Source organism: Streptomyces zhaozhouensis, assembly GCF_900230195.1.
GTDB lineage: Bacteria > Actinomycetota > Actinomycetes > Streptomycetales > Streptomycetaceae > Streptomyces > Streptomyces zhaozhouensis.
On sequence record NZ_OCNE01000021.1, the window covers coordinates 1 to 55328 of the forward strand.

53 protein-coding genes and 1 riboswitch (1 of these 54 running past the window's edge) are annotated in these 55328 nt (G+C 73.9%); of the genes, 22 read left to right on the forward strand and 31 right to left on the reverse strand.

The window, feature by feature from the left end; translation table 11 throughout:
- Nucleotides 1-200: 200 nt before the first annotated feature.
- Nucleotides 201-1208, reverse strand: a complete 1008-nt coding sequence (locus tag CRP51_RS23565) for a stage II sporulation protein M (RefSeq protein WP_097233334.1) — start codon at nucleotides 1206-1208, stop codon at nucleotides 201-203.
- A gap of 84 nt (nucleotides 1209-1292) precedes the next feature.
- On the opposite strand from CRP51_RS23565, the gene CRP51_RS23570 reads away from it, so the two are divergent.
- On the forward strand, nucleotides 1293-2243 hold the full coding sequence (locus CRP51_RS23570) for an RDD family protein (protein WP_097233335.1): 951 nt from the start codon (nucleotides 1293-1295) through the stop codon (nucleotides 2241-2243).
- Nucleotides 2244-2264: 21 nt separating this feature from the next.
- On the opposite strand, the gene CRP51_RS23575 is transcribed toward CRP51_RS23570, so the two are convergent.
- From CRP51_RS23575 to CRP51_RS23605, 7 genes are all read right to left on the reverse strand, one after another.
- Complete coding sequence (locus CRP51_RS23575; protein WP_097233336.1) at nucleotides 2265-2894, reverse strand: hypothetical protein; 630 nt, start codon at nucleotides 2892-2894, stop codon at nucleotides 2265-2267.
- Between the two features lie 57 nt (nucleotides 2895-2951).
- Nucleotides 2952-4385 carry an adenosylhomocysteinase gene (gene ahcY, locus CRP51_RS23580; RefSeq protein WP_097233337.1) on the reverse strand — a complete coding sequence of 478 codons (1434 nt, stop codon included), beginning with the start codon at nucleotides 4383-4385 and terminating at the stop codon, nucleotides 2952-2954.
- 276 nt (nucleotides 4386-4661) lie between these two features.
- The gene (gene manA, locus CRP51_RS23585; protein ID WP_097233338.1) at nucleotides 4662-5876 is read right to left on the reverse strand and encodes a mannose-6-phosphate isomerase, class I; all 1215 of its coding nucleotides are present in this window, start codon (nucleotides 5874-5876) and stop codon (nucleotides 4662-4664) included.
- Nucleotides 5877-5905: 29 nt separating this feature from the next.
- Entirely contained in the window at nucleotides 5906-7051 is a 1146-nt protein-coding gene (locus CRP51_RS23590; RefSeq protein ID WP_097233339.1) for an SIS domain-containing protein, read from the reverse strand.
- Nucleotides 7052-7076: 25 nt separating this feature from the next.
- Entirely contained in the window at nucleotides 7077-7256 is a 180-nt protein-coding gene (locus CRP51_RS23595) for a Trm112 family protein (protein ID WP_097233340.1), read from the reverse strand.
- Nucleotides 7257-7368: 112 nt separating this feature from the next.
- Complete coding sequence (locus tag CRP51_RS23600; protein ID WP_097233341.1) at nucleotides 7369-8727, reverse strand: phosphomannomutase/phosphoglucomutase; 1359 nt, start codon at nucleotides 8725-8727, stop codon at nucleotides 7369-7371.
- Between the two features lie 92 nt (nucleotides 8728-8819).
- Entirely contained in the window at nucleotides 8820-9209 is a 390-nt protein-coding gene (locus CRP51_RS23605) for a DUF3499 domain-containing protein (protein WP_097233421.1), read from the reverse strand.
- Between the two features lie 195 nt (nucleotides 9210-9404).
- On the opposite strand from CRP51_RS23605, the gene CRP51_RS23610 reads away from it, so the two are divergent.
- Nucleotides 9405-9857, forward strand: a complete 453-nt coding sequence (locus CRP51_RS23610; RefSeq protein ID WP_097233342.1) for a metallopeptidase family protein — start codon at nucleotides 9405-9407, stop codon at nucleotides 9855-9857.
- A gap of 108 nt (nucleotides 9858-9965) precedes the next feature.
- Here the strand turns inward: CRP51_RS23610 and CRP51_RS23615 are convergent, their stop codons facing one another.
- The 3 genes from CRP51_RS23615 to CRP51_RS23625 form a co-directional block, all read right to left on the reverse strand.
- On the reverse strand, nucleotides 9966-11504 hold the full coding sequence (locus CRP51_RS23615; protein ID WP_097233343.1) for a DUF5719 family protein: 1539 nt from the start codon (nucleotides 11502-11504) through the stop codon (nucleotides 9966-9968).
- Complete coding sequence (locus CRP51_RS23620; RefSeq protein ID WP_097233344.1) at nucleotides 11501-15181, reverse strand: glycosyltransferase family 2 protein; 3681 nt, start codon at nucleotides 15179-15181, stop codon at nucleotides 11501-11503. Before CRP51_RS23620 ends, CRP51_RS23615 begins: the two co-directional genes overlap by 4 nt.
- Nucleotides 15182-15342: 161 nt before the next feature.
- On the reverse strand, nucleotides 15343-15606 hold the full coding sequence (locus CRP51_RS23625; protein ID WP_003950432.1) for a WhiB family transcriptional regulator: 264 nt from the start codon (nucleotides 15604-15606) through the stop codon (nucleotides 15343-15345).
- A 512-nt stretch (nucleotides 15607-16118) separates the two neighbouring features.
- Here CRP51_RS23625 and CRP51_RS23630 point away from each other — a divergent pair.
- From CRP51_RS23630 to CRP51_RS23640, 3 genes are read left to right on the forward strand one after another with little or no spacing between them, the layout of a single operon-like run.
- On the forward strand, nucleotides 16119-16637 hold the full coding sequence (locus CRP51_RS23630) for a cysteine dioxygenase (RefSeq protein WP_097233345.1): 519 nt from the start codon (nucleotides 16119-16121) through the stop codon (nucleotides 16635-16637).
- Between the two features lie 13 nt (nucleotides 16638-16650).
- Complete coding sequence (cofD, locus tag CRP51_RS23635; protein ID WP_097233346.1) at nucleotides 16651-17616, forward strand: 2-phospho-L-lactate transferase; 966 nt, start codon at nucleotides 16651-16653, stop codon at nucleotides 17614-17616.
- A complete protein-coding gene (locus tag CRP51_RS23640) occupies nucleotides 17613-18923 on the forward strand; it encodes a coenzyme F420-0:L-glutamate ligase (RefSeq protein WP_097233347.1) in 1311 nt (436 codons plus the stop codon). Before cofD ends, CRP51_RS23640 begins: the two co-directional genes overlap by 4 nt.
- 19 nt (nucleotides 18924-18942) lie before the next feature.
- On the opposite strand, the gene CRP51_RS23645 is transcribed toward CRP51_RS23640, so the two are convergent.
- Nucleotides 18943-20037: an LCP family protein gene (locus tag CRP51_RS23645; protein ID WP_097233348.1), complete on the reverse strand. Its 1095-nt coding sequence runs from the start codon at nucleotides 20035-20037 to the stop codon at nucleotides 18943-18945.
- A 149-nt stretch (nucleotides 20038-20186) separates the two neighbouring features.
- Here CRP51_RS23645 and CRP51_RS23650 point away from each other — a divergent pair, with 149 nt between their 5' ends.
- On the forward strand, nucleotides 20187-21167 hold the full coding sequence (locus CRP51_RS23650; RefSeq protein ID WP_097233422.1) for a glycosyltransferase family 2 protein: 981 nt from the start codon (nucleotides 20187-20189) through the stop codon (nucleotides 21165-21167).
- A gap of 27 nt (nucleotides 21168-21194) precedes the next feature.
- Here the strand turns inward: CRP51_RS23650 and CRP51_RS23655 are convergent, their stop codons facing one another.
- From CRP51_RS23655 to CRP51_RS23670, 4 genes are all read right to left on the reverse strand, one after another.
- Complete coding sequence (locus tag CRP51_RS23655) at nucleotides 21195-22934, reverse strand: LCP family protein (protein WP_245880765.1); 1740 nt, start codon at nucleotides 22932-22934, stop codon at nucleotides 21195-21197.
- A gap of 120 nt (nucleotides 22935-23054) precedes the next feature.
- Complete coding sequence (locus CRP51_RS23660; RefSeq protein WP_097233349.1) at nucleotides 23055-24830, reverse strand: LCP family protein; 1776 nt, start codon at nucleotides 24828-24830, stop codon at nucleotides 23055-23057.
- A gap of 190 nt (nucleotides 24831-25020) precedes the next feature.
- Nucleotides 25021-25380 (reverse strand): hypothetical protein, encoded by a 360-nt coding sequence (locus tag CRP51_RS23665; RefSeq protein WP_097233350.1) that lies wholly within the window; start codon nucleotides 25378-25380, stop codon nucleotides 25021-25023.
- A 38-nt stretch (nucleotides 25381-25418) separates the two neighbouring features.
- A complete protein-coding gene (locus tag CRP51_RS23670) occupies nucleotides 25419-26171 on the reverse strand; it encodes a TIGR03089 family protein (protein WP_097233351.1) in 753 nt (250 codons plus the stop codon).
- A gap of 127 nt (nucleotides 26172-26298) precedes the next feature.
- Between CRP51_RS23670 and CRP51_RS23675 the strand changes: the two genes are divergently transcribed.
- Both CRP51_RS23675 and CRP51_RS23680 read left to right on the forward strand, forming a co-directional pair.
- Nucleotides 26299-27531, forward strand: a complete 1233-nt coding sequence (locus CRP51_RS23675; RefSeq protein ID WP_245880766.1) for a peptidoglycan recognition protein family protein — start codon at nucleotides 26299-26301, stop codon at nucleotides 27529-27531.
- A 77-nt stretch (nucleotides 27532-27608) separates the two neighbouring features.
- Nucleotides 27609-28514, forward strand: coding sequence for a DNA-3-methyladenine glycosylase family protein (locus CRP51_RS23680; RefSeq protein WP_097233353.1), 906 nt, complete (start codon nucleotides 27609-27611; stop codon nucleotides 28512-28514).
- Nucleotides 28515-28543: 29 nt separating this feature from the next.
- Here CRP51_RS23680 and CRP51_RS23685 read toward each other — a convergent pair whose 3' ends face one another.
- Nucleotides 28544-29098: an acyl-CoA thioesterase gene (locus CRP51_RS23685; protein WP_097233354.1), complete on the reverse strand. Its 555-nt coding sequence runs from the start codon at nucleotides 29096-29098 to the stop codon at nucleotides 28544-28546.
- Nucleotides 29099-29297: 199 nt separating this feature from the next.
- Between CRP51_RS23685 and CRP51_RS30300 the strand changes: the two genes are divergently transcribed.
- Nucleotides 29298-30473: an LCP family protein gene (locus tag CRP51_RS30300; protein WP_500691305.1), complete on the forward strand. Its 1176-nt coding sequence runs from the start codon at nucleotides 29298-29300 to the stop codon at nucleotides 30471-30473.
- Between the two features lie 54 nt (nucleotides 30474-30527).
- On the opposite strand, the gene cutA is transcribed toward CRP51_RS30300, so the two are convergent.
- Both cutA and CRP51_RS23700 read right to left on the reverse strand, forming a co-directional pair.
- Nucleotides 30528-30848 (reverse strand): divalent-cation tolerance protein CutA, encoded by a 321-nt coding sequence (gene cutA / locus CRP51_RS23695; protein WP_097233356.1) that lies wholly within the window; start codon nucleotides 30846-30848, stop codon nucleotides 30528-30530.
- Nucleotides 30849-30975: 127 nt separating this feature from the next.
- Nucleotides 30976-31251 carry a hypothetical protein gene (locus CRP51_RS23700; protein ID WP_097233357.1) on the reverse strand — a complete coding sequence of 92 codons (276 nt, stop codon included), beginning with the start codon at nucleotides 31249-31251 and terminating at the stop codon, nucleotides 30976-30978.
- A 658-nt stretch (nucleotides 31252-31909) separates the two neighbouring features.
- Here CRP51_RS23700 and CRP51_RS23705 point away from each other — a divergent pair.
- The 6 genes from CRP51_RS23705 to CRP51_RS23730 all read left to right on the forward strand — a co-directional run bounded on the left by CRP51_RS23705 (nucleotide 31910) and on the right by CRP51_RS23730 (nucleotide 37260).
- Nucleotides 31910-32848 (forward strand): cytoplasmic protein, encoded by a 939-nt coding sequence (locus CRP51_RS23705; protein ID WP_097233358.1) that lies wholly within the window; start codon nucleotides 31910-31912, stop codon nucleotides 32846-32848.
- Nucleotides 32849-32878: 30 nt separating this feature from the next.
- Nucleotides 32879-33745 (forward strand): putative RNA methyltransferase, encoded by an 867-nt coding sequence (locus CRP51_RS23710; protein ID WP_097233359.1) that lies wholly within the window; start codon nucleotides 32879-32881, stop codon nucleotides 33743-33745.
- Entirely contained in the window at nucleotides 33742-34596 is an 855-nt protein-coding gene (locus CRP51_RS23715) for an ABC transporter ATP-binding protein (RefSeq protein WP_097233360.1), read from the forward strand. Before CRP51_RS23710 ends, CRP51_RS23715 begins: the two co-directional genes overlap by 4 nt.
- On the forward strand, nucleotides 34593-35261 hold the full coding sequence (locus CRP51_RS23720; protein ID WP_097233361.1) for an ABC transporter: 669 nt from the start codon (nucleotides 34593-34595) through the stop codon (nucleotides 35259-35261). Before CRP51_RS23715 ends, CRP51_RS23720 begins: the two co-directional genes overlap by 4 nt.
- 137 nt (nucleotides 35262-35398) lie before the next feature.
- On the forward strand, nucleotides 35399-36994 hold the full coding sequence (locus tag CRP51_RS23725; RefSeq protein WP_097233362.1) for an alkaline phosphatase D family protein: 1596 nt from the start codon (nucleotides 35399-35401) through the stop codon (nucleotides 36992-36994).
- 38 nt (nucleotides 36995-37032) lie between these two features.
- Nucleotides 37033-37260, forward strand: a complete 228-nt coding sequence (locus tag CRP51_RS23730) for a DUF6011 domain-containing protein (RefSeq protein WP_245880767.1) — start codon at nucleotides 37033-37035, stop codon at nucleotides 37258-37260.
- On the opposite strand, the gene CRP51_RS23735 is transcribed toward CRP51_RS23730, so the two are convergent.
- Together CRP51_RS23735 and CRP51_RS23740 are read right to left on the reverse strand one after the other, a co-directional pair.
- Nucleotides 37246-37923 (reverse strand): GNAT family N-acetyltransferase, encoded by a 678-nt coding sequence (locus CRP51_RS23735; RefSeq protein ID WP_097233363.1) that lies wholly within the window; start codon nucleotides 37921-37923, stop codon nucleotides 37246-37248. The two genes, CRP51_RS23730 and CRP51_RS23735, sit on opposite strands and share 15 nt — an antisense overlap.
- 75 nt (nucleotides 37924-37998) lie before the next feature.
- The gene (locus CRP51_RS23740; RefSeq protein WP_097233425.1) at nucleotides 37999-39339 is read right to left on the reverse strand and encodes a UDP-glucose dehydrogenase family protein; all 1341 of its coding nucleotides are present in this window, start codon (nucleotides 39337-39339) and stop codon (nucleotides 37999-38001) included.
- A 165-nt stretch (nucleotides 39340-39504) separates the two neighbouring features.
- Here CRP51_RS23740 and CRP51_RS23745 point away from each other — a divergent pair, with 165 nt between their 5' ends.
- Complete coding sequence (locus CRP51_RS23745; RefSeq protein ID WP_097233364.1) at nucleotides 39505-40665, forward strand: acyl-CoA dehydrogenase family protein; 1161 nt, start codon at nucleotides 39505-39507, stop codon at nucleotides 40663-40665.
- Nucleotide 40666: 1 nt separating this feature from the next.
- Here the strand turns inward: CRP51_RS23745 and CRP51_RS23750 are convergent, their stop codons facing one another.
- Nucleotides 40667-41476, reverse strand: coding sequence for a TetR/AcrR family transcriptional regulator (locus CRP51_RS23750; protein ID WP_097233365.1), 810 nt, complete (start codon nucleotides 41474-41476; stop codon nucleotides 40667-40669).
- 161 nt (nucleotides 41477-41637) lie between these two features.
- On the opposite strand from CRP51_RS23750, the gene CRP51_RS23755 reads away from it, so the two are divergent.
- Nucleotides 41638-42630 (forward strand): ATP-binding cassette domain-containing protein, encoded by a 993-nt coding sequence (locus tag CRP51_RS23755; RefSeq protein WP_097233366.1) that lies wholly within the window; start codon nucleotides 41638-41640, stop codon nucleotides 42628-42630.
- A complete protein-coding gene (locus CRP51_RS23760; RefSeq protein WP_212615979.1) occupies nucleotides 42627-43466 on the forward strand; it encodes an ABC transporter permease in 840 nt (279 codons plus the stop codon). The genes CRP51_RS23755 and CRP51_RS23760 overlap by 4 nt, the downstream gene beginning before the upstream one ends.
- A gap of 77 nt (nucleotides 43467-43543) precedes the next feature.
- Here the strand turns inward: CRP51_RS23760 and CRP51_RS23765 are convergent, their stop codons facing one another.
- The 4 genes from CRP51_RS23765 to CRP51_RS23780 form a co-directional block, all read right to left on the reverse strand.
- Nucleotides 43544-44296 carry a M23 family metallopeptidase gene (locus tag CRP51_RS23765; RefSeq protein ID WP_097233367.1) on the reverse strand — a complete coding sequence of 251 codons (753 nt, stop codon included), beginning with the start codon at nucleotides 44294-44296 and terminating at the stop codon, nucleotides 43544-43546.
- A 1-nt stretch (nucleotide 44297) separates the two neighbouring features.
- A riboswitch (cyclic di-AMP (ydaO/yuaA leader) is annotated at nucleotides 44298-44467 on the reverse strand.
- 348 nt (nucleotides 44468-44815) lie between these two features.
- Nucleotides 44816-46033 (reverse strand): dipeptidase, encoded by a 1218-nt coding sequence (locus tag CRP51_RS23770; RefSeq protein WP_097233368.1) that lies wholly within the window; start codon nucleotides 46031-46033, stop codon nucleotides 44816-44818.
- Nucleotides 46030-46557: a 5-(carboxyamino)imidazole ribonucleotide mutase gene (purE, locus tag CRP51_RS23775; RefSeq protein ID WP_097233369.1), complete on the reverse strand. Its 528-nt coding sequence runs from the start codon at nucleotides 46555-46557 to the stop codon at nucleotides 46030-46032. The genes CRP51_RS23770 and purE overlap by 4 nt, the downstream gene beginning before the upstream one ends.
- 127 nt (nucleotides 46558-46684) lie before the next feature.
- Complete coding sequence (locus CRP51_RS23780) at nucleotides 46685-47803, reverse strand: 5-(carboxyamino)imidazole ribonucleotide synthase (RefSeq protein WP_097233370.1); 1119 nt, start codon at nucleotides 47801-47803, stop codon at nucleotides 46685-46687.
- A gap of 159 nt (nucleotides 47804-47962) precedes the next feature.
- Here CRP51_RS23780 and CRP51_RS23785 point away from each other — a divergent pair, with 159 nt between their 5' ends.
- A complete protein-coding gene (locus CRP51_RS23785) occupies nucleotides 47963-48454 on the forward strand; it encodes a protease inhibitor I42 family protein (RefSeq protein WP_170970648.1) in 492 nt (163 codons plus the stop codon).
- 67 nt (nucleotides 48455-48521) lie between these two features.
- Complete coding sequence (locus CRP51_RS23790; RefSeq protein WP_097233427.1) at nucleotides 48522-49007, forward strand: GtrA family protein; 486 nt, start codon at nucleotides 48522-48524, stop codon at nucleotides 49005-49007.
- 127 nt (nucleotides 49008-49134) lie between these two features.
- Here CRP51_RS23790 and CRP51_RS23795 read toward each other — a convergent pair whose 3' ends face one another.
- From CRP51_RS23795 to CRP51_RS23810, 4 genes are all read right to left on the reverse strand, one after another.
- Nucleotides 49135-50388 (reverse strand): sensor histidine kinase, encoded by a 1254-nt coding sequence (locus tag CRP51_RS23795; protein ID WP_097233372.1) that lies wholly within the window; start codon nucleotides 50386-50388, stop codon nucleotides 49135-49137.
- A gap of 9 nt (nucleotides 50389-50397) precedes the next feature.
- Entirely contained in the window at nucleotides 50398-51075 is a 678-nt protein-coding gene (locus CRP51_RS23800; protein WP_097233373.1) for a response regulator transcription factor, read from the reverse strand.
- 118 nt (nucleotides 51076-51193) lie between these two features.
- Nucleotides 51194-51682 carry an ATP-binding protein gene (locus tag CRP51_RS23805; RefSeq protein WP_097233374.1) on the reverse strand — a complete coding sequence of 163 codons (489 nt, stop codon included), beginning with the start codon at nucleotides 51680-51682 and terminating at the stop codon, nucleotides 51194-51196.
- A gap of 250 nt (nucleotides 51683-51932) precedes the next feature.
- Nucleotides 51933-52313: an STAS domain-containing protein gene (locus CRP51_RS23810; RefSeq protein WP_097233375.1), complete on the reverse strand. Its 381-nt coding sequence runs from the start codon at nucleotides 52311-52313 to the stop codon at nucleotides 51933-51935.
- A 247-nt stretch (nucleotides 52314-52560) separates the two neighbouring features.
- On the opposite strand from CRP51_RS23810, the gene CRP51_RS23815 reads away from it, so the two are divergent.
- Nucleotides 52561-53466 carry an RNA polymerase sigma factor SigF gene (locus CRP51_RS23815; protein ID WP_097233376.1) on the forward strand — a complete coding sequence of 302 codons (906 nt, stop codon included), beginning with the start codon at nucleotides 52561-52563 and terminating at the stop codon, nucleotides 53464-53466.
- Nucleotides 53467-53809: 343 nt separating this feature from the next.
- Here CRP51_RS23815 and CRP51_RS23820 read toward each other — a convergent pair whose 3' ends face one another.
- Nucleotides 53810-54505, reverse strand: a complete 696-nt coding sequence (locus CRP51_RS23820) for a TetR family transcriptional regulator (RefSeq protein ID WP_097233377.1) — start codon at nucleotides 54503-54505, stop codon at nucleotides 53810-53812.
- A gap of 178 nt (nucleotides 54506-54683) precedes the next feature.
- Here CRP51_RS23820 and CRP51_RS23825 point away from each other — a divergent pair, with 178 nt between their 5' ends.
- Nucleotides 54684-55328, forward strand: the 5' portion of a protein-coding gene (locus CRP51_RS23825) for a zinc-binding dehydrogenase (RefSeq protein WP_097233378.1). The gene runs 297 nt beyond the window's last position; the window shows 645 of its 942 coding nt (coding positions 1-645); its start codon is at nucleotides 54684-54686; the stop codon falls past the right edge of the window.

Consider the following 55328-nt stretch of genomic DNA (forward strand, 5'->3'; position numbering starts at 1 on the left):
AAATCCGGGCTCCGGAACCCCAATTCAGACATACCTCGGACAAGCCGAAGCAGACCCTCACCGGGAATCAGGTTCACACGAAGTGGGTGCCACACGCGGTGGCGGGATGCTTCCTCGTGGCCGGCCGAAAAAGACGACCGCCTTTGAGGCAGCTCGGAGAACATTACGCCTCGCCCCCGGCCTCGTCAAGCCGCGCTCGCTCAGGCGGCGACCGGGGCCTCGACCGGGCGGTCGGCGGCCGCCACGTCACCCGTCTCACCTGCGGCGACGGCGCGACGGCCGACGACGAAGACATAGAGCAGGAAGGCCACTTCCGCCGCGACGCCGATCGCGATCCTGGCCCAGGTCGGCAGTCCGGAGGGGGTCACGAAGCCCTCGATCGCTCCCGCGACCAGCAGCACGGCGGCCAGTCCCACCGCCATGCCCAGAGCGGCCCGGCCCTCCTGGGCCAGCGCGGTCGTCCTGCGGCGCGGCCCCGGGTCGATGACCGTCCAGCCGAGTCGGAGCCCGACGCCCGCCGCGACGAAGACCGCCGTCAGCTCCAACAGGCCGTGCGGCAGGATCAGCCCCAGGAAGACGTCGAGCCGGTCGGCGGAAGCCATCAGCCCGAGGCCGGCCGCGAGGTTGACGGCGTTCTGCAGGAGCACCCACAGAACGGGGAGTCCCAGGAGCGCGCCGAAGGCCAGCGACATTCCGGCGACCTGCGCGTTGTTCGTCCACACCTGGGCGGAGAACGCGGCGGCGGGACTGCTGGAGTAGTACGACTCGTAGGCGCCGCCCGGCCGGGTCATCTCGCGCAGCTCGTCGGGCGCGGCGATGCTGGCCCGTACCTGGGGATCGTCGGCGATCCACCAGCCGAGCGCGGCGACCACCGCCGTGAAGAGCAGCGCCGTCGGCACCCACCAGTGGCGGGTGCGGTAGCAGGCGGCCGGGAAGCGCACCGTGAAGAAGAGGAGCGCGTCCCGCCATGTCGCGCGGCGGGAGCCGACCACGGCGCTGCGCGCGCGGGCGACCAGGGTCGTCAGCCGGCTGGCCAGCGCGGGGTCGGGGGCCGACGACTGGAGCTGGGAGAGCTGGGTGGCGACCCGCTGGTAGAGGCGCACCAGCTCCTCGGCCTCGGCTCCCGTGAGCCGGCCGCGGCGGCGGATCAGGGCGTCGAGCCGTTCCCACTCCGCGCGGTGCGCGGCGACGAACACGTCGAGGTCCATGGGAGGCAGCTTGTCAGACCCCGGTGTCACACTGTCCAGCGGAAGTGGGAAACGGCGGTCACGTCCGGTGAGAGGGGGCGTTCGATGAGCGGCCAGGTGGTCACGGGGGACGCCGTCGTCCTCGGGCTCCAGCCGGCGCGGCTGCCGAGCCGGGCGCTGGCGGTGGCGATCGACCTGGTGGTGGTCGTCGGGCTCTATCTGCTGCTCTCCGTCGTGGTGCTGAGCACGGTGCTCCCGTTGGGGACGGCGACGGCGGCGGCCGTGCAGGTGGGCCTGCTGCTGGCGATCGTGGTCGGCGGGCCGGTGGCGGTGGAGACGCTCAGCCACGGGCGGTCGTTGGGGAAGCTGGCGTGCGGGCTGCGGGTGGTGCGGGAGGACGGGGGGCCGATCCGCTTCCGGCACGCGCTGGTGCGCGGGGCGATCGGCTTCGTCGAGCTGCTGATGACGGCGGGCTCGGTGGCCTGTGTGGCCTCGCTGGTCTCCGCGCGCGGGCGTCGGCTGGGGGACGTGTTCGCCGGGACGCTGGTGGTGCGCGAGCGGGTGGCCGGCGGGTGGGGCCGGCGGGAACGGGAGCGGATGCCGGTGGTGCCGGCGGAGTGGGACGGGCGGTTCGCCGAGACGGACCTGTCCCAGGTGCCGGAGGAGCTGTGGCTGACGGTGCGGCGTTACCTCGGGCGGGCGGGGCGGTTGGACCCGGCCGTGCGGTGGTCGCTGGCGGTGCGGCTGGCCGACGACATGGTGGCGCGGACCGGTGAGCCGGCGCCCGAGGGCGTGGCTCCGGACGAGTTTCTGGCCGCGTTGACGGCCGAGCGCCAGCGGCGGGAGGCGGCTCGCGCGATACCGGGCGCCGTCGCGGGGGAGGCGGCGGGAGCGGTGCCGGCGGCGGGTGGCTTCCAGCCGATCGTGGGGGCCCCGGTGACGGCGGCCCGGGCGCCGCACGGGATACCCGACGCCCTCCCGGAGCGAAAGCGGGCACGGGAGCGGGCGCCGGAGCCGGTGCCCGAGCGGCGGACGGGCTTCGTGCCGCCGGCCTGAGCGCGAGGGGTCCCGCGCTGTTCAGCGCTCCGGGGGGAAGATGGAGGGCGGGGAGTCCAGATCCTCCAGTTCGACGCCGGGGGCGGCCAGCACCACGTCGCCCGCCAGGTGCACGGTGTGCCGTTCCCCGGTCTCCAGGTCGGCGATCTCGTAGGCGTCCACGACCAGCGGTCCGCTGTCGGTGGGGTGGCTCTCGGCGCCGAGATGGGTCCAGCTCTCGTCGCGGGTGCGGGTGGCCAGGGCCGGCGCGGTGACGGTGACGAGTCGCGCGCGGGCGGGCGCCCCGCCTTCCGTGGCGTCGGGTCGCAGCAGGGCGGCGAGGGCGACGAGAAAGCCGGGGGACGGTCCGCTGAAGGCGGTGGCCCGTGCGTTGCCCTCCTCGGGGGCGGTGCCGTCGCCCGCCATCCGGACCCAGGTCAGTCCGTCGAGGGCACCACCGCGCAACTGCCAGCCTCCGGCGTGGAGTTCGACGCGCAGCTGGCGGCCGAGCGCGTCCAGCGTGAGGTCGGTGGTGAGCAGCGTCCGGCCGTCCGGCGCGGTGAGTCGCCCTGTGTAGCGCCAGCCGGCCGGGCCGGGCGCGCAGTGGAAGCGCTCCTCGCCCAGAGGGCTGCCGTCCTCGGGGTCGCTGACGCGGTAGCGGCCTTGGGGCATGGGTGCGGGCGGCGGCCCGTCCGGGCCCGCGCGAGGGCGGGCCCGGACGGCCTTCGCTCAGTACCGGTAGTGGTCCGGCTTGTAGGGGCCCTCGACCGGGATGCCGAGGTACCCGGCCTGGTCCTCGGTCAGCTCGGTGAGCTGGACGCCGAGCGACTTCAGGTGGAGGCGGGCGACCTTCTCGTCGAGGTGCTTGGGCAGCACGTAGACCCCGGTCGGGTACTCGCTCTGCTTGGTGAACAGCTCGATCTGGGCGATGGTCTGGTTGGCGAAGCTGTTGGACATCACGAACGACGGGTGGCCGGTCGCGTTGCCCAGGTTCAGCAGGCGGCCCTCGGAGAGCACGATGATGCTGCGCCCGTCGGGGAACGACCAGGTGTGCACCTGGGGCTTGACCTCGTCCTTGACGACACCGGGCAGCGCGGCGAGGCCGGCCATGTCGATCTCGTTGTCGAAGTGGCCGATGTTGCCGACGATCGCCTGGTGCTTCATCCGCTCCATGTGGGAGGCGAGGATGATGTCGCGGTTCCCCGTGGCGGTGACGAAGATGTCGGCGGTCTCGACGACGTCCTCCAGGCGGGCGACCTGGTAGCCGTCCATCGCGGCCTGGAGCGCGCAGATCGGGTCGATCTCGGTGATGATCACGCGCGCGCCCTGGCCGCGCAGGGACTCGGCGCAGCCCTTGCCGACGTCGCCGTAGCCGCAGACCACGGCGACCTTGCCGCCGATGAGGACGTCGGTGGCGCGGTTGATGCCGTCCACCAGGGAGTGGCGGCAGCCGTACTTGTTGTCGAACTTGGACTTGGTCACCGAGTCGTTGACGTTGATCGCCGGGAAGAGCAGCGTCCCGTCGCGGAACATCTCGTACAGGCGGTGCACGCCGGTGGTGGTCTCCTCGGTGACGCCCCGGATCTCGGAGGCGGCCTGGGTCCACTTCTGCGGGGTCTCGGCGAGAGTGCGGGTCAGCAGCTTGAGGATGACCTCGTGCTCCTCGTTCTCCGCCGTGGCCACGTCGGGCACCTGCCCGCTCTTCTCGTACTCGACGCCCTTGTGCAGCAGGAGGGTGGCGTCGCCGCCGTCGTCGAGGATCATGTTGGGGCCGCCGGTGGGGGTGCCGGGCCAGGTCAGCGCCTGCTCGGTGCACCACCAGTACTCGTCGAGGGTCTCGCCCTTCCAGGCGAAGACCGGGATGCCGGCGGCGGCGATCGCGGCGGCGGCGTGGTCCTGGGTGGAGAAGATGTTGCACGAGGCCCAGCGGACCTCGGCGCCGAGGGCGACCAGCGTCTCGATGAGCACCGCCGTCTGCACGGTCATGTGCAGCGAGCCGGTGATCCGGGCCCCGGCGAGCGGCCGGCTGGCCGCGTACTCCTCGCGGATCGCCATCAGACCGGGCATCTCGTGCTCGGCGAGGCTGATCTCCTTGCGGCCGAACTCGGCGAGCGACAGGTCGGCGACCTTGAAGTCCTGAGCGGCGTTGGCGGTCGTTGTCATGACGGCTGCTCCTCACGCGGTGACGAGTGTGGGCGGACAGGAGGCTACGGCGGTGAGGCCCGCCGCCCCAGGGGTGGTGGGGGCGGGGCTTCCGCTGCGCCACGGTCCGTCGGAGGGCCTTCTTACCCCTCTGCCGGGCTGAGCGGTGCCTTCGACAACACACCGCACCCGACTGCCATCAGCAACGACGTCTGGTAACGCACCGAATGTACACCGCGTGCCCCGGGCGGCACTATGCGAACGGTCTCATCTCGGCCAGCCGGCGCCGAAGCGCCGTCAGCGGACCACCCGGTCGGCGACCGTGGCGCGGAACAGCGCCCCGGAGCCGCCCAGTTCGACCCGCTCGCCGGCCGGGGCGAAGACCGATTCGCCCGGCGCGAGGTCGCACACGGACCCGTCCGCGCCGCGCAGCGTGACCCGCCCCCGGACGCACAGCAGGACCTGCGGGCGGTCGTCGGGCAGCGGGGTGGCGGCGGCGCCGTCGGGCAGATGGCGGGAGAGCTGGAACTCGTCGATCGGCGTCGCGTAGACCTCGGCGCCCGTGGCGTCCGGCTCGGGCCGCAGCACGCCGGGGTCGCCGGACGCGAAGCGGACGACGCGCAGCAGTTCGGGCACGTCGACGTGCTTGGGGGTGAGGCCGCAGCGCAGCACGTTGTCCGAGTTGGCCATGATCTCGACGCCGAGCCCTTCGAGGTAGGCGTGCGGCACGCCGGCGCCCAGGTAGAGGGCCTCGCCGGGGGCGAGCCGGACGTGGTTGAGCAGCATGGCGGCGATGACGCCCCGGTCGCCCGGGTAGTGGCGGGCGATGCCGGCGTAGGCGGCGCAGGCCGCGGCGAAGCGGTGGTCGGGGGTCTCGGCGGCGAGCCGGGCTGCGGCGGCGGCGGCCAGCTCGACCGTCCTGGCCACGGCCTCCGGCTCGGCGGTCAGCACGGCGGTGAAGACCTCGCGCAGCGCGTCGCCCTCCGGGCGGGCGCGCAACAGGTCGGCGTACGGCTTGAGTTCGTCGACGCCCAGGGCGTCGAACAGCTCGGCGGTGGCCGCCGCGGGCCGGAAGCCGCAGAGTCCGTCGAACGCGGTGAGCGCGCAGATCAGCTCGGGCTTGTGGTTGGCGTCGCGGTAGTTGCGGTGCGGGGCGTCCAGCGGGACACCGTTGGCCTCCTCCTCGGCGAAGCCGGCGGCGGCCTGCGCGAGGTCCGGGTGGACCTGGAGCGAGAGCGGGGCGCCTGCCGCCAGCAGCTTGAGCAGGAACGGCAGCCGGGGCCCGAGCGCGGCGGTGGTCGCCGCGCCCAGCTCGCCCTCGGGGTCGGCCGCGATCACCTCGGCCAGCGTCACGGTGCCCGCGCCGCGGTCCAGCCGGGAGGGGGCGCCGGGGTGGGCGCCCATCCACAGCTCGGCCTGCGGCTCGCCGGTCGGCTCGGTGCCGAGCAGCTCGGGAAGCGCGGTGGTGGAGCCCCAGGCGTAGGGCCGGACGGTGTTCTGGAGGCGGTCCATGGCGGGTCCTTCGTGCGCGGGGTGGGCGTTCAGCCGCGGTGGCCGGCGGCGAGCGTCAGATAGACGGCGGCGAAGTCCGTCTCGGCGAGCGACCGGGCGAGCGCGACCAGGGGCTCGTCCGCCTCGGGGGCCAGCTCGGCGACGCCGACCCCCCGGTCGAAGGCCAGGTCGCGCGCCGCGTCGGCGGCGGACGGCAGCCCGCCGGGGGCGCCGTGCGGCGGCGGGTCGCGGAAGAGCAGGAGGTAGGGGCGCAGCGGCTCCGGCTCCTCGACGCGGTCGCGGAAGAAGTCGTCCGGGTCGGTGGCTCCGGCGAGGTCGCCGCTGAGCAGCGGAGCGTGGGCCTCCAGCGCCTCGGGCAGCGCGGCGTCGAGCGCGGGGCGGCCGGCGAGGCCGGTCAGGGTGCGGCGGGCGTGCCGGGCGACGACGCCGGCCAGCGGGCCCTCGCTCCACAGCAGCGGGAGCGCGGCGCCGAGGTGGGCGGCCAGCTCCTTGGCCGGGTTGTCCTGGGTGCGGGTGGCGGGGCCGCAGCGCTCCGCGACGCGGTCGAGCTGGTCGGCGACCCGTTGGAGGGTGGCGTCTGGGGCCTCGAAGAGGCCGAGCCGGTCGCCGAGCAGCAGCAGCGGGGTGAGCAGCGCCCAGGCGGGGCCGGGGGCGGCGCGCGTGCCGGTGGGCTCCTGGAACGGGGCGCCGGTCAGCGGCAGCAGCAGCCCCCTGCGGTGGGTGACGGCCTCGGCGAGCGGGGAGCGCTCGGGGGTGACGGCGACGACGGAGCAGCCGCGTCGCGCGGCGGCCTCCACGAGGAGCGCGAGCCCCGGCTCGGCCCCTTCGTGGCTGGTGATCAGCAGCAGGTCGAGGGGACCGACCCAGCGGGGCAGCGGCCAGGTCAGGGCGCCGGGGTCGGGGGCGGGGCCGCCGGGGCGCAGGGTCTCGACCCGCAGGGCGTCACCGGCCAGCGCCTCGAACAGGTCGGCAAGCAGCGGGACCTGGGGGCCGAGCCCGGCGTGCAGCACGGTCCCCGGCCGGCCCTCGGGGGTGAGCCGCACGAGGGGCGACTCGGCGGCGCCGCGCGCCGCGCTCCGCACCTGCGCGCCGGCGCTCGCGGCGGCGCGCAGCAGCCCGCGCGGGTCGGCGCGCAGAAGCTGGTCGGGGGCGTCGAGCAGCGCTTCGTCGAACATGGCGGGTTCCGTCGGCCCGGAGGGCTCAGCCGGGCCGGCGGGCCTCGTCCACCAGCAGCACGGGGATGCCGTCGCGCACCGGGTAGGCGAGGGCGCAGGCGTCGCCGGTGCAGACCAGCTCGCTCTCCTGCTCGTCGGCGCGCAGCGGTGCGTGGCACACGGGGCAGGCGAGGATGTCCAGCAGGGCGTCTTCGACGAGCGGCACGGCTTCCTCCGGCGAGGGGTGGGCGGACGGGTGACGCGACGGTCAACCCTACCCGCAGGGCGGGCGGCCGGGCACCGGGTGCCCGGCCGCCCGGGGCGGGGGCTGGGGCGGGTCAGGCGCGGACGAGGGCGAGGACCTCGTCGCGGACCTTCTCGACGGTGTCGGCGTCCCTGGCCTCGATGTTCAGTCGGAGCAGGGGCTCGGTGTTGGAGGCGCGGAGGTTGAACCACCAGTCGTCGGCGGTGACGGTGAGCCCGTCCAGCTCGTCGAGGGTGACGCCGTCCCGGTCGGCGTAGGCGGCGCGGACGGCGGCGGCGCGGCCGGCCTGGTCGGCGACGCGGCTGTTGATCTCGCCGGAGGCGGCGTAGCGGTCGTAGGCGGCGACCAGCCCGGAGAGCGGCTCGTCCTGGTGGCCGAGGGCGGAGAGCACGTGGAGCGCGGCGAGCATCCCGGTGTCCGCGTTCCAGAAGTCCCGGAAGTAGTAGTGCGCCGAGTGCTCGCCGCCGAAGATCGCGCCGGTGCGGGCCATCTCGGCCTTGATGAAGGAGTGGCCGACGCGGGTGCGGACCGGGTTGCCGCCGTTCTCCCTGACCACCTCGGGGACGGACCAGGAGGTGATCAGGTTGTGGATCACGGTGGCCCCGGGGTCCTTGGCCAGCTCGCGTGCGGCGACCAGGGCGGTGATGGCGGACGGGGGGACGGGCTCGCCGCGTTCGTCGACGACGAAGCAGCGGTCGGCGTCGCCGTCGAAGGCGAGGCCGACGTCGGCGCCGGTCTCCCGGACGCGGGCCTGGAGGTCGACGATGTTGGCCGGGTCGAGCGGGTTGGCCTCGTGGTTCGGGAAGGTGCCGTCCAGCTCGAAGTACATCGGGTCGAGGTGGACGGGCAGCCCGTCGAAGACGGTCGGCACGGTGTGGCCGCCCATCCCGTTGCCGGCGTCCACGACGACCCGCAGCGGCCTGATCGTCTCCAGGTCGACGAGGGAGCGCAGGTGGGCGGCGTAGTCGGTGAGGACGTCGCGGCGTCCGACGGTGCCCGGGGTGGCGACGGGGGCGGGGGCGCCCTCCTCGGCCCAGCGTTCGACGAGCGCGCGGATCTCGGCGAGGCCGGTGTCCTGGCCGACGGGGGCGGCGCCGGCGCGGCACATCTTGATGCCGTTGTAGCGCGCGGGGTTGTGACTGGCGGTGAACATGGCGCCCGGCAGGTCGAGTGCGCCGCTCGCGTAGTACAGCTGGTCGGTCGAGCAGAGACCGATCTCGGTGACGTCGGCGCCCCGGCCGGCGGCTCCCCGGGCGAAGGCTCCGGCGAGGCCGGGCGACGAGGGGCGCATGTCGTGGCCGATGACCACGGCGTCGGCCCCGGTGACCTGGACGAACGCGGCGCCGAACAGCTCGGCCAGCGACTCGTCCCACTGGTCGGGGACCTCGCCCCGCACGTCGTAGGCCTTGACGATCTGCGACAGGTCCGGCACAGCTGACCCCTTGTCTGGAGGCTTCCGGTGAACGGCGGTGCGGTGAACGGCGGCGCCGCGGTGCGCGCGCCCCTCAATGTACCGGGGCGACCCTACGGCTCGGGGGAGCGCAGGATGCGCAGATGTCCGCGCCGGGCGACCTCGACCGGGTCGCCGGTACCGCCGCGCGGCACCGGCGGGCCGGGCGGCGGCTCGGGGGGCGACGGGGTCCTGGCGGCCTCGCGGACGGCGTCGGCCAGCGCTTCGAGGTCGTCGCCGCTGGGCCGGGTGGTCGTCGGGTCCATGGCGAGGCGGACCACTTCCCAGCCGCGCGGCGCGGTCAGGCGCTCCGAGTGCTCCGCACAGAGGTCGTAGCAGTGGGGTTCGGCATAGGTGGCGAGCGGACCGAGGACGGCCGTGGAGTCCGCGTAGACATACGTCAACGTCGCCACGGCGGGACGGCCGCACGCGGTGCGCGAACAGCGACGTACGGGGCTCACGATGTTGGACCGTACCGCACTCCTGAGCGGGCCGCGACGACTCGGGGCGGCGTCACCCCGCCGTGTCGTCCCGTTCCCGCCCGCAGTGCCCGGATTCGCCCCGGGCGGACGGGTGTTGCGTGGCGGTGGGCGGTGGGGGCGTGCCCCGGTCCGAGGCGCTCTGACCGGGGGAGGGCTTTCTGATCTATCGTCGATGCGATGGACAAGTCCGGCGGAGTCCCCCCACCCGTGTCCGGCCAGCCCGAGCGACATCGGCATCGCGACCGGCACGGCCGAGGTATGCGCGGGCCCCTGGCCCCGCCGCAGGTGCCGCTCGCGGTGAGCCGCGCGGACACCTTCGACTCGCTGGTCGACGACTCGGCGGAGCGGCTGCGGCGGCGGTTGCCGCAGCTGGACGGGGTGGAGTTCCTGGTCCGCGAGGTGCCGGTGCTGCGCGACGCCTCGCAGGACGGCGCCGTACCGCTGGGCGGGATCGTGCGGGCGGCGCGCGGGCGACGGGCCCGGATCGTGGTCTACCGCAGGCCGGTCGAGCTGCGCAGCCGCAACCGGGACGAGTGCGCGCAGCTGGTCCACGAGGTGGTCGTCGAGCAGGCGGCCGAGCTGCTGGGGCTGGCGCCCGAGTCGGTCGATCCGCAGTACGGACAGGACTGAACCGGGCCGGAAAACGCCGAAACCGGGCCGGAAAGCGTCGGAGAAGAAGCGCGCCGGGGCGGCCGCCCGGAGGCGGCCGCCCCGGCGTGCGCCGGTGGGCGGGCGTGCTCAGTCGACCAGCAGGGACAGGTCCTGGTCGGTCTCGGGAACGGAGACGGTGGACCGGTCGTCCGGGATCGTCTGGGTGGTGAACGCCGTGGCGCCGTCCCGGTCCAGCAGCAGCGTCCTGGCGGCGTAGAGCGTGCCGCCGCCCGAGGGCTCCAGGGTGATCGCGTAGTTCCCCTCCGTGCCGTCCAGCTCGGGGTTGACCTCCACGGTCGTGCCCGGGTCCACGGTGAACGTCTCGGTGACCGGTTCGCCGCCGTCGGCGCCGGCGGAGTAGGTGAGGTCCACCTCGACCGTCTCGTCGAGGGCGAGCAGCGCGAGCCGGGTGCCGGAGGTGGTGTTGCCCGAGACGGTGGCGCGTTCCTCGATCGGCTCGGTGGCCGGGAGGAACGCGGACTCGCGGTCCCCCTCCCCGCCCGCCACCACGTGCAGGCCGGCGACCACGGGCCCGGATCCGGTGCCGTCCTGCCTGGTCAGCACGAGGGAGGACGCCTCGCCCTGGGTCAGGTCGCCGAGTTCGACGGTGGTGACGGTGCCGGCGACGACGTTGACCGACTCGTTGCCCGCCGGCGTGATGGTGCCGCCGGGGCCGGCGAGGCCGACGTCCAGCGCGACGTCCTGGCCGCCGGGGGCGAAGACCGACAGCCGCACCCCGTTCACCCCCGCGGGGATGCCGGGGAGCACCAGGGTGTCGGCGGACGGGTCGGTGACGGGCGGCAGCCAGTCGGTGCCGAGGGACTCGTCGACGATCTCGATCTGCGCGCCGACCCGGCCGCTGCGGGCGGCGACGTGCACGGCGAGGTCCGGCTCGGCCTCGCCGAGCAGGGTGGCGAGCCGGATCGCGACGCTGGTGTGGCCGGGGACGGTGATGCCCTGCCCCTGCTCCGCCTCCAACTCGCCTTCGGCGCCGTGGACCTCGATGTCCACGACGGTCGCCGCCTCGTCCGGGTTGGTGACGTGGACGTAGTCGTGGCGGTCCTCGGCGGCGCTCGCGCCGGTGAACCAGAACTCGGTGTCCGGCGTCTGGCAGGAGGTGCCCAGGGCGCCCTTGCCCTCGCCCGAGTCGACGACGGTGGTCTGCTGGACGGTCCAGCCGGGCGCCAGCAGGTGGTCGGCCGTGCCCGTCAGCGCGGGGGCGTCCGCGTCGTCGACGGTCGCGGTGACCGGGAGGCCCGGCTCGGACAGCTCCAGGACGGGCTCGGGGGCCTCGGTCTCCTCCGGCTCGTCGGTGCTCTCCTCCTCGCCGTCCTCGTCCGGGTCGGTGGCGCCGGGGTCGGGGGTGTGCTCGGGGGCGGGCAGCAGGGTGGCGGCGCCCTCCTCGGAGCGGACGCTCTCGGTGGGCGGGGTGAACCCCGTGTACCAGGTGGTCTGCGCCGCGGCGCCGGTCGGGCGCGGGCAGGTCAGCGCGGTCCGCTCCACCGGGAGCGGCTGTGCCTGCCGGGTGGGCTGTTCCTCGCCGGCGTCGCCCCGCATCGTCGCGACGCCGGTGAGGGCGAGCAACGCGACCAGGACGCCGAGCAGCGGCAGGGGGAGGCGGTTCACCGGCGATCACTCCCGTCGCCATAGTCGGTCGGATAGTCGTAGGGCGAGGCGTAGCTCTGGTCCTGCCCGTAGCCCTGGCCGTATCCCTGGTCGTAGCCCTGGTCGTAGCCCTGGTCGTAGCCCTGTTGACCGGACGGGTCGTAGGGCTGCTGGTAGGGCTGGGCGGCCCAGTCGCCGTAGGGCTGCTGCGGGGGAACGGTCCCCCCGTGCGGCTCGCCCGCCGGCTGGTAGGGCTCGGGCCGCTCCGGCCGCCACTCGGGGGCGGCGGGCGGCTCGGGCGGCGCCGGCGGCGCCTCGGCCGGCGCCTCGTGGTCGACCTGGTGGTCGACGGCGTGGTCGACGGCGTGGTCGACGGCGTGGTCGACGGACTCGTCGGCCGGCGCCGTGCCCTGGGCCGGAACGGCGGCACGCCTGGCGCGGCGGCCCTGCGGCGCGGGCGCCTCGGCCTCCGGCAGGTCGTCGTCCAGCTCGCGCCGGCGGTCCGGCAGCGCGAGGACCACCAGCACCAGCAGGCCGAAGCCCTGTGCCCAGACCCACAGGGTGTGCAGCCCCGAGGTCTCGTACACCACATCCAACCGACCGCCGCCGGCCGGAAGTTCGAAGCCCTGCGCCCAGCCGTTGACGGTCACCGGGGTGAGCGGCTGGCCGTCGAGCGTGGCGCGGAAGCCCTCGTCGGCGCGGTCGGCGAGGCGCAGCACCCGGCCGGCCGGCCCCTCGGGCAGGTCGGTGTGGACCTCGACGGCCTCGGCCGGCAGCGGAACGGGCTCGGCGTCCTGGCCCTCCTCCTCGGCGGGCAGGACCATCGCGCGGGCGACGTCCCGGTTGACCCGCCACAGGGCGCTGCCGTCCTCCTGGCTGAGGCGCTGGAGGCCGGGGGTGGTGTCGAGGGTGCGGTGCAGCGCGCGCGGGCTGCCGTCCTGGACCAGGACGTAGCGGACCGCGTAGTCGGCGAGCGCCCGGGTCTGGTCGGCGCCGGTGCCCGCGGTGAGGTCGCCGACGGCCTCGCTCAACGTCTCGTCCTCGCCGAGGAGTTCGGCCAGGTCGGCGTCGCCGAGGCGGGCACCCGAGCCGCGCACCAGCGAGTAGGAGACCTCGTCGACCTCGGCGTCCCGCCCGCCGTCGGCGGTCAGGACCAGGGTGCGGGCCTGGTCGCGCGCGGCGCTCTCCTCCGCGACGAACGCCGGTACCTGCACGGGGTCGCTGCGGCGCAGCGGCCCGTCGGCGCCGTCGAGCACCCAGCCGGCGGCGGCCAGCAGCGGGCCGACCGCGGCGGCGCCGGCGACGGCGACGGCCAGCGGCTGGCGCCAGCCGAAGCTGCGGGCGGCGACGCGGTAGCGGGCGCCGTCGGCGCCGAGCAGCGCCGCGCTCAGCAGCGCGAGGCCGTAGACCAGGACGGCGGGGCCGGCCCAGCCGTCGGAGTCGGACCAGATCGCGAAGAGCAGCGCGACCAGGGCACCGGCCCAGGCGGTGTGGATGGCCAGCCGGCGTTCGCCGCGCAGCAGCGCGCCCAGCGCGGCGAGCAGGACGCCCAGCAGCAGCCAGGCGGAGGGCGTTCCCGGGCCGCCGGGGCTGAGGTTGAGCAGCTGGGTGGCGTCGGCCGAGCCCGTCTCGTAGCGCAGGCCGACCTCGTTGAGGAACCCGTCGGGGCTCAGCAGCGTCGACAGCGACCAGGGCGCGAGCACCAGCACGGGCGTCGCCAGCGCGGCGGCGAACCGCACCGCGCGCGCCCGCCGGACGGCCACGGGCATCCGCAGCGGCAGCAGCAGCGCGAGGCAGGCGAGCAGCACCGCCATCGGCCAGATCACCGGCGTGAACGCGGAGCCCAGGGTCAGCAGCAGCGCCGCGGCCCAGACCGCGCGCCAGGGGCCGATGCCGTCGCCCCTGGTGTGGCCGGCGGCGGCGACCGCGACGCGGGCCAGCGGGGGCAGCAGCACGGCGAGCAGCGCGGTGCCGATCCGCCCGCCGGCGAGCGCGCCGGTGACGGCCGGGAGGAACGCGTAGGCGACGCTGCCCCAGGCGCGCAGCAGCCGGGACATGACCAGCGGCCGCGAGGTCAGATAGGCGCTGACCCCGGCCAGCGGGATGGAGCAGACCAGCAGCAGGGTCATCGCCGGGCCCGTGTTGCCGAACAGCAGGCTGGCCAGCAGCGCCAGCAGCCCGACGAACGGCGGCGCGGACTCGGTGCCGCCGGTGCCGACGGGCTGCCAGGTCGTCAGGTAGCGGTCCCAGAGGGCGCCGGCGTCGGCCGGCATCGGCAGCAGGGCGCCGCCGCTGAGCGCGCCGCCCCCGACCAGGTTGCGGCAGGCGAGCAGCGAGACCACGAGCAGCACGAGGAAGAGCACGGGCCCCGGCCGGCGCGCCAGCCGTTTGACGCGGGCGAACTGTTCGACGTCCAACGCGTCCGCGTCGTCGTCGCTCGGTCCTGACTCGACGGCGCCGTGCCGACCGCTGGAGGCGGAGGCCGGCTCGGCGCGCCCGCCGAGGTTGCTCGCGACCTGCTCGATCGTGGAGCGGACGGTGGCGCCGGGCGGCGGGAGGAGCGCTCTGAGCTCCGTCGGGTCCTGGTCGGGCGCCCTGGCGGCGGCGCGGCTGCGCCGGGCGCCGATCAGCCGCCCCGGGCGCAGCACGGTGGCGAGCAGCCCGGCGGCCTCGTCGAGCGCGCGTCCCGGCTGCTTGCCGACGAGGTAGGCGAGGATCCGCAGCACGGTGCCGAGCACCAGCCGGAAGACGACCCAGGGCAGCACCCGGGTGCGGGCGTTGGCCAGCAGCGCGTAGGTGGCGGCGGCCTTGTCGACCCGGTGCGGGCTGCCGCCGAGGCGGCCGGCGCAGTCGATGGAACGGCGTTCCCTGGTGGCGGCCTCCGCGTGGCGGAGGACGGCGTCGGGGGCGATGAGCACGCCGTGGCCGGCGGCGTGGGCGCGCCAGCAGAGGTCGACGTCGTCGCGGGTCAGCGGCAGCCGGCGGTCGAACCCGCCGAGCTGCTCGTAGACGTCGCGCCGGATGAGCATCCCGGCGGTGGAGACGGAGAGCACCGGGCGGACCCGGTCGTGCTGCCCCTGGTCCTGCTCGCGGCGGTCGAGGCCGGTCCAGCGGCGCCCGCTGTAGGCGAGGGAGACCCCGACCTCCAGCAGCTGCCTGCGGTCGTACCAGCCGCGCAGCTTGCCGCCGACGATGGCGGTCGACGGGCTGGCGTCGGCCTGGCGCAGCAGGTGCGCGAGGGCGTCGGGGGCGGGGGCGGAGTCGTCGTGCAACAGCCAGAGCCAGTGCACCGGTTCGCCGTGTGGCAGCTCGGGCAGGTCGTAGGTGCTGTTGTCCCAGCGGCGGTTGACCGGGTCCCAGGCGGAGGGCCGCCGCAGATAGGGGAGGTCGTCCGGGGTGAGCACGGGGGCGGTGCGGGCGGCCTCGGCGACGGCGGCGCCGAAGCCGGTGCGGCGGGCGAGGTGCAACACCCGTTCCGCGCCGAGGGCTTCGGTCACCAGGTTCGCCGACTCGTCGGCGCTGCCGGTGTCCGCCGCGATCACGTCCTGGACGGGCCGCTCCTGGCCGAGGATTCCGCGCAGGACCTCGGGGAGCCAGCGTTCGCCGTCGTGCGAGACGAGCACGGCGGTGACGACGTGCCGGGGAAGTTCGGGATGGGCGGCCTGCGGTTGCGCCGCCGACTGGCTGTGCACGGACATCGAGGTGCTGGCCCCGGTTCGCTGGACGGTGGTGGACGGCGCTGCTCCGCGGGGAGCGGCGCTTGTCGCCTCGGACAGCGCACCACACTAGCGGCTGGGACCGTCCACGCCCCTCGGGCGGGAGACGCCGGGATCGTCCAGGGCTCGGGGAGGACGCTCCCTCAGACCGCGGCCTTCTTCAGGCGGCGGCGCTCACGCTCTGACAACCCGCCCCAGATGCCGAAGCGTTCGTCGTTGGCGAGGGCGTACTCAAGGCACTCGGAGCGCACCTCGCAGGCGAGGCAGACCTTCTTGGCCTCGCGGGTCGAGCCGCCCTTCTCGGGGAAGAAGGACTCGGGGTCGGTCTGCGCGCAGAGCGCGCGCTCCTGCCAACCAAGCTCCTCGTCGGCTTCCTCGACCAGCAGTTGTTCGAACAGCTCGGTCATGTGCGCGCCCCTCGCCTTCGTTGCGTCCCCGTGATGCCGTCGTTATCCGTGCCGGTCGAACGACATGAGTGAAATTACAGGTGGGCCGCTCACCGGCAGTCAAGCCACGATCTGCCATTCACCCGATGATTCACCCTGTGGCACCACACTCACACGGAAAGTGTTCAAATCGGCACAAATCTCTCAACCACCTTCGGGCATCCGTCCCACATTCCACCGGTTCCCCGGCGGATTCGGCGCCCTCGCACAGAGAAACGAACGAGAGCGCGGTTTTGTTGCGAGCGAGCGCGCGGCGGTGGTGAGGGTCACGCCCAGATCACGGACGCGCAACGCGCCCTCGCCGCTGCCCGGATGCTCCCGCGCTTCTCCCGGAGGCGCGGCGGATAAACCTTTCGGCGGTCCCCGGAGCCCGAATCTGATGAAACAATGCCGGGGACAGCACGCCCCGTTGACACCCCGTCCACGGACGGGAGCGGCCGGGCTCCACGACCATCCGAGGCGCACCGCACTCCATGGACAACGACAACGCCATCGCCGGCGACCCGCTGGCCATCCCCCACCTGCTGCCCGCCCCCGCCGCGCACCCGACCACGGTCGCCGGCTTCGCGGGGCTGGCCGTCGCGCTCGCGGGTGATCGGGAGTGTTGGGAGTCCCTGGTGCGGTACGACGCGACCAGCCGCTGGTACCACCGGCTGCGGGTGGGGCCCGGCTACGAGGTCTGGCTGCTGAGCTGGCTGCCGGGACAGGGCAGCGGGCGCCACGACCACGGCCCCTCGTCCGGGGTGTACACGGTGCTCGCCGGCGCGCTGACCGAGCACGCCGCCGGGCGCGGCGAGCGGGTGCTCACCCCCGGCTCGCTGCGGGTCTTCGCCCCCGGCTATGTGCACGAGGTGGTCAACGCGGCGCTGGCGCCGGCCGTCAGCCTGCACGTCTACTTCCCGGGGCTGACCGAGATGCCCATGCGCCCCCGGCGTGAGGCGACGCACTCCCCCGCGTCTCCACCCAGCCCCCGGGGCCTCCTCGCCTGCTGACAGACTGGGCCACATGCGACGCATCGTGGTTCTGTCCGGCGGAATCGGTGGCGCCCGCTTCCTGCGCGGCCTGTTGCGGGCCGCGCCGGAGGCCGAGGTCACCGTGATCGGCAACACCGGCGACGACATCCATCTCTTCGGCCTGAAGGTCTGTCCCGACCTCGACACCGTGATGTACACGCTCGGTGGCGGCATCCACGAGGAGCAGGGCTGGGGACGGGCGGACGAGTCGTTCGCGGTGAAGGAGGAGTTGGCCGCCTACGGCGTCGGGCCCGAGTGGTTCGGGCTCGGCGACCGGGACTTCGCGACGCACATCGTGCGCACCCAGATGCTGGGCGCCGGCTATCCGCTGAGCGCGGTGACCGAGGCGCTGTGCCAGCGCTGGGAGCCGGGCGTGCGGCTGCTGCCGATGACCGACGACCGGGTCGAGACGCACGTGCTGGTCGACGACGAGTCGGGGGGCCGGCGGGCGGTCCACTTCCAGGAGTACTGGGTGCGGATGCGCGCCGGGGTGCCGGCGCGTGCGGTGGTGCCGGTGGGTGCCGACCAGTCGAAGCCGGCACCCGGTGTGCTGGAGGCGATCGCCGAGGCGGACGTCGTCGTCTTCCCGCCGTCCAACCCGGTGGTCAGCGTCGGCACGATCCTCGCCGTGCCCGGTATCAGGGAGGCCATCGCCGACGCGGGGGTCCCCGTGGTGGGCCTGTCCCCGATCGTCGGCGACGCCCCGGTGCGCGGGATGGCCGACAAGGTGCTGGCCGCCGTCGGCGTCGAGGCGACGGCGACCGCCGTCGCGCTGCACTACGGCTCTGGGCTGCTGGACGCCTGGCTGGTGGACACGGTGGACGCGGGGGCCGTCGCCGAGGTCGAGGCGGCGGGAATCCGTTGCCGAGCCGTGCCGTTGCTGATGAAGGACACCGAAGCGACCGCCGAGATGGCCCGGGCGGCGCTGACGATCGCCACGGAGGTCGACGACGCATGACGGCGCCCGCTTACCAGGTCTGGGCCCTGCCCGGCATTCCCGAGGTCCGTCCCGGCGACGAGTTGGCCAAGCTGATCGCGGAGGCCGCCCGGGGACCGGAGGGCGGCGGGCTGGTCGACGGGGACATCGTCATCGTCACCTCGAAGATCGTCAGCAAGGCGGAGGGCCGGATCCGGCGGGCCGACGACCGGCGGGACGCCATAGAGGAGGAGACCGTCCGGGTGGTCGCCGTCAAGGGCGAGGCCAGGATCGTGGAGTCCCGGCACGGCTTCGTGATGGCCGCCGCCGGCGTCGACGCCTCCAACACCCCGCCCGGCACGGTGCTGTTGCTGCCCGAGGACCCGGACGCCTCGGCCGAGGCGATCCGCCGGGGGCTGGCCGAGCTGCTGTCGGTCGAGGTGGGCGTGGTGGTCACGGACACCTTCGGGCGGCCCTGGCGCGAGGGGCAGACGGACGTGGCCATCGGGGCCGCCGGCGTCACCGTGCTCGACGACCTGCGCGGCGGCACCGACGCGCACGGCAACCCGCTGGGCGTGTCGATCACCGCGGTCGCCGACGAGCTGGCCGCCGCGGGCGAGCTGGTGAAGGGCAAGGCCGACGGGCTGCCCGTCGCCGTGCTGCGGGGCCTGGCGCACCGGACCGGTGGGCGGGCGAGCGCGCGCGACCTGGTGCGGGACGCCAGCATGGACATGTTCCGGCTGGGGACCTCGGAGGCGGTCCGGGAGGCGGTGACCTCGCGCCGCACGGTGCGGGAGTTCACCGACGAGCCGGTCGACCCGGAGGCGGTGCGCCGGGCGGTGGCCGCCGCGTTGACGGCGCCGGCGCCGCACCACACCACGCCCTGGCGCTTCGTGCTGCTGGAGTCGCCCGGGTCCAGGACGGAGTTGCTGGACGCGATGCGGGAGGCGTGGATCGCCGATCTGCGGCGCGACGGGCGCTCCGAGGAGAGCGTGGAACGGCGCGTGCGCCGGGGTGAGGTGTTGCGCCGCGCGCCCTATCTGGTGGTGCCCTGTCTGGTGGCCGACGGCGCCCACGACTACCCGGACGAGCGCAGGGCGCGCGCCGAACGCGAGATGTTCGTCGTGGCGACCGGCGCCGGGGTGCAGAACCTGCTGGTGGCGCTGGCCGGCGAGGGCCTGGGATCGGCGTGGGTCTCCTCGACGATGTTCTGCCGGGACGTGGTACGGCGGACGTTGGGGTTGCCCGACGACTGGGACCCGATGGGCGCCGTCGCGGTCGGTCGCGCCGCCGCGCCGCCGCGTCCCCGGCCGGCGCGGGACCCGGAGGCGTTTCTCACCGTTCGCTGACGCCGTTCCGGCGGCGCGGTCAGCAGACGATCTCGTCGGCGCCCGTGGTGTCCTGCGCGCCGTCGGCCGGGGCGGCGGGGCGCTCGGCGGGCGTCCCCGGGTCCGGCTCGGGCCTGGGCAGCGGCCGGTCGTGCCGGAGCGCGTCGAAGAGCCGGTCGGCGGCCTTCTCGTCCCACAGCACCGTGGAGCCCAGTCCGGGCGCCTCGTGCTGGCGGTCGGCGACCGGGACGGAGGCGAACTCGGCCGAGGCGGTGGTGAAGTGCCGCATCAGCCCCGCCAGTTCCAGCATCTGCTCGGCGTCAAGCCCCTCGTCGGCGCGGACCGAGTCCAGCAGCGCCTCGGCCATCGCGGCGACCTTGCCCGGGTTGAGCAGCACCCCGCCGCTGACCGCCTTGTCGGCGAAGGCGGCCAGGAAGCGCTGCTGACGTTCCATCCGGCCGAAGTCCGAGGCGCCGTCCACGTGCCGGGCCCGGACGTAGGCGAGGGCGCCGGGGCCGTCCAGGGTGCTGGTGCCGGCGGGCAGGTCGAGCCCGGCGTAGGCGTCGCGCAGCGGCTCGGTGGTGCAGACCTCCACGCCGCCGAGCTGGTCGACCGCCCGCATGAAACTGACGAAGCTGACCTCCAGGTAGTGGTCGATCCTGGTATCCGTCAGGCCCTCGACCGCCTCCACCATCAGCTGCGGACCGCCGTGCGAGAGCGCGGAGTTGAGCTTGTCGTCGTGCGCCTCGTGCCGCTCGGTGCTGTCCGGCATGGTGTGGGCGGGCAGGGTGGTGAGGGAGTCGCGCGGGAGGCTGACCATGCTGACGCGCTCCCTGTCCTCCGAGACGTGCAGCAGCAGGATCGCGTCGGCGCAGCGGCAGGAGGCGCCGCCCACGTGGTAGCGGGCGCGCTCGTCCTCGGTGAGTCCGTCCCTGCTGTCCGTGCCGACCAGCAGGATGTTGAGCCCGGAGCCGGCGTCCGGGCGGTCCCGCAGCCCCCCGAACGCGTCCACCCGGCCCACCCCGTCGGTGACTCCGGCCACCACCGAGTGGCCGACGCCACTCGCGGTGAGCACCAGCGCGGAGAGGGTGCTGGCGATGCGGAGGCCCCAACGGCGGCGGCGTCTGGCTGGCATGGGTGGGTACACACTCCCGCTCGTTCGGAGACGGAGCGCCACGGTACGCAGATACGATCTTGGGCTTTGAGGCGGCGCGCGCCGGGGTCCCCCGTTCGCGGTAACGTGAGCCGGTGACCAGCCTTCCCACTCCCGCCGTCTCCGTGATCATGCCGGTGCTGAACGAGGAGCGCCATCTGCGGACCTCGGTGGAGCACATCCTGCGACAGGACTACCCGGGCGAGCTTGAGGTGGTGATCGCCCTCGGCCCCTCGTCCGACCGCACCGACGAGATCGCCGCCGAGCTGACGGCCGAGGACGCCAGGGTGCGCACGGTGCCCAACCCCACGGGCCGCACCCCCGCCGGGCTCAACGCCGCCATCACCGCCTCCCGCCACCCGGTCGTGGTGCGGGTCGACGGCCACGGGATGCTCTCGCCGAACTACATCGCCACCGCCGTACGGCTGCTGGAGGAGACCGGCGCCGCCAACGTCGGCGGCATCATGCACGCCGAGGGCGAGAACGCCTGGGAGCACGCGGTGGCCGCCGCGATGACCGCGCGCATCGGCGTGGGCAACGCGGCCTTCCACACCGGCGGTCAGGCGGGCGAGGCGGAGACCGTCTATCTGGGCGTCTTCCGCCGCGAGGTGCTGGAGCGGCTCGGCGGGTACAACGTCGAGTTCGTACGCGCCCAGGACTGGGAGCTGAACTACCGCATCCGGCAGGACGGCGGGCTCGTCTGGTTCTCCCCCGAGCTGCTGGTCTCCTACCGGCCCCGGCCGTCGGTGCGCGCGCTGGCCAAGCAGTACCGGAACTACGGTCGTTGGCGGCACGTCGTGGCCCGTTACCACGCGGGCTCGATCAACCCGCGCTACCTGGCGCCGCCGGCCGCCGTGCTGGCGATCGCCGCCGGGCTGGTGGGCGCGGTGTTCACGCCCTGGACGCTGGTGATCCCCGGCGGCTATCTGGCGGGCATCGTGCTGGGCTCGGTTCCGGCCGGGCGCGGGCTGTCCCCGGGCGCGCGGGTGCGCATCCCGCTGGCGCTGGCGACCATGCACATGTCGTGGGGCTGGGGCTTCCTGACGAGTCCGAGGAAGCTGGCGCGGAAGGTCATCGCCGCCCGCCCGCCGGCGCCCGAGCCCAGCCGCTGACCCGGCCGGGCGGCGCCGGCCGCCGGTCTACCAGGTGTAGACCGGGTTGACCGGCATACAGCTGTCGCCGCCCGAGCCGGAGATGATCTCGTCGTCCTCGATCGTCGGCTCGTCGGGGGCGCGCTCACCCTCCGGCTCCTCGGACGCCTCGGGGAACGCGGTGCCCTCGCGCCAGTCCTCGCCGATCACCAGGGCCAGGCCCTCCGTCTCGGGCGAGGCCATGACCCGCTCGGCCGGGATGCCGAGCGCCTCGGCCAGCGCCTCGGCGTCCACCCGGTCCGCCTCCTCGGAGTAGCGCACCTCGGTGGTCGGGGAGTTCTCGACGGTCGTGGCGTCGGTCACGGCCTGTGTGTAGCCGAGCCTGACCAGTTCGTCGGTGAGCACCCCGGCGCGGCCGTCGACCGGCGGCTGGAGTTCTGAGCCCGTCTCGTTGAGCACCGAGACGGCCACCTCGGCCGGCGGGCTGGGGTCGGGGGCCTCCTCGGTCTCCTCGGGGGTGGGCTCGGCCGGTTCGGCGTCCTGGTCGTCGAGCGGGACGTCGGTGCGGAGCATCTCGAAGAGGTCGGGCGCGCGACTCGGGTCCGGTATGACGGTGACGTCGGGGTTGGTCGGGTCGGGCTGCCAGGGCAGGGTGACCATGTTGATGCGGTCGTTGGGGACCTCGCGCAGGTCGGTGCCGAGGTCGTAGAGGGCCTGGACCGAGCCCAGCTCGTTGTTGACGGTCAGCGCGTTGGTGGCCGCCTCGGCCAGGTCCATCAGCTCGCCGGTGTTGGTCAGCGAGGCGCTGGACTGCAACTCCTCGACCATGTTGGAGAGATACATCTGCTGCGCCTTGGTGCGGCCGATGTCGCTGCCGTCGGCGAAGCCCTTGCGGGTGCGCAGCCACTGGAGCGCCTGCTCGCCCTCGATGACGCTCTCGCCGGCGGTCAGTCGCAGCCCGGACTTGGGGTCGTCGATGTTCTCCTCGACGCAGACCGGCACACCGCCCACGGCGTCGGCCATGTCCACGACTCCGGCGAAGTCGACCATCATGAAGTGGTCGATGTAGACGCCGGTCAGCTGCTCCCAGGTGGCGAGGACACAGCCGGGTCCGCCCCGGGCGAGCGCGTTGTTGATGGAGTCGGCCTCCACGGCGGGGAACGTCTCGCCGCTGTCGGGGTCGGTGCACTCCGGGATGGCGACCTGGGTGTCGCGCGGGATGCTGACCACGGAGATGTTGCTGCGGTCCGCCGAGGCGTGCAGCAGCATCTGGACGTCCGCCCTGACCGGCCCGCCGGCGAGGTCGCGGGCGCCGCCGAGCTGCTGGTTCTCCTCGCCGTCGCGGGAGTCGGAGCCGAGCAGCAGGATGTTCAACGGGCTCTGGCCGGCCGCGTTGGGCGGCGGCTTCTCCAGGTCGCCGCTGCCGGCGCTGCGGGGCTTCTTGGTCAGGTTGCCGTTGAGGTGTTCCAGATAGAGGTAGCCGGCGACGCCGACGCCGGTCACCAGCAGCGCCAGCGAGCCGGCCGTCCAGACCAGCACCCGCCGCCAGCGCGGCTTCGGCTTGCCCCGGCCCCTGGCCGCGGCGCGGGGCGCGCCGGGCGGCTCGCCGCCGTCACCGCCGTCACCGCCGTCGTCGCGCGGCTGCGGTGCGTCGGGGGCGGACCGCTGGGCGGGGACGGCGGGGCCGCGTTCGTAGAGCGAGTCGTCCCAGCCGAGCTCGGAGGCTCTGTCGGGGGTGCCGGGGGCGCCACCCGTCCCGTCCTCGCCCGGTATACCGCTCCTCCGCAAGGGGTCCCCCACTCGCTCGTTCGTTCTCTCCGCCTCTTCGGACGGCCCCTTGGTCAGAATGGTTCAGGTCCGCTCGATGCCGCCCCGTCCCGGTCGACACCAGTCGGGAGTCGACACCGGTCAGGAGGCGCACACGCTCTCGTCGTCCGCCGTGATGCTGTCCACGTCGTCCGGCATCTCCGCCGGAACCTCTATCGGCTCACCCGCGCCCCGGAAGTCGTCGCCGAGGATCAGCACCATCGGCTGGTCCCCCGCCTCGGCCGACTGCTCCTTGAGCGCGGAGTCCGGCAGCCCCATCATGTCGGCCAGCGCCGCGGCCTGTCCCGCCTGGTCGGGGCCGAACTCCAGAGTGGTGGTCTCCTGGGGCGAGGGCGCGTTGCCCGCGTTGGTCGCCAACGGCACGCCCTGCGTGTTCTGGAGCCAGTCCAGGGTCACCTGCGCGGCGCCGATCACGTCGCCGCCGTTGTAGACGTCGACCCGGATCTCCTCCGGCGCGGCGGCGGCCGCCTCCTCCTCCGCGGCCGCCTCCTCGGCCTCGCGCTCCCGCTGCTCGTTGGGCGAGATGTCCTGGCGGATCATCTCCAGTATCGGCGCGGCGCGGCCCTCGTCGACGACCACGGTCGCCTTGGCGTCCTCCGGCTCGTCGGGGTTGTCGACGACGGGCAGCGTCACGAAGTTCATGTCGTCCATCGGCACGCCGCCCAGCGTGGAGGCCAGGTCGCGCAGGCGCTGGATGCTGCCGATGCCGTCGTCGACGGAGAGCGAGCGGGTGGCGGTGTCGGCGAGGTCCCAGAGCTTGCCCGGGTCGGTCAGCATCCCGCCGTCGGTGATCTGACGGGCCATGGAGGCGACGAACTGCTGCTGGAGCTTGATCCGGGACAGGTCGCTGCCGGTGCCGACGGAGTAGCGGGTGCGCACGAAGGACAGCGCCTCCTCGCCCTCCACCACGTGCTCGCCCGCGGGGAGGTCGAGGTGCGACTTGGGGTCGTCGATGGGCTCCTCCAGGCAGACCGGCACGCCGCCGACCGCGGTGGAGAGGTCCTTGACGGCGTTGAAGTCGGCCATCATGAAGTGGTTGATCTCGACGCCGGTCAGCTGCTCGACGGTGTTCCAGACGCAGCCGGGGTCCCGCCCGTCCGTGCCCATGCTGGTGTTGAAGCGCACGCCCTCCGCGGCCGGGATGGTCCGCGTGGTGCCGTCCTCCTGCTTGACCTCGCACTCCGGGATGTCGGTGATCAGGTCGCGCGGGATGCTCAACCCGGTGGCGTGGCTGCGGTCCTCCGAGAAGTGCATCAGGATCGTGGTGTCGGCGCCCTCGCTGGCGTCGCCGCCGTAGGACTCGTTGCCCGAGCCGGTGCGGGTGTCGGTCCCGATGAAGAGGAGGTTGACCGCCTCGTCTGAGGAGAAGTCGTTGTCCTTGCCGACGTCGTACTTGGTGATGTTGTCGTTGAGGCGGTTGATCAACCACCAGGCGCCCGCCGCGCCCATGACCAGCAGCAACGCGAGGCTGCCGCCGGTCCACATCAGTATCTTCCGGCCGCGGCCGCGCTGCTTCTTCTTGCCGCGGCCGGGCGGCGCCTCCTTGCCCCTGCGGCGGCTGCCGCGCTGGGCACGGCGGTCGCGCTGGGCCGGGAGCTCACGGTCGCCGGCGGCCGGCGACTCGTCCTCGCCCCCCTCGACGGACGGCGCGCGACGCTGTCGTGGCGGAGTGTGACTGGCTCTGGGCGCTCCCGCCGGATCGGTCACCGACGGTGCCGACGGCCGCTCGGGGCGGCCGGCGCCGTCGCCTCTCCGGCCGCCCGTCAGCCGCAGCTCATAGGTGCCGGTCTCCGGGTTGAATACCCACTGGTCAGCGGGATCGACGCCGTCCGCGCCGCCAGGTCCTCGCGCGTCCACGTATTCGCGTGCCCTCCGTGTGCCCTGCTAGAGGATCAGACGGGACACACTAGCCCGGAGGTTCCATGCCAAGCGATGTCGGTGAGCGATCCCACCCGCGAGGGGGCGGCGGATTATCCGGGTTGGCCGTCTATGAGGGGTTTTACCGCGTTGCTCTTTACCGTTTCATGGGTTCCCGGACCGGAACTCGTTACAGCGGAAGCGACTTCTCCACGCTCCCCGCGGGCCCCCCGGGGGCGTCGTCGACCTCGGTCGCCGAGGGGGGAACGGCCGGGGAGTCCGGCGGCGGGGCACTCTTTCTGGCGGTCCAGCCGAGGGCCGCGGTGAGCAGAACGGCGGCGGCCACCGCGAGCGCCACCCAACGCGGCCAGCGGGGGCGGTCGAGCGGGTCGCGCGCGTTCCACTCGTCCCAGTCGTCCTCGTCGTCCCAGCCGAGCCAGCCGGCCCAGGGGTCGGGGGCCTCGCCCCGGCCACCGTCCGCCGGCTCGTCGGCCCGGCGGTCCGCCGGCTCGGCGAGCCGGTGGTAGTCGGGCTGTCGCGGGACCCTCATACCCCGATCCTGCGGCGGCGCCGCCGGAGCGGCCACCGTCAGTCGGCGAAGTGGGTGACGCGCTCACTCTCCCGGCGCGCGGCGAGCGCCTCCGGCGCCTGCCGGTCCGCGTTCCGGCAGAGCACCACCGAGCCGCCGACGGCCAGCGGCGCGAAGAGCCCGGCCGACAGCCCCTCCCAACTGCCGTACCCCCGCGTGGACATCAGCCGGCACCCGGGTCCGAGGTCCAGCGCGGCGGCGTCCGCCCTGGCCCGCGCCAGCAGCTCGCCGCCGGTGAGTGCGGCGCCGCCGACGACCAGCGCCGGGTCGTCGGGGCCCGGCGGGTCGAGCGCGGCGAAGGTGTCGCCCTGCCCCGGCGCGACCAGCGCGTAGTCCGAGAACCCGGCGGGCGCCTCGGGGAAGCGACCACCCAACGGGCGCAGCGCCAGCGCCACGCGCTCCCCCGTACAGGCGCGCGCCTCCTCGATCCGGTCGGGGCCGCAGACCACGAGGTCGGCGTCGGCCGGGTCGCCGTCCACCTCGGCGACCACCCCGGTCGCCGCGCAGGCGAGCAGCCAGACCGCCGTCTGCCAGTGCGCCGGCAGCAGCAGCGCCAGCCGCTCGCCGCGGGCGGCGGCCAGCTCGTCCTGGAGCAGGTTGGAGGTCTTCGCCACCCAATTGGCCAGGGTGGCGGCGGAGAGTTCTACCCGTTCGCCCGTGGCGTCGTCGTAGTAGGTGAGCAACGGGCGGCCCGCGTCGCTCGCCAGGGCGGAACGCAGCAGGTCGGCGGGGGTGCGGTCGGCGGTGTTCATCTCCGTCAGCCTACGCGGCGCGCTGGGCCGTCCGCGCTACCCGGGAGCCGAATGAATCTCACGGAGGGTCAGCTCACGACCACTCAGAAGTCGACAGCGGTCGTGACATATGACAACCATCAGGACTATGCGTGCATTCCGAACACTCTCGCTCCGTTCCCTTCCGTTGATCGGTTCGTGCACCGCCGCCCTGCTCGTCCCGCTGACCCTCCCGCTCGGGGGCGCGGCGCAGGCGGCCGACGGTGCCGAGGGTGCGGCGCCGCGCACGGCGGCGGCCACCCAGTCCCTCTCCCTCTCCGAGATGACCCCACTCGCCGGCAGCAGCGGTGAAGGCGAGGGGGGCGAGGACGGCGAACCCGTCCTCCCCCTCGCCGGACAGGGCCTGCCGGCCACCGACACCGACCCCTTCTCGCTGCTCGGCGTCGTCTGGTCCGACGCCGAGGAGGAGTTCCACGGCACGATCGAGGTACGCGCCAGGGACGCCGGGACGGGCGACTGGTCCGACTGGATCGCGCTGGAGTCCCACTCGGAACACGCGCCCGACGCCGGGGCCGTGGCCGAGGAGGGCGACGGGACCCGCGGCGGCACCGCGCCGCGCTGGGTCGGCGAGTCCGACGGGGTGCAGGCCAGGGTGGCGCCCGAGGACGCGGCCGCCGCGCTGCCCGACGGGCTCAGCCTGGAGCTGGTCCACCCCGGCGAGATGGCGCTCGACATGCTGGCCCCCCAGCCGGAGGCGGTGCCGGCCGCCGGCGACCACGTCGGCCCGCGCCCCGGCATCGTCATCCGCTCCAAGTGGGGCGCGGACGAGAGCCTGCGGGAGAGCGGCTACTCCTACACGGACACGGTGAAGACCGCGTTCGTCCACCACACCGCCGACACCAACGACTACAGCTGCTCCGAGGCGCCGGCGATGATCCGCGCCATCTACCGCTACCACGTGGTCAGTCAGGGCTGGCGCGACGTCGGCTACAACTTCTTCGTGGACCGCTGCGGCACCATCTACGAGGGCCGCGCCGGCGGCGTCATCGAGCCGGTGCTCGGCGCCCACACGGCCGGCTTCAACCACAACAGCATGGGCATCGCGGTCATCGGCTCCTACGGCTCGACCAAGCCCAACAAGGACGTGACCGACGCCCTGTCGCTGCTGACCGGCTGGAAGCTCGGCCTGTTCAACGTGGACCCGAGCGGCACGGCCAACCGCACCTCCCAGGGCGGCGGCAGATACGCCAAGGGCACGACCGTGAACATGTACAACATCTCCGGTCACCGCGACGGCTTCGCCACCGAGTGCCCCGGCGACCAGCTCTACTCCGCGCTGCCCGGCGTCCGTTCGCTGGCCAGCAAGCTCCAGGGCCGGTGACACCCGGCGGGCGACCGCCCGGGTGGGGGCCACCCGACGGGGGCGCGCGGCGGGGCCGACAGTAGCCTTGCCGGGTCATGCCGGACCGTGAGTGGACCCCGCCCGAACCCTACGACCTGCGCCGCAGCCTCCTCGTGCTGCGGCGCGGGCCGTATGATCCCGCGTTCCGCGAGGAGCGCGACGGCACCCTCTGGCGCGGCACCCGCACCCCGCTCGGGCCGGCCACGCTGCGGCTGCGCCCCGGGGCGCGGATCGCGGCGAGCGCCTGGGGGCCGGGTGCCGACTGGGTGTTGGACCGGCTGCCGGCGTTGCTCGGCGGCGAGGACGACCCCGGGGAGTTCGTGCCGCGCCACCGGCTGATCGCCGAGGCCAGGCGGCGGCACCGGGGGGTCAGGCTGATCCGCACCGGGCTGGTGCTGGAGTCGCTGATCCCGTCCGTCCTGGAGCAGCGCGTCACCACCGAGGACGCCTACGGCTCCTGGCGGCGGCTGCTGCGCTGGTTCGGCGAGCCGGCGCCGGGACCGGGCGCGGACATCGGTCTGTGGGTGATGCCGGCCCCGGGGACGCTGGCCCGCGTCCCGTCCTGGGACTGGCACCGGGCCAACGTCGACGGTTCGCGTTCCGCCACCGTGATGCGGGTGGTGCGGGTCGCCCGGCGGATGGAGGAGGCGGCGGCGATGGAGCTGCCCGCCGCGCTCGCCAGGCTCCGGGCGGTGCCCGGCGTCGGGCCCTGGACGGCGGCCGAGGCGTTGCAGCGCAGCAACGGCTCCCCCGACGCGATCACCGTCGGCGACCTCCATCTGCCGGGCACGGTCGGCTACGCGCTGGCCGGCGAACGGGACGCGGACGACGCGCGGATGCTGGAGCTGCTGGCCGACTACCCGGGGCAGCGGCACAGGGCCGCCCGCTACGTCCTGCTCAGCGGCGTCGCCCCGGCCCGGCGGGCGCCGCGTCAACGGCACGCGCGGATCGCCCGGCTGTGACGGGGGGGGCGAGGGGGCGGGCGGCGCGCTCAGCCGAGGTCGGCGCCCCTGGCGCGCAACTCCTGGATCTCGCGCCGGCGTGCGAGACGGTGGGTGCGCCGGATCTGTGCCTCCTGGAACCGTCGCCGGTCCAGTTCGGTCGCGGGCAGCACCGGCGGGACGCGGCGCGGCTTGCCTTCCTCGTCGACGGCGGCGAAGACCAGATAGGCGGTGCCGACGCGGGTGGCGGGCGTCGACTCGTTCCACCGCTCGGCGAGCACCTTGACGCCGATCTCCATGGAACTGCGGCCGGTCCAGTTCACCTGGGCGTGGACGTGCACCAGGTCGCCGATGCGCACCGGCACCAGGAAGACCATCTCGTCCATGGAGGCGGTGACCGCCGGCCCCCCGGAGTGGCGGCCGGCGACCGCGCCGGCGGCGTCGTCGACCAGCTTCATGATCACGCCGCCGTGCACCGTGCCCAACAGGTTGACGTCGTTCTGGCTCATGATGGTGGAGAGCGTGGTCCGCGAGGCGGCGGTGGGCTTACCCGCGGGATCAGGGTGATCGGCGTGATCGGCGCGATCACTGGGCACATCGGTCATAAGTCCAGCGTAAGCACCCGACCGGTCCGATAATGCATCAGGTCTGCCACAGTGCGTGGACCGTGTTTCCCCCGAACGGCATACCGGTGCAGACTGGCGTGCTATGAGCGACTGGCCCGACGGGTGGACCGACGACGACCAGGACCGGAGCGGTTACGGAAGGGGGCGCGGCAGCGCGACCCCGGAGAGCGCGCGGGTCATGCCGCACGTGGGGAGACCGCCGCGACAGCGCTCGCCACACCACGACGCCGGGCCGACGCCGTCAGGCCAGCCGAACCCCGGCTACGACTCCGGCTGGAACGACGGCCAGGTCTACCGGGGCTCCGGCCGGCAGGAACCGCCGCCGCCGGACGCCCCCTACCCGTACGGGGGGCAGGGTCCCGACCAGCCGAAGCCCCGGCCGCGTTGGGGGCGCCGAATAGGCTTCAGCCTGCTGGCGCTGGTCCTCGTGCTGGTCGTGGTGGGGACCGCCACCTACTTCTGGGCGGACGGCAAGCTCAACCGGGACGTGGACCTGGAGGCGCTGGAGGACCGCCCGGAGCCCGGCGAGGGCACCAACTTCCTGATCGTCGGCTCCGACAGCCGCGAGGGGCTGAGCGACGAGCAGCGCGAGGAGATGCGCACGGGCAACGCCGAGGGCAGCCGCACGGACACGATCATGATCCTGCACGTGGGGTCGAACGGGAACACGATGGTGAGCCTGCCGCGTGACTCCTGGGTGACCATCCCCGAGTTCACCGGCTCCGAGTCCGGCAACCGCATCCCCGAGCAGGGGCAGAAGATCAACGCGGCGTTCTCCATCGAGGGCCCGTGGCTGCTGGCCCGCACCATCGAGCACAACCTCGACATCCACATCGACCACTACGTGGAGATAGGGTTCGGCGGCTTCGCCAACGTGGTCGACGCGCTCGGCGGCGTCGAGATGTGCTTCGACGAGCCGATCCAGGACGAGAACTCGGGCGCCGACTTCGCCGAGGGCTGCCACCAGCTGGACGGCGCCGAGTCGCTGGCGTTCAACCGGCAGCGCTACCAGGAGGCCGAGGGCGACCTGGGGCGCACCAAGAACCAGCAGGAGTTCCTCGGCACCCTCGCCGACCAGGCGGCCTCGCCCGGCACGCTGCTGAACCCCTTCAAGCTCTACCCGACGATGAGCGCCAGCCTGGACGCGCTGACCGTCGACACCGAGATGAGCCTGTGGGACCTGCGCAGCATGTTCTGGGCGATGCGCAGCGCGGAACGCATGAACATGCCGGTCGCCGACCCCGGTTACGCGGCCCCCGACGGCAGCTCGGCGGTGCTCTGGGACCAGGAGCAGGCGGACGCGCTGATGGAGCAGCTGCGCAACGACGAGGAGGTCACGGTCGGGGTGGAGTGATTCCCGGCACCCGCGACGCCCCCGGCCTCCTCCGAGGCCGGGGGCGTCGGGCGTTCAGCGGGTCGTCTCCGCGCCCAGCCAGGCGAGATAGGCGTCGCTTCCGCGGGTGATCGGGGTGGCGATGATCTCCGGCGTGTCGTAGTCGTGCGTCTCCTCGATATGCGCGGCGAGTTCGTCGTAACGGGCCGCGGTCGTCTTGAAGAGCACCCGCCACTCGGCGTCGGTCTCGATCCGCCCCTCCCAGCGGTAGACGCTGGTCACCGGCCCGTCGATCTGCGCGCAGGCGGCGAGGCGCCGCTCGACGGCGCTCGCGGCGAGCGCGCGCGCCTTGTCCTCCGCGTCGGTCGTGGTGAGAACGGCGAGATGGTCGGCCACGGTTGCCCTCCCGGGTGCGCTCGGCTCGGCTGTCCCGGCGACGGTAGCGCGGAACGCCCGACCGGGATTCCCGGTCGGGCGCCTCGTCCGGCCATCGGCCCCGGGGCCGCGCCCCGGGGCGACGCGTCTAGGAGAACCAGTGGAAGTACCAGGCGTTGATGGTGTCCGGCTTGTAGCAGACACCGACCTCGTAGTAGCGGCTGAAGTCCGCGCGGGTGACCTTGCACTCGTGCTCGGTGGCGAACGGCCCCTCGATCGTCTCCACCGGCGCGGCGGCGCTCGTCGCCGCGGTCGTGTGGTCGGCGGCGGTCGCCGACGCCGGCAGGGCCGCGACGGCGCCGAAGGCGGCCATCGCGGCGACCGCCGCGCCCGCGACCCGTGTGCGTGCCGGTATGAACCTCATGCTGATTCGCCCCGTTCCTTGTCATGACGGCTCACCACGCGCCGTTCCCGCCGCGCGGCGGAGCGGCGGCTGCCGCTCGTCACCGATCGTAACTCTCGTGCGCGATACACGAGTTGCGGCCTTCCCCGGGAACGTCGGCGCCCCACGGCCCGACGACCACCGGCCGGCCCGGCCCGCGGGCGGGGCGCGCGTGACGTTGCCGCTGGTCAAAGCGGCACACCGGACGCGTGTGACCCCGCGCCCCGGCCCCCGATCCGTCTCGGGGCCGGGGCGTGCGGAGGGCGAGGGGGCCGCGTTCATCCGGGGAAACGGTGCAGGCCCTGTGTCCTCTCCGCTCGCGCAGAGTGAAGTTCGCCGCCCCACGGCCGACGAGAGACCGACGGCGTTCCCGACGTTCGGGGCGGCCCGGAACCCCGCACCCGGCCGCACGCGCCCCCTCCCCGGCGGAAGCGGCCGGGGCGCGGCGGAGAAGCGGAATCCTGGCCGGCGCCCGCCCCGCCCCGAGGCGCCGCGGAAGGCGCGGTTCGGGTCGTGTGACCCGTGTGCAGATGCCGTGCGGGCACCCGGAAACCAACGATTCGCCCGTTATCGAGAGGACCGGGCTCCGGTAGGATCGAACGCCCGTTCATGCATGTCGGGTGACGAGCGAGGAACGATCGTGGCGAGCTATGCCCACCTCAAGGACAAGGTCTTCGACGGACAGCCGCTGACGCGGTTCGACATCGGCAAGGAGGGCGGCGGCGCCCCGGCGGAGGTCGCCTGGCTCGTCGAGAAGGAGATGGTGGACCCTCCCGAATTCCCCGAGGTCTTCGACCGCTTCGTGGAGACCGTCGACACCGGCGAGGTGACCACGCTCGCGCTGGGATGGGCCGGCTTCGAGGGCGAGGTCGCCGCCGAGTCCCTCCTCCGGCACGCCGGGAGGTTTCCCCGGCTGCGCGCGCTACACCTCGGCTACCAGGTCGATTTCGCCTACGTCCGGCAGGGCGACGTCACCCCTGTCCTGGAGCGGTTCCCCCGACTGGAGCGGCTGGACGTCCGGGGCAAGAACGGACTCGCGCTGCGCCCGTTCCGCCACGAGACCCTCCGGACCCTGCGGTTCGAGTCCTGCTGCCTGTTCGGGCACGTGGCGCGCGCGCTCGGCGCCAGCGACCTGCCGGCGCTGGAGTACCTGGACCTCTGGCTCGGCGTGCTGCCCGACCTGGACGCGCCGCCGGAGGTCGACGCCAATGACCTCGCGCCGCTGCTCAACGGCGAGCGGTTCCCCGCGCTGCGCCATCTCGGGCTGGAGAACAGCTGGATCACGGACGAGTTCGCCGACGTGGTCGCGACCGCCCCCGTCGTGGCCCGACTGCGTTCACTCAGCCTGGCACTGGGCACCCTCACCGACGCCGGCGTCGAAAGCCTGCTCACCGGACAGCCACTGACCCATCTCCAACGCCTGGACCTCCACCACCACTATCTCTCCCCGGCCATGATGGACCGCGTTCCCGCCGCCCTCCCCGGAGTCGACGTCGACCTCGGCGACCACCGGGGCGAGTTCGCCGGCCCCTTCGACGAGGAGGCCCACCACTTCGTCGCCGACGGGCGGGACTTCTGAGCCGCCGCCGCTCCGGTAGCATCCGGCCGCATGGACGGCGGCCGGCTCGATCAACGCGCACCCTGGGCGCGGCTGCTGGCGGCGTTGCGCTGCCCCGTCTGCGGGGCGGGGCTCGCCGCGGGTGAGCGGTCGGTGCGCTGTCCCGCCGGGCACAGCTTCGACCTGGCGCGGCAGGGGTATCTCAGCCTGGCCGCCGGCGGCCCCCGGGGCGCCGGGGCCAACGCGGACGGCGCGGCCATGGTCGAGGCCAGGTCCGCGTTCCTCGGTGCCGGGCACTACGCGCCGCTGACCGAGGCGCTGGCCAGGCTCGCCGGGGAGGCGGCGCCCGCCGGCGGGCTGCTGGTCGACGCGGGCGGCGGCACCGGGCACCATCTCGCCGGGGTGCTCGACGCGCTGCCGGAGGCGGCGGGGCTGACCCTGGACGTCTCCAAGTACGCGCTGCGCCGCGCGGCGCGGGCGCACCCCAGGATGGGCGCGGCCAGCGCCGACGTGTGGCGCGGGCTGCCGCTGCGTTCCGGCGCCGCCGACGTGCTGCTGAACGTCTTCGCGCCGCGCGACGGCGCCGAGTTCCACCGGGTGCTCGCGCCAGGCGGCACCCTGCTGGTGGTGACCCCCGGCCCCGACCATCTGGCCGAACTCCGCGCGGCCGGGGGCCTGTTGTCGGTCGACCCGGCCAAGGAGGAACGGCTGCGGCGCACCCTGGCCGGCCACTTCGCGCAGCACGGCGAGGAACGGCTGGAGTTCGGGATGCGGTTGACCGCCGCCGAGACCGCCGCGCTGGTCGGCATGGGCCCGAACGCCCACCACGCCGCCGCCCACCCGGCCGCCGGGGCGCCGCCCGCGACCGTCACCGCCTCGTTCCGGCTGACCGTCCACCGGCCGGGGACGAGCGCGTGAGGCTGTCGCGGGTGAGCCGACGCCGGGGCGCGCGCGGCCCCTGGGTGCTGCGCGAGGTCGATCTCGAAGTGACCGCCGGCTCGCTCGTCAGGGTCACCGGCGCCAACGGCGCCGGGAAGACGACGCTGCTGCGCCTGCTGGCCGGGGTGGACGCGCCCGACGCGGGGCGGATCACCGACCGGCCGCGCCCCACGGGCTTCGTGCCGGAACACTTCCCCGCCGAGCTGCCGTTGACGGCCCTCGGCTACCTCGGCCATCTGGGGCGAATCCACGGGTTGCGTGGCGCCGTGGCGCGGGAGCGGGCCGAGCGGTGGCTGGAGCGGCTGGGTGCCGCGGGGTACGGGCGCACCCCGCTGGTCGAGTTGTCCAAGGGGACCGCCCGGAAAGTCGCCGTCGCACAGGCGCTGCTGGCCGATCCGGCGCTGCTGGTGCTCGACGAGGCGTGGAGCGGGCTCGACCGGGAGGCCAGGGCGCTGCTGGACAGCGTGGCGGCCGAGCGCGTCGCCGCCGGGGCCACCGTCGTCTTCGTCGACCACGCGCCCCGGGGCCTGGGAAGCGCCGTCGACCGGGTGCTGCGGATCGCGGACGCCCGGGTCGCGGAGGAAGAGGGCCCCGCGTCGGCCGACGGCGTCGGGCAACCTCCCGTGACCGTGATCGCCGAGGGCCCCCCGGGCGCCGCGCCCCCGCCGCTGCCGGCCGGCGTGCGCTGGGTCCCGGCCCCGCGGGGGCGGGTGCGGATCACCGCGCCGCCGGCCGTCTCCGACGCCGTCCTGCGGAGTCTGCTGACAGCCGGGGCCCGTTGGCACGTCCACGCGGTCTCGCCGCCGGCCGGGCGGGAGGGCCCGGGGTGAGGGCGCTGCTGTGGTACCAGGCGACGCTGCTGCTCCGTTCCCGGCACGTGCTGCCGCCCGCCCTGCTCCACCTCGCCGTACTCGCCGTCGGTTTCAGCCCCGGCGATCCGATACTGGACTCACTCGCCGTGAACGCGGCCGTCGCCCTGCCGACCGCCGTCTGGCTGACCTGGGCCTGCACCCACAACGAGCCGCCGGCGGCGCGGAGTTGCACGGCCGCGGCGACCTCTCCCCGACGGGCGCAGCTGGCCTGTCTGCTCACCGGTGCCGGCGCGGCGGGGCTGCTGGCCGGCGTCTGCTGCGCGGCCGTCGCCCTGCTGGCCGGCGGACACGCGGGCGACCGCGCCACCGCCGTCTCCCGGCTTCCCGCGCTCGGAGCGGGCCTGACGGCGACGCTGGTCTGCGTGCTGGCCGGCACGGCCCTCGGCGCCCTCTGCGGCCGACCGATGCTGCGTGGGCGGGCCCGCGCGTTCCTCCTCGCACTGGGCGGTTCCGTCGCGTTGCTGGCGGCGGGCGCCTCCCCGGCCAACGCGGCGGTCTCCGAGCTGGTGCGCGGGAACCAGGACGGCACGGTGCGGCAGCCGCTGCTCCCCCTGCTCGTCGTGCTCACGGCGACGGCGCTGGTGACAGCCCTGGCCTGCCGGCGGGCCGAACGCGGGGAGTGAGCCGGCCGCGACGGGAGGCGGCGGGCCACGGCACCTGTTGTTCAGCCAGAGTTGTCACGCCCGGTGTCCGTTGCGCCCCGTTCGCGCACCATAGTGGCGCCCGTCATGACGTGAATCGGCCATGGGAGGTACCGAGAATGGCGCAGGCGGGCGAGAACAGCACCGGATCGATCGGCCGACGCGGGGTGCTGCGCGGCGCGGCGACCGCGTCGGCGGCGTTGGCGCTGCCCTCGGGGCTCGCGTGGGCCGGTGCCGCGCCGGCGCAGGCGCTCGGTGGCCGCCCGTCCGCCGACTGGGGTGTGCAGGTCGGCGACGTGACCGGGGAGTCGGGGCTGGTCTGGGTCCGCTCCGACCGGCCGGCGCGGATGATCGTGGAGACGTCGGCGACGGAGTCGTTCCGCCGGCCGCGCCGGTTCGCCGGGCCGCTGCTCGGTCCCGGCACCGACTTCACCGGCACCACGCGGCTGCGCGGCCTCGAACCGGGGCAGCAGGTCCACTACCGGGTGACGCTGGTCGACCCGCACGACCACCGGCGCACCGGCCGGCCCGTGACCGGCACGTTCCGCACGCCGTCCGAACGGCGCTCCGCCGGCACCCGTTTCGTCTGGTCGGGCGACCTGGCCGGGCAGGGCTGGGGCATCAACCCGGAGCTGGGCGGCTACCGCGCCTTCGAGGAGATGCGGCGGCTGGACCCGGACTTCTTCCTCTTCAGCGGCGACACGATCTACGCCGACGGGCCGCTCACCGAGACCGTGGCGCTGCCCGACGGCCGCACCTGGCGGAACATCACCGTCGAGGAGAAGGCCAAGGTCGCCGAGACCCTCGCCGAGTACCGGGGCAACTTCCGCTACAACCTGGCCGACGAGAACCTGCGGCGCTTCAACGCCCAGGTCCCGGCCATCGTCCAGTGGGACGACCACGAGGTCACCAACAACTGGTACCCGGGCGAGCTGCTGGAGGACGACAACTACACGGAGAAGTCCGCCGACGTGCTGGCCGCCCGCGCGCGCCAGGCGTTCAGCGAGTACTTCCCGATCTCCACGCTGCGCCCCGGGGCGCGCGAGGGGCGGGTGCACCGCGTCGTGCGCCGCGGTCCGCTGCTGGACGTCTTCGTGCTGGACATGCGCACCTTCCGCGACCGCAACTCCCCCAACGACCAGCGGGAGAACGCGCAGGGCATCCTGGGCCGCGAGCAGCTGGAGTGGCTCAAGCGGGAGTTGACGCGTTCCCGCGCGCTGTGGAAGGTGATCGCCGCCGACATGCCCATCGGGCTGGTGGTCCCGGACGGCGAGACCGACTTCGAGGCGATCGCCAACGGCGACCCGGGCGCCCCGCTCGGCCGGGAGCTCCAGATCGCCGAGCTGCTGCGGTTCGTCAAGCGCCGGCGGATCACGGGCACCGTCTGGCTCACCGCCGACGTGCACTACACCTCGGCCCAGCACTACCGGCCCGAGCTGGCGTCGTTCGGCGACTTCGCGCCGTTCTGGGAGTTCGTGACCGGCCCGCTGAACGCCGGTGCCTTCCCCGCCAACGCGCTGGACGACACCTTCGGCCCCGACCGGGTCTTCGTCAAGGCGCCGACCGTGGCCAACGTCTCGCCGGCCGAGGGCTACCAGTTCTTCGGCGAGGTCGAGATCGACGGCGAGAGCGGCGAACTCACCGCGCACCTGCGGGAGGTGGGCGGCGGGGTGCTCTTCTCGCAGACGCTGCGCCCGGGTCTCGTCGGGCAGTGAGCGCCCCGGACGGCGGCCCGCGGTGGTACACCTGACCCATGGCAGGCACGACGTCCGGCGCGAACGACCCGCAGCCGGCGCTGCTCCCCGACCCGGAGGAGCGGCGCCGGCCCCCCGTGCACTGCCGGCTCTGCGGCCGGCCGCTGCGTGACCGCGAGGCGCGGACCTGGGGGCTGGGTCCCGAGTGCCGCGCCAAGCTGGAGCTGCGCGCCGCGCCCCGGCCGCCGGACGGGCCGGTGGAGCAGGACCCGCTACCCGGCGTCTGAGCCCGACGCCGCCTTAGGGCCGGCGGCGCCCAGCAGCGCGCGGCAGGGCTCAAGTCCTTCGATCTCCACGGGGACGCGGCGCCGGGCCAGCCACCGTTCCCTGGTCAGCCGCAGCCGCCGTTCCTTCACCGGCCGGCCGCGCACCACCAGCCGGGCGATGCCGTCGTCCACGTAGCCGAGCTTGGCCGAGACCCGCAGCGAGGCGGCGTTGCCCTCGATCGCGCCGGAGACCGAATGCTCGGCGCCGAGCCCGGCGAAGGCCAACTCCAGCACGGCGGCCCGCATCTCGGTGCCGATCCCCCTGCCCTGGTACGGCAGACCGAGCCAGGAACCGCTGCTGGTCTCGCGCAGCACGGGGAAGTCCCGGGCGGCCAGCGTCTGGGTGCCGACCAGCTCGCCGTCCTCGAAGACCACCAGGTTCAGCGACCACCCCCCGGGCGCGAGAGAGGACCGCGCGGCCCAGTGGTGCTGGATCGTGGCGAGCCGCTGCTCGTGCGGGGGGCGGTCGGTCCAGGGGACGAGAAACGGCATCTCCTCGGGCGGATGCACCCCCTCGGCCGCCAGCTCCGCCAGCCGGGCCAACTCCTCGTCGTCGGGCAGGCGCAGCTCCAGCCGGGGAGTGCGCAGCCGCAGCCCCGCGAGGGGCCAGTGGTCGATCAACATGGCCCATTCTGCGCAGCGGGGACCGGACGGCTCATCCCCTTTTCGCCCCCGCGTGCCCCCGCGTGACCCCGCGGCTCAGGCCGTGGGGCGGCCCAGCGCGCGGTAGGTCCAGTCGGCCTTGCGCCAGAGGGAGGCGTCCAGCGTGTTCCGCCCGTCGAGGATGTGACGGGTGGTCACGACCTCGCCGAGGGCCGCCGGATCCAGCTCCTGGAACTCGCGCCACTCCGTGAGGTGCAGCACCACGTGCGCGCCGCGCGCCGCCTCGACGGCCGAGTCGGTGTACCGGAGGGTCGGGAAGACGGCGCGGGCGTTCTCCACGGCCTTGGGGTCGTAGACGCTCACCTCCGCGCCCTGGAGGTGGAGCTGGCCCGCGATGTTCAGCGCCGGGGAGTCGCGGACGTCGTCCGTCTCCGGCTTGAACGCGGCGCCCAGCACGGCGATCCGCCGGCCGAGCAGCGAGCCGCCCAGCGCCTCCCTGGCCAGCTCGACCATGGAGGCGCGGCGCCGCATGTTGAGCGAGTCGACCTCGCGGAGGAACTGCAGCGCCTCGGAGGCGCCCAGCTCGCCGGCCCTGGCGAAGAAGGCGCGCAGGTCCTTGGGCAGGCAGCCGCCGCCGAACCCGATGCCGGAGCGCAGGAACTTGCGGCCGATCCGCTCGTCGTGCCCCAGCGCCTCGGCGAGCTTGACCACGTCGCCGTCGGCGACCTCGCAGACCTCGGCCATCGCGTTGATGAAGGAGATCTTGGTGGCGAGGAACGCGTTGGCCGCCGTCTTGACCAGCTCGGCCGTGGGCAGGTCGGTGACGACGAGGGGGCTGCCCTCGGCCAGCGGCGTCGCGTAGACCTCGCGCAGCAGCGCCTCGGAGCGCTCGCTGGTCACCCCGATCACTATCCGGTCGGGGTGCAGGGTGTCCCGGACGGCGAAGCCCTCCTGGAGGAACTCCGGGTTCCACGCCAGCTCCGCGTCCTCGCCTGCCGGCGCCAGCTCGGCGATCCTGCGGGCCAGCCGCGCGGCGGAGCCGACCGGGACCGTGGACTTCCCCACGACCAGCGCCGGCCGGTCCAGATGGGGCGCGAGGGCCTCGACGGCGCTGTCGAAGTAGGTCATGTCGCACGCGTACTCGCCGGCGCGCTGCGGGGTGTTGACGCAGATGAAGTGCACGTCCGCCGCGGCGGCCACCTCCTGCGGCGAGGTGGTGAACGACAGCCGCCCGGTCGATCCCGGCAGGCCGGCCACGTGCCGCTGGAGGATCTCCTCAAGGCCCGGCTCGTAGACCGGGGAGACCCCCCGGGAGAGGTCCTCCACCTTCGACGGCACGACGTCGAGGCCGATGACCTCGAATCCCAACTCCGCCATGGCGGCGGCGTGGGTGGCGCCGAGGTAACCGAGACCGATCACCGAGATCTTGAGAGGCATGGCCCCGAGCATAGACGAACGGGCCTGTCGGCAAGCTCACCTATCCCCAGCCCCGGCATGACCCTAGGATCAGGTTACTTAACAGTCATGAACCAGGTCATGAACCGAGTCGCGAACCAGGACGAGAACCGACGAGAACCACTTCGTGGGCAGGGAGTGAGACAGGTGTCAGGAGCCGGGGACTTCGATCTCTACCGTCCGGCCGAGGAGCACGAGATGCTCCGGGAGTCGGTCAGGGCGTTGGCCGAGGCGAAGATCGCGCCGCACGCCGCCGACGTGGACGAGCGGGCGCGCTTCCCGCAGGAGGCGCTGGACGCGCTGGTCGGCAGCGACCTGCACGCGGTGCACGTCCCCGAGGAGTTCGGGGGCGCGGGCGCGGACGCGCTGGCCACGGTCGTCGTGATCGAGGAGGTGGCGCGGGTGTGTGCCTCCTCCTCGCTGATCCCGGCGGTCAACAAGCTCGGCTCGCTGCCGGTGATGCTCTCCGGCTCGGCGGAGCTGAAGGAGCGCTACCTCAGGCCGCTGGCCGAGGGGCGGGCCATGTTCTCCTACTGCCTCTCCGAGCCCGACGCGGGCTCGGACGCCGGCGGCATGAAGACGCGGGCGGTGCGGGACGGGGACTCCTACGTGCTCAACGGCGTCAAGCGGTGGATCACCAACGCGGGGGTCTCCGACTACTACACGGTGATGGCGGTCACCGACCCGGAGAAGCGGACGCGCGGCGGGATCTCGGCGTTCGTGGTGGAGAAGGGCGACGAGGGCGTCTCGTTCGGCGCCCCGGAGAAGAAGCTGGGCATCAAGGGGTCGCCGACCCGCGAGGTCTATCTGGACAACGTGCGCGTGCCGGCCGAACGGATGATCGGCGCCGAGGGCACCGGCTTCGCGACCGCGATGCGCACGCTGGACCACACCCGGATCACCATCGCCGCCCAGGCGTTGGGCATCGCGCAGGGCGCGCTGGACTACGCCAAGGGGTATGTGCGCGAGCGCAAGCAGTTCGGCAAGCCGGTGGGCGACTTCCAGGGCGTCCAGTTCATGCTCGCCGACATGGCCATGAAGCTGGAGGCGGCCCGGCAGCTGACCTACGCGGCGGCGGCGAGGTCGCAGCGCGAGGACGGCGACCTGACGTTCTTCGGCGCCGCCGCGAAGTGCTACGCCTCCGACGCGGCGATGGAGATCACCACGGACGCGGTGCAGCTCCTGGGCGGCTACGGCTTCACCCGTGACTACCCGGTGGAGCGGATGATGCGGGACGCGAAGATCACCCAGATCTACGAGGGCACGAACCAGGTGCAGCGGATCGTGATGGCCCGCAACCTGCCGTAGGTCACTTCCGGCGCTCCTCACCCCCCGCGGGTGAGGAGGCCGCCGCCTCCCGCGCCTCCCGCTCGCGGCGGCCGATCAGCGCGGCCACGCTGTCGAGCAGGAAGTCCAGGTTGCCCGCGAAGTCGTCGCCGGGCGCGGCCCCGGTCTCGAAGACCCCCGACCTGGCGAGCTTGGCGACCGTCGGGTACCGCTCGTCGATCATGGCCCGCACCAGCATCCGGCCGTAGGCGGGCGCCCACTCCTCGTACGAGACACCGGTGCGCGCCGAGGCGCTCGACATCGCCAGCTCCTGGCGTGTGTCGCCCAGCACGAAGCCGCCGACGACCATCAGCACGCCGATCATGTCGCCCTCGTCCAGCGCGGTCGGGTCCAGCGCGGCGAGCGCCGCCTCCATCCAGGCCAGGCTGTGGGGCCCCATCGGCGGCGCCCCCACGGGGATGTCCAGCATCCACGGCCGGTCGAGCAGGACGCGCCGCTGCCCGGCCGCCCAGCTCCGCAGCGCGCCGCGCCAGCAGTCGGGCCAGTCGGCGGTGTCGGGCATCCCGAGGGCCATGTCGAACATCAGGTCCAACAGGTCGTCCTTGCCCGGGACATAGCGGTAGAGCGTCATCGTGGTGACGCCGAGCGCCTGGGCGATCCGGCGCATCGAGACGCCCGCGATCCCCTCCTCGTCGGCGATCCGCACCCCCTCCGCCACCACCCGGTCCAGGCTCAGGCTGCCCCGGGGGCCGCGCGCGCCGGGGGCCCGGGTGCGCCAGAGCAGTTCGAGCAGGAACTCCGGGTCCCGCCCACGGGTCTCGTCCGCCGCCATCGCCGCTCCTCGATCCTTCGTGCCGGGCCAGGGACCGTCGCCATCGTAGAACTATGTACACCGTCCAGAGTTTGTGTACGGTGTACAGAGAAAATATACGCCGTACACGGTTTCGGCTCGCCCCGGCGTGCCCGAAACAGCGGAAGGGGACGGGTGGCGCGATGACCGCGACAGCGATCGAGGCGGAGGGACTGCGCAAGCGGTACGGGGGGACATGGGCCCTCGACGGCCTCGACCTGACCGTGCGGGAGGGCACCGTGCACGGCCTGCTGGGGCCGAACGGCGCCGGCAAGACCACCGCGGTGCGGGCGTTGACCACACTCACCAGGGTCGCGTCCGGGCGTGCGCGGGTCTGCGGGTTCGACGTGGCGGACGAGCCGGACGAGGTGCGCGCCAGGATCGCGCTGACCGGACAGTACGCGGCGGTCGACGAGTATCTGAGCGGCCGGCAGAACCTGGTCCTCTTCGGCCGGCTCTTCGGGCTGACGCCCCGGGCGGCGCGGCGGCGCGCCGAGGAGCTGCTGGCCTCCTTCGGCCTGGCGGAAGCGGCGGGGCGGAGCGTCAACGGCTACTCGGGCGGGATGCGGCGCCGGCTCGACCTGGCGGCCAGCATGATCGTGGTCCCCCGGGTGCTCTTCCTCGACGAGCCCACCACCGGGCTCGACCCGCGCAGCCGCAACCAGGTCTGGGACGCGGTCCGTTCGCTGGTGAGCGGCGGCACCACGGTGCTGCTGACCACCCAGTACCTGGAGGAGGCGGACCGGCTGGCCGACCTGATCTCGGTGGTGGACGCCGGGCGGGTGGTGGCCGAGGGCACCGCCGACGCGCTGAAGTCCCGGATCGGGGGCGACCGCGTGGAGGTGGTGGTGCGCGAGGCCGGGGACCTGTCGGCGACGGCGGCGCTGGTGGGCCGGGTCTGCCGGGTCGAGCCGGCCGTCGACGCCGAGTCCCGCCGGGTGGTGGCCGAGGTCGGGGACCGGGTCGCGGCGCTGACCGACGTGGCGGGCGCGCTGCGCGCGGCCGGGCTGCCCGTGGAGGACCTGGGCACCAGGCGGCCGACGCTGGACGAGGTGTTCCTGCGGCTCACCGGCGGGGCGACCGACCGCCGGGCGGACGACGGGCGGGACACGGAACGGGAAGGGGCGGCGGCATGAGCGTCGGACTGGTGGGTGGCGTGCGGCCGCGGGGGGCCGCACGGCGCGGACCGGGGGTCGCGCTCTCGCACGGGCTGGTGATGACCCGGCGGAACATGGCGCAACTGGCGCGTTCCCCGGAGGAGATCACGATCTATTTCAGCCTGCCGATCCTCTTCGTGCTGGTCTTCGGCTACGTCTTCGGCAGCGGGATGCGGGTGCCCGGCGGCGGGGACTACCGGGAGTTCCTGCTGCCCGGCGTGTTCGCCATGACCATGCTCTACGGGATGGGGGCGACGGCGACCTCGGTGGCGTTCGACTCCAGCAGGGGCGTCGTGGACCGCTTCCGCTCCATGCCGATGGCGAGGTCCGCGCTGCTGGTCGGCCGGTGCCTGGCGGACCTGCTGCGCGGCGTGCTGGAGATGGCGGTGCTGGTGGTCTGCGGGCTGCTGGTCGGCTGGGAGTGGCACAGAGGCCCGGGGTACGCGCTGCTCGCGGTGGGTCTCGTGCTGCTGCTGCGGATGGCGATGTCCTGGATCGGCATCCTGCTCGGCCTGCTGCTGCCCAACCCGGACACCGTCGGCACGATCGTCTTCCCGCTCGCCTTCCCGCTGACGGCGCTCTCCAGCGTCTTCGTGGCGCCGGAGCTGATGCCGGGCTGGCTGGGACCGGTCGCCGAGTGGAACCCGCTCAGTGCGACCGTGGCGGCGATCCGCGAGCTCTTCGGCAACCCGGGCCTCGGCGGGGAGTCCTGGGCGGCCGAGCACGCGACGCTGCTGGCGGTGGCCTGGCCGGTGGCGTTGGTCGCGGTGTTCGCGCCGCTGGCCGTCCGGCGCTACCAGGGGCTGACCGACTGAGCCGGCGGGCGGGGCCAGGGGGGCGGCCCCGCCCGCCGGCGGTCAGGGGGTCGGCTCGGCGCGACCGTTCCCCGGGCTCAGAGCGTGACGCCGTTCTCGCGCAGGTAGGCGAGCGGGTCGATGTCGGAGCCGTAGGAGGGGCCGGTGCGGATCTCGAAGTGGAGGTGCGGGCCGGTCACGTTGCCGGTGGCGCCCGAGAGGCCGAGCTGGTCGCCGGCGGCGACGGTCTGGCCGGCGCTCACCGACAGCGAGGACAGGTGGGCGTACTGGCTGTAGTGGCCGTCGTCGTGGCGCACCACGACCTCGGTGCCGTAGGAGCCGCCGCTGCCCGCGGTGACCACCTCGCCGTCGGAGACCGAGACCACCGGGGTGCCGGTCGAGACGGGGAAGTCGGCGCCGGTGTGGTAGCCGCTGGACCACAGGGCCCCGGCGTTGCCGTAGCCGCTGCCGCTGACGCCCTCGACGGGCGCGACGAAGTCGCCGCTCGGGGCCGGCTCGGCGGGCTCCGCCGGCTCGGTCTCCTCGCCGCCGGCCGCGTCGCCGACCTCCAGGGTCAGCTCGACGCCGGGGGTGATGCGGCCCGGGTCGTCGCCGATGGCGTCCCGGTTGGCCTCGTACAGCGCCTCCCAGCCGCCGGCCACCTCGTTGTCGGTGGCGATGCGGTACAGGGTGTCGCCGCGCTCGACCGTGTGGGCGGCGGGGGCGGCGGACGCGGTGCCGGTGGCGACCAGCGGCAGCGCGAGGCCGGCGGCGCCGGCGGTGACGAGCAGGGTGGCGGCGCGGGAAACGCGCCGGGACGACTGACGGCGGTGACGTCCGGTTCCGGACATGGGGTCTCCTCTCCGACGCCTGCGAGGTGAGCTGTCGGGTTCGGGCCGGAGTGGTGCCCGGCCACGGCCGGCCGCGCGCCCACGGACGCGCGGTTCTGCCGTGACTTCACCCCTAGCCGGAACGGGTCCGGCGGAATTGGGTCCCCCGCTCCTGTCAGACGGATTTACCTCGTTGCCCGCTTCCGGTGACAGGATTCGGCGCCCGGAGCGGCTCGCCGCGAATGCGACGCGGACCGAACGTTAAACCCGGCAATTCATCCCCGCCAACAATTCAGGAACGCGGGGGACGTGACCCGAATATCACCGGAGGGCCGTAATGACGCTGCGTTCTGATCTTTTTTCACACGGTCAACGGCGGTGTCGGCCCCGGATATCCCCAACTCGCGGAACGGCCGCGGCGATTCCGATCGCGCGGGCCGGAGGACCGCGCGGCGGCCGGCCGTGGACGACGTCCGGCCCGTGAGTTCGGTCACGGGCCGGGACGGTGCGGCGTTATGTCGCTTTTGGCGGGTTGTGCGGTCAGGCGGGTCGTCGGCCCCCGGGCCCGTCCAGTTCCCCGATGGTGGCCAGGGAGGCCGGGCGGCGCGCGGCGAGGTCGGCGGCGGCGGTCTCCGCGTCCCGCAGCACCCGCACCGCGTTCTCCCAGGTCAGCTTGGAGAGATCGGTACGCGACCAGCCGCGCGTCAGCAGCTCGGCGAGGAGCAGCGGGTAGCCGGAGACGTCCTCCAGGCCCTGCGGCAGGAACGCCGTCCCGTCGTAGTCGCCGCCGATCCCGATGTGGTCGACGCCCGCCACCTCGCGCATGTGGTCCAGATGGTCGGCGACCGTGGCCGGGGTGGCCAACGGGCGCGGGTTCGCCTCCTCGAAGGCGTGGTGCACCCGCATCGCCGGCTCCGTGGTGTCCAGCGGGTGGAAGCCGTGCGCGGTCATGTTCGCGTCGGCCCGCCGGGTCCACTCGATCGCCTCGGGCAGCACGAACTTCGGGACGAACGTGGCCATCGCGATCCCGCCGTTGGCCGGCAGCGCGGCCAGCACGTCGTCCGGGACGTTCCGCGGATGGTCGCAGACGGCGCGCGCCGAGGAGTGCGAGAAGATCACCGGCGCCTCGGTGACCCGCAGCGCGTCCCGCATCACGTCGGCGGAGACATGCGAGAGGTCGACCAGCATTCCGACGCGGTTCATCTCCCGCACGACCTCCTCGCCGAAGGCGCTGAGGCCGTGGTGCACCGGGTCGTCGGTCGCGGAATCCGCCCAGTCGATGGTCGAGTTGTGGGTCAGCGTCATATAGCGCACGCCGAGCCGGTGGAAAGCGCGCAGTGTCGCCAGGGAGTTGTTGATGGAATGGCCGCCCTCGGCGCCCATCAGCGAGGCGATCCGCCCCTGCGCCCTGGCCGCCACCATGTCGTCGGCGGTGAGCGCCGGGGCCAGGTCGGCCGGGTAGCGCTCCAGCAGCCGGCCGACCACGTCGATCTGTTCGAGACAGGCGCTGACCGCGTCGTCGCCGCTCAGTGACGCCGGCACGTAGACCGACCAGAACTGCGCGCCGACCCCGCCGGCGCGCAGCCGGCGCAGGTCGGTGTGGAGGCGGCCGGTGAGGTCGCCCGCGATGTCGGCGCGGTCCAGGTCGTAGCCGACCTTCTCGCGCAACGCCCAGGGCAGGTCGTTGTGGCCGTCGACCAGCGGGTGCTCGGCGAGCAGCTCCCTGGCCTCGGCGAGCCGTGCGGCGGCGTCGCTCATCGGGTCCCCTCCTCGGGCTGCTTCAGGGAGTCGCGCAGCCGGCGGCCCTTCTCCCTGGCCTGGTCGCGCAGCTGGTCCTGGAACGCGGCCATCCGCGCGCGCACCGCCGGGTCCCTGGTCCCCAGCACGCGCGCCGCCAGCAGCCCGGCGTTGCGCGCGCCGCCGACCGAGACCGTCGCGACGGGCACACCGGCCGGCATCTGCACGATGGAGAGCAGCGAGTCCATGCCGTCCAGGTGCTTCAGCGGCACGGGAACGCCGATCACCGGCAGCGGCGTCAACGAGGCGAGCATCCCGGGCAGATGAGCGGCGCCACCGGCACCGGCGATGATCACCGAGAGACCGCGGTCGGCCGCCTCCTGACCGTAGGCGACCATCTCGGTCGGCATCCGGTGCGCGGAGACCACGTCGGCCTCGTAGGCGACGCCGAACTCGTCCAGCGCCTCGGCCGCCGCCCGCATCACCGGCCAGTCGGAGTCGGAGCCCATCACGATGCCCACCTGCGGGGCCGGGGTGTCACTCATGCCTCACCATTCGTCGTCTGCTGCTCGTTCGGCCGGTCGTCCGGCCGCTTCTGCGGCTTCGGGGTGGCCGCGCCGCGCGCCGTCGTCGCCCCGTCCGGGGCCGGCGGCGCGGTCCCCCGGCGGGCGGTCACTCGTCGATGAGCCCGCGCAGGTAGTCGGCGGCGTGGCGGGCGCGGTCGGTCACCTCGTCGAGGTCGTCCCCGAAGGTGGTGACGTGCCCCACCTTGCGCCCCGGCCGGACGTCCTTGCCGTACATGTGGATCTTCAGCCCGGGGTCCCTGGCCATGCAGTGCAGATAGGCCGGATACATCTCCGGATAGGCGCCGCCGAGCACGTTGGCCATCACGGTCCAGGGCGCGCGCGGCCGGGGGTCGCCCAGCGGCAGGTCGAGCACGGCGCGCAGATGGTTGGCGAACTGCGAGGTCACCGCGCCGTCCTGGGTCCAGTGGCCCGAGTTGTGCGGCCGCATAGCCAGTTCGTTGACCAGCACCCGGCCGTCCTCGGTCTCGAACAGCTCGACCGCGAGATGCCCGACCACGCCCAGCTCACCGGCGATCCGCAGCGCCGTCTCCTGCGCCTGCGCGGAGAGTTCGGGCGCGAGACCGGGCGCGGGGGCGATCACCGTGTCGCAGACGCCGTCCACCTGGCGGGACTCCACCACGGGGTAGGCGACCGCCTGTCCGTGGGGGGAGCGCACCACGTTGGCCGCCAGCTCCCGGCGGAACGCCACGCGCTCCTCGCCCAGCACCGGCACCCCGGCGCGGAAGGCGTCGCCGGCGTCCTCCTCGGAGCGCACCAGCCAGACGCCCTTGCCGTCGTAGCCGCCGCGCACCGTCTTCAGCACGACGGGGAAGCCGCCGATCTCGTCGGCGAACCTGACCACGTCGGCCGGGTCGGTCACGATCCGATGGCGCGGACACGCCACGCCCAGCGAGGTCAGCCGGGCGCGCATCACGCCCTTGTCCTGCGCGTGCACCAGGGCGCCGGGGCCGGGGCGCACCGGGATGCCGTCCGCCTCCAGCGCGCGCAGATGCTCTGTCGGCACGTGTTCGTGATCGAAGGTGATCACGTCGCACCCTTTGGCGAACGCACGGAGCGTGGCGAGATCGCGGTAGTCGCCGACCACCACGTCGTTCACCACCCGCGCCGCCGCGTCCTGCGGAGTGTCACTGAGCAGCCTGAAACTGATGCCGAGCGGGATGCCCGCCTCATGGGTCATACGGGCGAGCTGACCGCCTCCGACCATGCCGACCACGGGAAATGTCACGCGCCCCAGCGTATCCGGCGCCCTCCCGCCCCCTTCCCCGGGCCGGAACCGCGACGCCCCGCCACCACGTCACTGCTGGTGGTGGCCGACCCGGCGATCGGTCGGCCGGCGCGCACAGCGCGTCACCAGGCGAGCGACATGCGGGACGTGAGGGGCGTGGGAGACGTGAAGGGCACCGGGGGCGTGCGGAGCGTGCGCGGGGCGCGGGTCGGAGCGAGAGGCGCCGTCCGTCGAAGGGTCGCGGGTCCGGTAGCGGCGCTGGCCCTGCTGTGCGCGGCGACCGGCTGCCAGGGCGAAAGCTCCTCGGCCGAGGCCAGGTTCGACGACCCGGCGGAGCCGGTCGAGGTCGCGGCGGGCGAGAGCTTTGTCCTGGAGCTGCGGGAGAACCCGTCCGTCGGTCACGAGTGGACGTTGATCGATCCCGAACCGGACGACTCCGTGGTGCGCGCGGACGGCGACGACTACGAGGCGGACGAGCCCGATCAGACGGGCAGCGGCGGAACCCGGCTGCTGCGCTTCGAGGCGGTCGAGCCGGGCGCGACCACGATCACCCTGACCCGGCTCTTCCGCGGCGAGCACGAGCCGGAGACGGACGTCGCCTTCGACGTCGAGGTGGCCGACGCCGGGTGAGCGGCGGGGACCCGGCCCGCCGGTCGGGAGCGGGGGGCGGGCGGGGGCCGTGGTTAGCATGGCGAGCATGAACGAGGAGCGTCCGCTCCGGGACAGACTGCGCGGCGTCGCCAGGGAGGCGGCGAAGTTCGGCACGGTGGGCGCGTTCGGCTTCCTGGTCAACGTGGTCGTCTTCAACGTCTGCGCCCAGGTGCTCGGGCTGGCCCCGATCCGCTCCGGCGTGATCGCCACCTCGGCCGCCATCTGCACCAACTACGTCGGCAACCGCTACTGGACCTACCGCCACCGCGACCGCTCGGGCCGCCGCCGCGAGATCGCGCTCTTCGTGCTCTTCTCCTGCGTCGGGATGGTCATCGAGAACGGCGTGCTGGCCCTCTCGCACTACGGCCTCGGCCTCACCTCGGCGCTCGCCGACAACCTGGCCAAGAACGTCGTCGGGCTCGGCATCGGCTCGCTCTTCCGCTTCTGGTCCTACCGCACCTGGGTCTTCCGCCGCGCCTCCGCCGAGCGCGAGCGTCCGTCCCGACCGGTCGGCTCCGGCGCGCCACGCTGAACGCCGGCCCGCCACGCCGAGACGCCCGCCACGCCGAGACGCCCGCGCGGGACCGGCGCACCGCGGGAACCGGGCTGCCGGACCGAAGGGCTGCCGGACCGCCGGACCGCCGGACCGGCCGGCCGGCTCAGGGGACGGACTCGCTGCTCTCCGCCTCACGGCTGAGGAAGAGCGCGAAGACCGGCGGGGAGAGCCCCAGCAGCTCCAGCCGGCCGCCGTCCGCCTCCGCGAGGTCGCGGGCGACGGCCAGCCCCAGGCCCGTCGAGTTCCGGCCGCTCACCGTGCGTTCGAAGACCCGGGCGCCCAGCTCCTTCGCCACCCCCGGGCCCTCGTCGGTGACCTCGACCACCACCTGGTTGCCGGTGACGCGGCTGCGCAGCGCGACCGTTCCGGCGCCGTGCATCAGCGCGTTCTCCACCAGCGTCGCCAGCACCTGCGCCACCGCGCCCGGGGTGCCGACGGCGCGCAGCCCCTGCTTGCCGGAGTGCACGATGGCCCGGCCGGCGCCCCGGTAGGCCGGCCGCCACTCCTCGACCTGCTGGGCGACCACCTCGTCCAGGTCGAAGCCCACCGCCGAGCCCAGGCGCGGGTCGCGGGAGTTGGTCAGCAGCCGCTGCACCACGTCGGTCAGCCGCTCGACCTGGGACAGGGCGACGGCCGCCTCCTCCTTGACCGTGTCGACGTCCTCGGTCGCGATGATCTCCTCCAGACGCATGGAGAGCGCGGTCAGCGGGGTGCGCAACTGGTGGGAGGCGTCGGCGGCGAGCCGGCGTTCGGCGGTCAGCATCCGCGCGATGCGCTCGGCGCTGGTGTCCAGCACGTCGGCCACCCGGTCCAGCTCGGGGACCCCGTAGCGGCGGTGGCGGGGACGCGGATCGCCGGAACCGAGGCGTTCCGCGGTCTCGGCGAGGTCGGTCAGCGGCGCCGAGACCCGGCGGGCCTGCTGCACCGCGAGCAGCGCGGCGGCCGCCACGGCCAGCAGCGAGACGACCAGGATGATCATCAGCATCCGGCCGATCTCGTCGCTGACCACGCTCCTCGGCTGCTGCACCGAGACGGTCTCACCGTGCGCCCCTGACTCGGTGCTCTCCATCGGGTTCTCGCCGGCCGCCGGGCCGAGCTGGATCGGGGGCTGACCGAGCAGGTCGATCACCACGTGCCGGTCGGGCGGGGCCGAGGCCGCCATCTCCTTGGCGGTGATCGGCTCGCCCGAGGCGATCCGGCTCTCGACGTCGGCCAGCAGCCGCGCCGTCTCCGCCTCCAGCCGGTCCCTGGCGCTGGCCTCGATGGTGCGGGTCTCCACCAGGAACAGCGAGACCCCGAAGACCGCGATCACCACGAGGACGACCGAGAGGGTGGAGTTGATCAGACGACGGCGCACGGGGGCCGCTCAGCTCTTCTCGAAGCGGAATCCCACTCCCCTGACGGTGACGATGTACCGGGGGTTCGCCGCGTCGTCGCCGAGCTTCTTGCGCAGCCAGGAGATGTGCATGTCCAGGGTCTTGGTCGACGACCACCAGGTGGTGTCCCAGACCTCGCGCATCAGCTGCTCCCGGGTGACGACCCGTCCGGCATCCCGCACCAGGACCCGCAGCAGGTCGAACTCCTTGGCCGTGAGGTGCAGTTCGTCCTCCCCCATCCAGGCGCGGTGCGACTCCACGTCGATGCGGATGCCGTGCACGGCCGGCGCCGGGCCGCTCTCCGCGTTCCCCCGGCGCAGCAGGGCCCGGACGCGGGCCAGCAGCTCGGCGAGGCGGAAGGGCTTGGTCACGTAGTCGTCGGCGCCGGCGTCCAGGCCCACGACGGTGTCGACCTCGTCCGCCCTGGCCGTCAGCACCAGCACCGGCAGGCCGAGCCCCTCGGTGCGCAGTCGGCGGCAGACCTCCAGGCCGTCCATTCCCGGCAGTCCGAGGTCGAGCACCACCAGGTCGACGTCGCCGCGCAGCCCCTCCCGCAGCGCCTCGGGGCCGTCCTCGCGCACCTCCACCTCGTAACCCTCGCGGCGCAGGGCGCGGGCCAGCGGCTCCGAGATGGATGCGTCGTCCTCGGCGAGCAGCACACGGGTCATGGGCTGATGGTAGACGTACGGGCCCGGTGGGCACGGCAGGTCCCGGGAGGAAGGGGGCCGATCGGCGACGCGGCCTCGCGCGGGCGCCCGCCGGGCGCGACCCCCGGGCCCAGGCGACCTAGTCCGGAACCGGGGCCCCCAGCTCGGCCCAGACGGTCTTGCCGGTGGCCTCCGCCTCCTGGGCCACCCCCCAGTCCAGGCAGAGCCGCTGCACGATGAACATCCCGTGCCCACCCGGCCTGCCCGGCATCCTGGTGGAACGCGGCGCCGGGGTCCCCTCGCCCCGGTCGAGCACCTCGATCCGCACCAGCTTCACGCCCCGGCCTATCCGCAGTTCCTCGGGGCCCCCGGCGTGCAGACAGGCGTTGGTCACCAGCTCGGAGACGACCAGCAACACGTCCTCGACGGCGGCGGTCTGCTCCTCGTCGCCGGTGGGCAGCCAGCCCCAGTCGTGGAGCGCCTGGCGCGTGAACTCGCGGGCCCGGGAGACCACGCCGTTCGTCCCGATCAGCCGGAGCCTGCGCACCTGCCGCACCGGCTCCTCGGGGACGACCCGGTGCTGGTGCGCGCCCTGGTCGTCAGCGGGGCGCGGTCGAGTCGTCCCCATGCACGCCTCCCCTAGCCTTCGTCAGCCATCCTCGCGCCCACCCAGGGCGGCGTTTCCTCAAACGAGCCGTTTGCCGGGTTCGTTCCGTTCGGTCCGGCTCGACGTTGAAGGGTCTCCTGCCCGGAGGTATGGGTCGCACACCCGCCCCTTCGGGGCAATCGCCCGGACGGCGTCCCACGGCTCCGACGTGCGCCGTCAGAGACAGTGTGACGGGAGAGCAAGGCGCCGTACAGCGGCCCTCACCGGGGCCTCAGTCGCCGGAGGGGGCGCCCAGGGCCTCGTCCAGGGTCTCGTGGACCGTGAACACGGCGTTGGCGCCCGTTATCTCCATAATTCTCGCGACGATCGGCGGCATTTCGGCCAGATGCACGGCGCCGCCGGCCTCCTCCGCCTCGACGCGTGTGGCGAGAAGCACATTCAGCCCGGTCGAGTCACAGAACTCCAAACCGGAACAGTCGATGACAATTCGCGCCTCCCCCGCAGCCGTACACTCGTGCAACGCGGTGCGAAGCTTCTCGGCGGAATGGTGATCGAGTTCACCGGCGGGCGCGATCACGACGGAGCCCGCCGCGCGCCGAACGTCGACCGTCAGACCACGCCGGTACTTCTCGCCCGGCATTCCGCGGTCCATGCGGCCCCCTTCTCATTGGAGCGCTCTGCTGGCTAGGTTCGAAACCTTAGCCTCTGGAAGCCCGGTCCGGCACCCTAACAGGCCCGACTTTCCGTGCAATTCGGGCGTAGCAGACTTGCCATAGTTACCGAAATCCGGGTAGGGCTAGAAGAGCACCCAGTTTCCGAACCGGCTTGGAGGCGCCGCACCCCCAGTGGACGTCACGGCTTCGGCGGCCATACGCCGAGAGACTACGGAGGACAACACCATGTCACCGGCCCCTCGTACCCACGAACCGCATACCGACGCCCCCGCGAAGGCCGTCGAAGGCCTGGCCCCCGCAGCCACGGCGGCCGACGCCGACGACGTGCTCGCGGACCTGCCCGAGCTGCCGCCTTTCGACCAGGTGGCGCCGCTGGACGCGCGGGAGCTTTCCAAGAGCCTCTTCCTCCGCCTGCGGGACCTGGAGGAGGGCACCCACGAGTACGCGTACGTGCGGAACACGCTGGTGGAACTCAACCTGGCGCTGGTGAAGTTCGCCGCCGCCCGGTTCCGTTCCCGCAGCGAGCCGATGGAGGACATCATCCAGGTCGGCACGATCGGCCTGATCAAGGCGATCGACCGCTTCGACGCCGAGCGCGGCGTGGAGTTCCCCACCTTCGCGATGCCGACGATCGTCGGCGAGATCAAGCGCTTCTTCCGGGACACCTCCTGGTCGGTCCGGGTTCCCCGCCGACTCCAGGAGCTCCGTCTCGACCTGGCCAAGGCGGGTGACGAGCTGGCCCAGAAGCTGGACCGCTCCCCGACCGTGGCCGAGCTGGCCGAACGCCTCGGGCTCTCCGAGGAAGAGGTCGTGGAGGGCATGGCCGCCTCCAACGCCTACACCGCGAGCTCCCTGGACGCACAGCCGGAGGAGGACGACGCGGAGGGCGCGCTGGCCGACAGGATCGGCTACGAGGACCACGGCCTGGAAGGCATCGAGTACATCGAGTCGTTGAAGCCGTTGATCGCGCAGCTGGCGCCGCGCGACCGGAAGATCCTCTCGCTGCGCTTCGTGGCGAACATGACGCAGTCGGAGATCGGCGAGGAGCTGGGCATCTCGCAGATGCACGTCTCGCGACTGCTGTCGAAGACCCTCGGGAAGCTGCGCCGCGGCCTGATGGTCGAGGAGTGACAAACACCCCACCCGGGACCTCGGGGGTCCCGGGGAGCACACGGGTGAGCGGGAGCCGGGCGACCGGTCACCCGTGACCGAGGAACGGTCAGCCTGGACGGCGCGCGGCTTCACTCCGCGCGCCGTCCAGGCTTTTGCGTGTGCGGCGAGCGGCGCGAACGCGGTGTGCGGGGCGTGTGGGGTGCCGGCCTCTGCGGCCGCGGCGCGGGGCGGGGCGGGGCGGGGCGGGGCGCGCTGACAACGTGGAGGCCGTGGACGCCGTGCCCGGGGTGACCGGCGTGGACGGGGTGACCGGCGTGAACGGGGTGAACGGGGTGAACGGCCGGTCGGGGCCGCGTGGGCGTCAGGCGTCGGCGGCGAGGGCGGCGACCTCGGGGAGCAGCGTCAGCGCCCGGCGGGTGCGGGCCACCAACTCCGCGCGACCGTCTGCGCCGTCGCCCGTGCCGGCGTCCCCGTCCGCGCCGGCTCCGGGGGCGGAGCCGGGAGCGTCGGCCAGCAGCCAGTCGTGGACCGCCCAGCGCCAGGCCGACAGCATCAACTCCAGCAGCAGCCGCTGCCGCACCCCGTCCTCGGGCCGCGCGACGGGATGCCGTGCGGCGGCCAACTCCAGCACCCGGTCGGTCGTCTCCGCGCAGTCGCGCAGGCTGTGCCCGGCCAGCGCGGGGGTGCGCTCGGCCAACGCGCGACAGGCGCGGAACCTGGCCGCCCAGTCCTCGTCCATCGCCAGCACGGCGGCGAAGAGCGCCTCACGGTAGTCGGACTGCGCGGTGCCCCCGGGCGGCAGCTCGGCGAAGGCCGCCGTGTAGGCCGCCCACAGCTCCTGCTCGGGGGCGAGAGCGACGGCCTCCTTGGACGCGAAGTTCCGGAAGAACGTGCGCTGCGAGACCTCGACCGCCTCCACCACCTCGTCCAACGTGGTCTCGGCGAACCCGCGCTCGGTGAACCTGCGCAGCGCCTCCGAGACCAACGCCCGTCTGGTGCGCAGCTTCTTCCGCTCCCGCAGCGTCGGCGCGCCCCCTGAAGTATCCGCATCGCTCACCGCCGCAGCCTATCGAGCCGGACGCCGACCGCCTCGTGCGCGCACCTCTCATGCCGTCGACCGCCTTTTGTCGGTCGCCACCAATTGTCGGTTGCTGCCTTTTGCCGGTGACCGGCACTATGCTGGTTCGGGGCAGGCCCGCCAGGGCCCCGCCGCCCCCGAACGAACGGAGCTTGCGATGCGCGCCTGGACGACCGACCCCGAAGCCGTGGGGCACCTGACCCTCACCGAGGTCGCCGACCCGGAACCGGCGCCCGACCAGGCACTGGTCCGGGTGGCGGCCTTCTCCCTCAACCACGGCGAGGTGGTCCACGGGCTGCCCGCCGCGCGGCCGGGCGCGGTGCTCGGCTCGGACGCGGCCGGCGTCGTGGTGCGGGCGGCGGCGGACGGCTCGGGGCCGCCGGTCGGCACGCCGGTGGTGACGCTCGCCCTGGAGGGCGCGTGGGCCGAACTGCGCGCCGTGCGGACCGACATGCTGGGCGTCCTGCCCGAGGGGCTGGACCCGGGCGCGGCGAGCACGCTGCCGGTGGCGGCCGGCTCCGCGCTGCGCGGGCTGCGGCGACTGGGACCCATCCTCGGGCGCCGGGTACTGATCCTGGGCGGCGGCAGCGGCGTCGGCCGGTTCGCGGTACAACTGGCGGCGCGGGGCGGGGCACATGTGATCGCCAGCACCACCGACCCGGGCAAGGAGGCGGCGCTCGTGGCACTGGGCGCGCACCAGGTGGTGCGGGGCGCCGAGGGCGTCGAGGCGCTCTCGGGGGAGCCGGTGCACGGGGTGCTCGACATGGTGGGCGGCGACCATCTCGTCGCCGGCTACCGGGTG

Coding starts and splice junctions, on each gene's coding strand:
- CRP51_RS23790 (WP_097233427.1), top strand. CDS start 48,522: ATGAACGAGGAGCGTCCGCTCCGGGACAGACTGCGCGGCGTCGCCAGG.
- CRP51_RS23565 (WP_097233334.1), bottom strand. CDS start 1,208: ATGGACCTCGACGTGTTCGTCGCCGCGCACCGCGCGGAGTGGGAACGG.
- CRP51_RS23810 (WP_097233375.1), bottom strand. CDS start 52,313: ATGGACCGCGGAATGCCGGGCGAGAAGTACCGGCGTGGTCTGACGGTC.
- purE (WP_097233369.1), bottom strand. CDS start 46,557: ATGAGTGACACCCCGGCCCCGCAGGTGGGCATCGTGATGGGCTCCGAC.
- CRP51_RS23685 (WP_097233354.1), bottom strand. CDS start 29,098: ATGACCGATGTGCCCAGTGATCGCGCCGATCACGCCGATCACCCTGAT.
- CRP51_RS23780 (WP_097233370.1), bottom strand. CDS start 47,803: ATGGTCGGAGGCGGTCAGCTCGCCCGTATGACCCATGAGGCGGGCATC.
- CRP51_RS23665 (WP_097233350.1), bottom strand. CDS start 25,380: ATGAGGGTCCCGCGACAGCCCGACTACCACCGGCTCGCCGAGCCGGCG.
- CRP51_RS23735 (WP_097233363.1), bottom strand. CDS start 37,923: ATGTTGATCGACCACTGGCCCCTCGCGGGGCTGCGGCTGCGCACTCCC.
- CRP51_RS23570 (WP_097233335.1), top strand. CDS start 1,293: ATGAGCGGCCAGGTGGTCACGGGGGACGCCGTCGTCCTCGGGCTCCAG.
- CRP51_RS23750 (WP_097233365.1), bottom strand. CDS start 41,476: ATGGCGGCGGACGAGACCCGTGGGCGGGACCCGGAGTTCCTGCTCGAA.
- CRP51_RS23760 (WP_212615979.1), top strand. CDS start 42,627: ATGAGCGTCGGACTGGTGGGTGGCGTGCGGCCGCGGGGGGCCGCACGG.
- CRP51_RS23645 (WP_097233348.1), bottom strand. CDS start 20,037: ATGCCAGCCAGACGCCGCCGCCGTTGGGGCCTCCGCATCGCCAGCACC.
- CRP51_RS23805 (WP_097233374.1), bottom strand. CDS start 51,682: ATGGGGACGACTCGACCGCGCCCCGCTGACGACCAGGGCGCGCACCAG.
- CRP51_RS23770 (WP_097233368.1), bottom strand. CDS start 46,033: ATGAGCGACGCCGCCGCACGGCTCGCCGAGGCCAGGGAGCTGCTCGCC.
- CRP51_RS23815 (WP_097233376.1), top strand. CDS start 52,561: ATGTCACCGGCCCCTCGTACCCACGAACCGCATACCGACGCCCCCGCG.
- CRP51_RS23730 (WP_245880767.1), top strand. CDS start 37,033: ATGGCAGGCACGACGTCCGGCGCGAACGACCCGCAGCCGGCGCTGCTC.
- CRP51_RS23680 (WP_097233353.1), top strand. CDS start 27,609: ATGCCGGACCGTGAGTGGACCCCGCCCGAACCCTACGACCTGCGCCGC.
- CRP51_RS23765 (WP_097233367.1), bottom strand. CDS start 44,296: ATGTCCGGAACCGGACGTCACCGCCGTCAGTCGTCCCGGCGCGTTTCC.
- CRP51_RS23610 (WP_097233342.1), top strand. CDS start 9,405: ATGGACAAGTCCGGCGGAGTCCCCCCACCCGTGTCCGGCCAGCCCGAG.
- CRP51_RS23670 (WP_097233351.1), bottom strand. CDS start 26,171: ATGAACACCGCCGACCGCACCCCCGCCGACCTGCTGCGTTCCGCCCTG.
- CRP51_RS23785 (WP_170970648.1), top strand. CDS start 47,963: ATGCGGGACGTGAGGGGCGTGGGAGACGTGAAGGGCACCGGGGGCGTG.
- CRP51_RS23625 (WP_003950432.1), bottom strand. CDS start 15,606: ATGACCGAGCTGTTCGAACAACTGCTGGTCGAGGAAGCCGACGAGGAG.
- CRP51_RS23630 (WP_097233345.1), top strand. CDS start 16,119: ATGGACAACGACAACGCCATCGCCGGCGACCCGCTGGCCATCCCCCAC.
- CRP51_RS23575 (WP_097233336.1), bottom strand. CDS start 2,894: ATGCCCCAAGGCCGCTACCGCGTCAGCGACCCCGAGGACGGCAGCCCT.
- CRP51_RS30300 (WP_500691305.1), top strand. CDS start 29,298: ATGCCGCACGTGGGGAGACCGCCGCGACAGCGCTCGCCACACCACGAC.
- CRP51_RS23700 (WP_097233357.1), bottom strand. CDS start 31,251: ATGAGGTTCATACCGGCACGCACACGGGTCGCGGGCGCGGCGGTCGCC.
- CRP51_RS23640 (WP_097233347.1), top strand. CDS start 17,613: ATGACGGCGCCCGCTTACCAGGTCTGGGCCCTGCCCGGCATTCCCGAG.
- cofD (WP_097233346.1), top strand. CDS start 16,651: ATGCGACGCATCGTGGTTCTGTCCGGCGGAATCGGTGGCGCCCGCTTC.
- CRP51_RS23755 (WP_097233366.1), top strand. CDS start 41,638: ATGACCGCGACAGCGATCGAGGCGGAGGGACTGCGCAAGCGGTACGGG.
- manA (WP_097233338.1), bottom strand. CDS start 5,876: ATGGACCGCCTCCAGAACACCGTCCGGCCCTACGCCTGGGGCTCCACC.
- CRP51_RS23740 (WP_097233425.1), bottom strand. CDS start 39,339: ATGCCTCTCAAGATCTCGGTGATCGGTCTCGGTTACCTCGGCGCCACC.
- CRP51_RS23710 (WP_097233359.1), top strand. CDS start 32,879: ATGGACGGCGGCCGGCTCGATCAACGCGCACCCTGGGCGCGGCTGCTG.
- CRP51_RS23620 (WP_097233344.1), bottom strand. CDS start 15,181: ATGTCCGTGCACAGCCAGTCGGCGGCGCAACCGCAGGCCGCCCATCCC.
- CRP51_RS23800 (WP_097233373.1), bottom strand. CDS start 51,075: ATGACCCGTGTGCTGCTCGCCGAGGACGACGCATCCATCTCGGAGCCG.
- CRP51_RS23650 (WP_097233422.1), top strand. CDS start 20,187: ATGCCGGTGCTGAACGAGGAGCGCCATCTGCGGACCTCGGTGGAGCAC.
- CRP51_RS23675 (WP_245880766.1), top strand. CDS start 26,299: ATGCGTGCATTCCGAACACTCTCGCTCCGTTCCCTTCCGTTGATCGGT.
- ahcY (WP_097233337.1), bottom strand. CDS start 4,385: ATGACAACGACCGCCAACGCCGCTCAGGACTTCAAGGTCGCCGACCTG.
- CRP51_RS23725 (WP_097233362.1), top strand. CDS start 35,399: ATGGCGCAGGCGGGCGAGAACAGCACCGGATCGATCGGCCGACGCGGG.
- CRP51_RS23590 (WP_097233339.1), bottom strand. CDS start 7,051: ATGTTCGACGAAGCGCTGCTCGACGCCCCCGACCAGCTTCTGCGCGCC.